The following is a 57671-nucleotide window of genomic DNA, read 5'->3' on the forward strand; positions in this document are numbered from 1 at the left end:
GCAAATCAGTTAACTGCGGTAGTTTTTGTTCAAATATTCGATGTATTACCTGCAAAACCTGATTAGATAAGGGCTGTACGGCAATACTATGCAGGGGAATCGGGCTATCATTGACCGTAACAAAAAACCGCGTGCCGCCCATTTCACGCAATTGCTGAATCACCAGTGGCCGATAATTAGGCGGTAAACTTTGAAAAAAATGCACCGCACTGACCGCGCCGCGGGCGATATGATCCGCCGCCGCACTCACCTCTTGCTCGGACTTATTTTGCAAATAATTGGCCCAAATCGCATTGCCAATTAATTGCGAAGCCAACACCCCCACTGCCATCACCCACAATAATCGCGGCAATAATCGCGATGGCAAAATATGCTCCAACCAACGCGGCATACTCATTAAGCGCGCACGCCGCGCCAATTCACGCAGCCATTGCCACTGCCCTTTAAACATGGCTAATAGTCACCTCCGCCGAGAGCACATAACCCGCGCCGCGCACGGTTTTAATCAGATTAGGATGCTTGCCATCGTCTTCTAAACGTTGCCGTAAGCGGCTCACTTGCACATCGAGCGAGCGATCCAGTGGCCCTGCATCACGGCCACGGGTTTCTTCGGCCAATTGACTGCGATCCAAAATTTGTCCGGGATGCTCTAAAAACATTTTCAATAACTGAAAATCCAAGCCCGTCAGTTTGACGACCTCGCCATCGGGCGACATTAAATTACGCTCCACCGTATCGAGCGTAAAACCGACAAAACGATAGTAGCGCCCAGTCCCTGAGCCGGTTTCAATGCCGGTACGGCGATGAATCGCTTTGATGCGCGCCAGTAATTCACGGGGGTTATACGGCTTGGCAATATAATCATCGGCCCCCAATTCAAGTCCCACAATCCGATCGGTTTCGTCCGAGCTGGCGGTCAGCATGATAATGGGCACATTGCTATTTTTTCGCACCGTTTGGCACAAAGCAAAGCCATCGGTGTCGGGCAACATCACGTCCAAAATCACCAAACTGAGCTCGTCTTTATAGCGATCAAATTCGTTCAAAAAGGTTTCGCCATCGGGCGCAAGCCGAACATCGTATTGATTGCGTTCCAAATACGCTTTAAGCAGCGTGCGGGTTTTTAAATCATCATCCACAATTAAAATATTACGGCTCATTCCCTGTCCTTTTCAATCGATCTATCCAATATGGCGCACGTCGCAAGCGCTGTTGGCGATCAAGTCCACATCGATTATTCTTCTTTGCGATTTAACGCTTTCACCATCGCAGCTAACCGTTGCTGCGTTTCAACGACTGAAATTTTATCGTCTAAATAAAAGGTTTGAATCTGCGCCACCACTACGTCTTTAAAGGTTTCATCGGCCGCCATCCGGTGCACCAAGCTCGGCGCTTGAAACGCGCTGCCGCGTGAAAAAGCCCGCCATGATGCCTTGCTACAGCTATCCAAACTGGCGATATCCATGTCTCGGCGCACTGGAATCGAGCCTTTAATCCGGTTGTAACCGAGCTGCACCGCTGGCGACACCATCAATTGTGCAAAGCGCTCTTGATTGACTTGCTTGGCATAATCACCGGCAAACATCACCAAAGTATCAATGCTGTATAAATGGCTATCTTCTGTTTTTGGCACCGTACTGCAGGCAAAATCGACATCCAATAGCAAACCTTGCGCGACTAATTCTCCCTTCATCCAATCGCCCATCACCAACATCGCCGCTTGCCCGCTGGCAAACTGTTTGGCCACCTCGGTCCACGACACATCACCGTTACCTTTATGCGTATAGGTTTTCCATTCGCGCAAACGATTTAAGGCGCGCGCAAAACGCGGATCTAGATACGCTTGTGGATTTTTTTTTACAAATAAATCTCGATAAAACGCTACATCGCCCTCGGCCAGCACCAGCGTTTCAAATAATGTCGCCACTTGCCAAGCTTCGTTACTTTGCGCCAAAGGCGTAATCCCAGCGGCCTGCAATATTAAAGCAATCCGGCGAAAATCGTTAAAATCTCGCGGCGGCTTTAATCCCAAACGATCAAATATTTTCTTGTTATACAGCAAGGTATTGATGCGATGTATCCCCAACGGCACCGCCACCGTATGTTGCCGATGCTCAACCAAATTCCACACCGTGGGAAACAACTGGCTTTGCCAACGTGCTGCAGCACTGTCTATTTCTAAAATCAAGCCCAGCTCAGCCCATTCTTGAATGGCCGGGCCGATCAATTGCGACACCGCCGGCGGCTTACCCGATAACACGCGGCTTTTGAGCACCTTCATCGCCCCGCCTCCAGCGCCCCCCGGAATCGCCGAGTCGCGCCATTCGATATTTTCTTCGGCCATTTTTTGCCGCAAAAAATCCGCCGCCCGCCGCTCATTGGGCGAAGTCCACCAATGCAAAACATCGAGCGGCTCTGCGGCATGTAGTGCGCTACTCAGTAGCAACAAAACCAGACTGATGGCAGGATATTTTATGATTTTCACTATTGATTCAAACACCTGTCGCAATTCTCCATGAATTAAGTCGACTATATCGTAAGCTTCCAAGGAAAAGCGTAATAAAACATTTCTTTTTATGCCGATATGCAATTCGGCCAAAGCAGAGGATTACATAGGATAAAGCTGCTTTTGTCAGCATTTTGTCGTTTTTTCACCTTTTCTCTGTGATTTTTTGTAACGCAAAAAAAGCAGGCCAATGTCATGTAGTCCAATAAATTCAACAACATCAGCATAATTTGAGCAGAAAATCCGCGTCGCTAGTGTCACAAATTACTCGATGCTAATTTAGCGCCACCGAGACAAATAGATCACGGCACACACACGAGGATTAAATCGCATGCGCACGCTCAGCACACGTCATCTTTTACTAGCGACCTTATTCGCGGCAGGAACAGCCCAAGCGGGAACGGTGAATATCGAATCTTGGCGGGTCGATGATAAAACCCTCTGGGAAGAAGTGTTAATTCCAGCATTTCAAAAAAAGAACCCTGGCATTCAAGTTAAATTTACGCCAACCGCCCCGACTGAATATGACTCAAGCTTAACGGCGCGCTTAACCGGTGGCACTGCTGGCGATTTAATCACTTGCCGTCCCTTTGATAAATCACTCGATTTATTTAAAAAAGGTCAGCTCGAAAAACTCGACGGCAAAGCCGGCATGGAAAACTTCCCTGCATCCGCCAAAGTGGCATGGCAAACCGATGATGGCAAAACAACCTACTGCATGCCCATGGCCTCGGTGATTCATGGCTATTTTTACAATAAAAAAATCTTTAAAGAACTGAACTTGCCAGTACCCAAAACGCAAGCAGAGTTCTTTGCCGCAATGGAAAAAATCAAAGCCTCCGGCAAAACGCCAATCGCTTTAGGTACCGCCGATCAGTGGGAATCAAACCAAACAGTTTTGACCAACGTCGGCGCCAATAGCTGGAAAGGCGAAGAAGGCCGCAAAGCCTTGATCGCCGGTAAAGCCAAATTTACCGACCCACAATTTGTTGCCGCTTGGGAACAACTGAGCAAAATGGGCCCGTTAATGGGTAAAGGTGCTTCAGCGCAAACGTATGCCGATAGCCAAAACTTATTCGCCATGGGCAAAGCCGGCGTCTACCCAGCCGGTAGCTGGGACATCGCTTACTTTAATAAAGAAGGCTTAGACTTTGGTGCCTTCCCACCGCCTGTCGCTAAAGCGGGCGACCAATGCTATATCTCGGATCACACCGACATTGGCATGGGCGTGAATCCCAAAGCCAAAAACAAAGCCGATGCGTATAAATTCTTGGCGTGGCTCGGTTCACAAGAATTTGCCGACCTTTACACCAATAAAGTCACCGGCTTTTTCTCCCTATCGAATCATTTGATTTCGGTGCAAGACCCTGTTGCCAAGCAAATGCTCGATTGGCGCAAAACCTGCAAATCCACCATTCGCCTGAACGCGCAAATCATGAACCGTGGCACGCCAGCGATGGAAAATGAACTGTGGAATGTCAGCTCGCAAGTGCTGAACGGCAAAATGGCCCCCAAAGAAGCCGCAGCGCAAATCCAAACTGGTTTTGCAAAATGGTACGCCCCGCAGCAAAAATAATCGATCAGCCCCTCACCCCGCGTGAGTTGAGCCGGCGGCGTGCCGCCGGTTTTTTTTATGCTTCGAATGTGGACTCGCACGCGTCGGCCCATTGGGTGGCTAACAAAGCGTAAGCGACAACCCACCATATACATCCACTGTGATTGACCCGTCTTTTTTGATTTTTTGGAGTTGTGATGCAACGCTGGCATATCGTTTTATTTCTTGCGCCTGCGGTACTGATTGATTCGGCTCGTAGGGTGGGTTACGGAGCGTAAGCGACAACCCACCACATACATCCACTGTGATTGACCCGTCTTTTTTGAATTTTTGGAGTTGTGATGCAACGCTGGCATATCGTCTTATTTCTTGCGCCTGCGGTACTGATTGATTCGGCTCGTAGGGTGGGTTACGGAGCGTAAGCGACAACCCACCATATACATCCACTGTGATTGACCCGTCTTTTTTGATTTTTTGGAGTTGTGATGAAACGCTGGCATATCGTTTTATTTCTTGCGCCTGCGGTACTGATTTATTCGGTCTTTAGCGCCTTACCTTTACTTGACACCTTGCGTCTTGGTTTTTACGCCACCAACGACGCCGGTGCCAGCCATTTTTCGGGATTGAGTAATTACCTGACCATTCTCACTGACCCCGCTTGGTCAAGTGCGTTTTGGAATGCGATGGGCAATAACTTTAAGTTTTTTTTGATTCATTTGCTGATTCAAAACCCCATTGGCTTGATCTTAGCGACATTTTTGTCACTCAAAGGGCTCAAGTTCGCGCGGCAATACCGCACTTTTATTTTTCTCCCCACGCTGCTGTCGGTGGTGATTATTGGTTTTATTTGGCAACTGATTTTGTCGCCACTGTGGGGCGTTTCGGAATCAATGATGAATGCGGTCGGACTAGGGGGGTATTTCCAGCCATGGCTGGGTGAAGAAGGCTCAGCGCTGATTACCCTGGCTTTAATTTCGGTTTGGCAATTTGTTGGTATTCCGATGATGTTGATTTACGCCGCGCTACTGGCCGTACCCGAAGACATCGTCGAAGCCGCCTACGTTGAAGGCGCGTCAAGCTGGCGTATTTTCTGGGACATCAAACTGCCACTGATTTTACCCACGCTAGGCTTGGTGACGATTCTGACTTATGTCGGCAACTTTAATGCCTTTGATTTGATTTACTCAGTCAAAGGCGCGATTGCGGGGCCGAACTACAGTACCGATATTTTGGGGACGCTGTTTTACCGCACCTTCTTTGGCTACCAAAGCCAAATCGGCAGCCCAACGATGGGCGCGGCAGTGGCAACGTTGATGTTTCTGGTCATCCTCTGTGGCGTCGGCGCTTACTTTTACTTCGTGCAGCGCAAGCTAACGCGTTATGAATTGTGATTGGCTAAAAAAACGGCCAACGCAGAGGCACAGAGGACGCAGAGAAAGGCAAAAAAACACATTTCATTCTATTAATTTGGTCGAAATTAAACATGACTTATTCGTTTTTCCTCTGCGCCTCTGCGTCGGGTTTTATCATTTCGAGGTTTCTATGAAAAAAAATATCTGTAAACCCCTCTCCGCCTTCGGCGTGCATTGCATGCTGGGTGCTTACACGCTGCTGGCTTTGTTTCCGATTGTTTTAATTTTAATCAATGCCTTTAAAACCAAAGCGGCGATTTTTGATAATCCGCTGGCTTTTCCCAGCGCCGAAACGTTTTTCATCGGCGGTTTTGAGCGCGTCATCGCCAAATCGCATTTCATGCTGTATTTCGGCAATAGCCTAACCGTCACGCTGGCCTCACTCGCGTTGATTTTGCTGTTTGGCGCAATGGCGGCTTGGGCACTGTCGGAATACAAATTCCGTGGCAACCGGATTTTGGCGATTTATATGATGATCGGGATTATGGTGCCGATTCGCTTGGGCACAGTGTCGATTTTGGAGCTCATCGTTCAGCTCAATCTGATCAACACCCTAACCGCCTTGGTGCTGGTGTATACCGCACAAGGTTTGCCGTTGGCGGTGATGATTTTGAGCGAATTTATCGCGCAAATTCCAAAGGAGCTCAAAGAAGCCGCGCGCTGTGATGGCGTTGGTGAATTCAAGATTTTCTTCCAAGTGATTCTGCCACTGATTCGTCCTGCCGTCGCCACGGTGGCGGTGTTTACGATGATTCCGGTGTGGAACGATTTGTGGTTTCCGCTGATTTTAGCGCCCAGCGAAGAAACCCAAACCGTCACCCTCGGCGTACAGCAATTTATCGGTCAATACGTCACCGACTGGAACTCCGTCTTGGCCGCACTCAGCCTGGCGGTGATTCCGGTGCTGATTTTATACAGCATCTTCTCACGCCAACTGATACGCGGCCTGACTTCGGGAGCGGTGAAATAAGTGGGGTAAAAAGCCCTCCTCCACAGAGGCACAGAGACACAAAGAAAAACGCATGGCGATTTTTGAAGTTCTTAACGCTGAGCGGTGAAATAGGTGAGTAAAAAACCCTTCACCACAGAGGCACGGAGACACAAAGAAAACCCCAATAACGCAGTGCATGGCACTGATTAGACACATCAGAACGCTGACGAGATTTAACTTCAAGAGAAAGAAGTAAAAAAGCTAAATATTAGACCGGCATAAAGACCAGCAGAGCGATCAAGCTGAACCTTCCTCTGTGTCTCTGTGCCTCTGTGGTGGATGTTTTTAACGCCATCACGCGACTTAAATTATTGTTTTCAAGAGGTGCCTTATGGCCAACGTAACACTGAATAATCTTTCTAAATCCTACGATGGCAAAGCCAAAGTATTGGATGGTATCAATCTAGATGTACAGCACGGCGAGTTCGTGGTGCTGGTTGGCCCGTCGGGCTGCGGAAAATCGACGCTGCTGCGGATGATTTGCGGCTTGGAATCCATTACTGGCGGTGAATTGTCGATTGGCGATACCGTAGTGAATGATCTAACACCGGCCGAACGCGGCATCGCGATGGTGTTCCAAAGCTACGCCTTATATCCGCATATGAGCGTGTACAAAAACATGGCGTTTGGCCTTAAAATCGCCGGAGAAAACAAAGCGCAAATCGACGTGCGGATTAAAAATGCCGCTAAGATTTTAAAAATTGATCATTTGCTTGAGCGCCTACCGCGCGAACTCTCCGGCGGCCAGCGCCAGCGTGTGGCGATTGGTCGGGCGATTGTGCGTGAGCCGAAATTATTTTTGTTTGACGAGCCACTATCGAACTTGGACGCGGCATTACGCGTACAAACGCGACTGGAAATCGCTAAATTGCACCGCGATTTAAACGCCACAATGATTTACGTGACGCACGATCAAATCGAAGCGATGACGCTCGGTGACAAAATTGTGGTGATGGAAGGCGGTCATATTCAGCAAGCAGGTACACCGCTTGAGCTCTACCAACAACCGGCCAATTTATTTGTTGCCGGCTTTATTGGTTCGCCAAAAATGAATTTACTTCAAGGCGTGGTGCAAGCCATTGTGCCCGAAGGGCTGTCGATTACTTTGGCGGGCGGCATCGTCATTACTGCATTCGTTGCCAATGACAGCGCGCAAGTGGGCGATGCAGTTACGGTAGGTATACGCGCAGAGCACTTAATTGAAGACGCTCACAGCGGTATACCCCTAGTTGGGGTCGTTAATTTGGTGGAACATTTAGGTGAAGCCAATTATCTGTATCTCACGCTGGCCAATGGCGTTGATATCGTGGTTCGCGGCGATGGCGAACGCGAAGTACAACTTGGCACGCCAATTAGCATTAGCGCGCCAAGTAATGCGTTTCATGTCTTTAATGCCGATGGTCAAGCCCTGCGCCGCCTAAAACCCGGCAATATGCAATCATCGCGCCAGCAGCAAAAAATAGCCGTCTAGGGTCTGTTAACGTTTGCTTGCAAAACCCCGCCCGCGACATGGATCTCATCGCGGGCGTTATCACCATCGAGCGCTAAAGCTTTCACCTTGCAGCGAATGCAACAACACGCAATTACAGCTGAGCAAATTCAATTTCACCCACGTCGTTAAATACATAATCGGGGCGATATGGGAATTCATTGAGCATGTCGAGCTTAGTAACGCCCGACAGCACCAGCGCGGTTTTCATACCGGCTTCAAGTCCACCAACAATATCGGTGTCCATCCGATCACCGACCATCAAGCATTCTTCGGGATGAAAGCCCAACTTACGACACGCGATCATCATCATTAAAGCATTCGGCTTGCCAACGATATACGGTTTTTTGCCGGTGGCCGCCGAAATCGCCGCCAAAATCGTGCCCGCTGCTGGCTCATAGCCGCCCTCAACTGGGTCAACCATATCGGGATTGGTACCGATAAATTTGGCGCCATGATCGATAAAGTGCACGGCTTTTTTCAGTTGCTCAAAATTAAACGTCGTCGATTTGGCGACGACCACATAATCAGGATTGGATTCCGACATCGAAAAACCGACGTTATACAACTCATTAATTAAGCCGCCACCGCCAATGACATACACTTTGGCACCTTCTTTTTGACTGCGTAAAAACATCGCAGTCGCCATCGAACTGGTAATGAAGTTGTCTTCAGTTAGACCATGAATGCCCAAGCTTTCCACTTTGAGTTTTAAATCAAGCGGCGTTTGTGACGCATTATTGGTCAAAAACAAAAACGGCACATTGGCTGACAGCAATTTTTGTACAAAGGTGTCAGCCCCCGGAATCATTTGCTTGCCACGGTAAATTACGCCATCCATATCAGAAATAATGCTTTTAATCACAGCGTAACCCCACACAATTAAAAAACAATAAGGCTACACCAAGGGACTGCGCGGTGCAGCACGATTAATACGTTTTTTGCGTTACCCCCCAATCAGCCCATTCAATATCCATGTCATTGGCGATGGATCCAACAAAAGGCCGCTTCGCTCAGGCGGCATGCGGGCAAGCCCACTTTTACTGATCGACTTATCCATCATGGCGCGTAAAATGCCGGCATGAGCACCACACTTGCCAATGCGGTTGACGCAGAAATCATCATTAAAAAAAGTCGTTTTATCGGTTATGTCATTCCGGTAAATAATCGCGCCCAAGCTTTAGGTTTGGTGGCCGAGTTTAAACAACAACACCCCGAAGCGCGCCATGTGTGTTGGGCCTTACTCGCTGGCGGCGAATCGGGCATGTCAGACGATGGCGAGCCGTCAGGCACCGCCGCGCGGCCGATGATGCAAGTGCTGCAACACAAGCATTTAGATGGCGTTTTGGCGGTGGTGATTCGTTACTTTGGCGGGATTAAACTCGGCGCTGGCGGATTAACTCGCGCCTACACCGATGCGATTGCGCGCCCGTTATTGGCCGCTGAATATATCGAGACCGTGCCGATGGATCAATTGCAAGTGGCGCTGCCGTTTGCCGAAGAAAATAAAGTTCGCCATTATTTGCAACAACACAGCATTGGTATTAACTGCAGCGATTTTACCAACACCGAAGTAATTCTAAGCTTAACGCTCCCTCGCCACTTGCGGGAAAGCACACTCAATCAGCTGCATCAACTTTGTCGCGGGCAAACACGCTTACTTGAAAGTGACAATTAAAAACTGAAGTCGCAAAAAAACTTGATTCCATACCGCACGATGCGTAAGCTCGAAGTCCGCATTGTGCAGGCGCAGCAAAATGGATCCATCAGAAAGCCCAGTTTTAGCGCTACTTGAGCGCAGCAAACAGCTCACCTACACCGATCCTAACGCCTCGTTAGCACTGGCCAAAGAGGCCGCTCAGCGCGCCCACTCGGGCTGCACGCCACGGCTACAGATTGCCGCTTTACACCAACAGATGAGTATGTTGTTTGCTTTTGGCCAAATCCATGAAGGCTGTCATGTCTTACTGCCCGCTTTAGTCATCGCCGAAGCCCATGATTTAGAGGCAGAACGCGGTGATCTATTGCATCATTTGGGCGTCGCACACTACACGCTGGGCGAATACAGCACGGCAATTGATTATTGGTCCGACTGCCTTGATTTAGGCAATGCCCAATTTGCCAGAGAAACCCGAATTAATGCCCACATTGGTCTCGGTCAGATTTATTTTGCCTGTAGCCGCTTTGCCGATGCACTGCGCCATCATCGCTTGGCTGAGCAGTGGCTTGATGGACATATTGACCATGAATTGCAAGCGCGGTTATGTATTAATCTTGTGGCCGATTTATACGCACTAGAGGATTTTGCTGCGGCGCAAGTGGCGCTCAATAAAGCCGAGGCCATTACACGGACTATTCAGCATCTGAAATACCTGGGTGAAGTATTCACCTACAAGTCACTTCTTGCCTTAGCCAGAGGGCAATACCTAGAGGCAAATGCGTTTATCCAAGAAGGGCGTCATATCGTGCATTTTTGGGCTTGGGGTGAGATTAGCTGGCACATCGTCAACGGCCGCGCTCAGCAAGCACAAGGGCAATTGTCGGCCGCCGTGGCCAGCTTTTTGAGCGCACTCGATATGTCAAAACGCATGGGTTGCGGGCATAAGATTTTTTTAATTCATCAATTTTTAGCCGGACTATTTCGTGAAATGGGCCAAGCCCCTGAGGCCGAATATCATCACCGGCTTTACCAAGAAAATTTCCACCGATTGCTCGACCCACAACTATTTGCACGGCTGGCGCAGCTGGAGCAACAATTACGCCAAAGCAACCCAACGACACCGACAATCTTTGTGCCAGCATAAACAAATCAAACACAGTAAGGCATTGCGCCACCACACCGCGATATACTCAGTCAATTGACTGACTTTTTGGTGGCGAACAATGCAAAACTTTAGCTTTCATAATCCCTGTCGTATCGAATTTGGTCACGGCAGTATCGCCAAAATCAGCACCTTAATTCCCCCGCAAGCGCGTGTTTTATTGCTCTACGGCGGCGGCAGCATTCATCGCAACGGCGTGTATGAACAAGTTTGCACTGCGCTTAAAGATCATCACTGGCAAGCTTTTTCTGGCATTGAAGCCAATCCTGAATACGAAACCTTAATGCAAGCCGTGCGTTTTGGCCGCGAGCATCAGCTCGACTATATCTTGGCTGTCGGCGGTGGCTCGGTCATCGATGGCGCTAAATTTATTGCCGCAGCCATCCCACATGCTGGCGATTGCTGGCTGATCGTTGGCAATCGCACGCCGCTGCTGAGCGCACTGCCCATCGGGGTGGTGCTAACTTTACCGGCCACCGGCTCGGAAAGTAATTTTGCTGCAGTGATTTCACGCCGCGAAACCAATGACAAACTGTCATTCAAAAACCCTTTGGTTTTCCCACAGTTTGCCATTCTTGACCCAAACTGCACCCTGTCATTACCGGCCCAGCAAATCGGCAATGGCATTGTCGATGCTTTTGTCCACACCACCGAGCAATACCTGACTTATCCTGGCGATGCGCGAGTCCAAGATCGTTTGGCCGAAGGCATTTTGCAAACGCTGATCGAAGTCGGCCCGATCACTTTGCATGATCCGGACAATTATGCCGCCCGCGCCAATATGATGTGGGCTGCCAACCAAGCCTTGTTTGGCTTAGTCGGACTGGGCCAAGCCCAAGATTGGGCCACCCATGCGATGGGTCATGAGCTGACGATGTTGTATGGCCTTGATCATGCGCGCACTTTGGCGATTATTTTGCCCGCCCTGTGGCGCTATCGTTTTGCTGCCAAGCAGGCCAAATTAACGCAAATGGGCCGCCGCGTATGGCAACTTACCGGTGACGATATCAGCGTTGCACAGCAAGCAATTGCCGCGACTGAGCAATTTTTTATTGCCATGGGTTTGCCGACTCGCCTCAGCGACTATCAAATCGACGCGACTGAGGCCGCCGATCGCGTGGCCGAACAACTCATTCGCCATAATCGCTTACTACTTGGCGAAAAAGCTGACTTAACACCCGAGGATTGCCGTGCCATTTTGCTGACAACAAACTGATAGGCGTGTAAATATTAAATATAACAATGGTATGCTGCTGATTCCGCCTAATGCGATATCAATGATGACCCTTGTTGAACTTGAGCGTAGCCTCAATCGTGCGCAAAAATTAGTCCACACCCAAAGCGCCGAGGCCTTGCAACTGGCCTTGAGCGCCAAAACCTTGGCCCAGCAACTCAAATTGCCACATCTTTGCGCTCAAGCACTCTTTTTATGCGCGCAAGCGCATTTTAATTTTGGCCGCTATCCCGAATCACTCCAGCAACTGATCGAACTGAACGCACTCGCCGACCAAGAAAATATCGCAAGGTATGAAGGTGCACGCCTTAATTTATATGCCCGTGTGCAATATACCCTAGGTGCTTATCACCTAGCCCGCGATAGCTGGAATCGCTGCCTCACCTTGCCCGACGAAGCGATTGCCCTTGAGTCACGCGTCCAAGCGCATATCGGTTTAGGGCAGCTGTATTATGCGCACGAACACTACCAAACCGCGCTAAGCCACCATCGCAAAGCACAAGAGCTCGCCAGCCATGAAGACCATCATTTACACGCCAGTATTTTGATCAATATTGCCGCCGATTTAATTGGCTGCGCGCAATTGGATGAAGCCTATCGCACCTTAAAAAGTGCCCTGCCCTTAGTGAAAGCCGATCAAAGCTATCGCAATGAAGGCGAAATTTATATGAATATTGGTCTGATTCAATTCTTACGTGGCGACCTTGATCGCGCGACGATGAGTTTGATGGTGGCACTCAAAATCAATCGCCTGCATCACCATCAATGGAGCGAAGCCAATACCATGTTGGTTTTGGGGCAATGCCAAACCGCCAAAGGTGAACTTGATTTAGCCATTGAAACGCTGCAATCGGCACTGTATACCGCCAGTCATTTAGGGATTCGTCATCAACAAGCCAGCATTCATGCCGCCCTAGCCCAAAGCTATACCGCCAAACTCGAACCTGAATTGGCACAACGCCATCAAATTGAACATCAGCACTTACGACTGCAATTACTCAATGAAATTCATCAAGCCGAGCTAGAGACGATGGAGCTGCCGTTTACCTAGGGTCTGTTGACGTTTGCTTGCCCGCCACGGCTTACGCGCTGTTCGCGGCAAATCAAGGCATAGTCAGCGCTGCAAAGATGCTTATGTCAGCTTGAGACCCGTCGCGGCAAAAATCGCACCTGCGCTGTAGGTCAAGCCAGCGACAACAGATCTAAGTGCTTCAGTAACGGCCTGAAATAGACCGCTAATACAAAAAAACAGCGTAAAAATCAACATAAAATCTAAGCAAAACCAGCTTAGTGTCAGTCAATTACGTTTTTTTACGATACCCACATTAAATTTGCGCCTTTCATCGTGCATTTTTCCGTTAAAATTCACCCTTTAGCCGTAATTGCCTGCCGGAGACGCCCTTCATGATGGATCCCACCGCCGTGAGCCACGTGACCTCGCCTGAACGTTTGCGCGAAATTCCCTACAACTACACCTCTTTTTCCGATCGTGAAATTGTCATTCGCCTGATGGGTGAAGATGCATGGCGGGTATTGGATGAATTACGGCAAGAGCGTAAAACCGGCCGATCGGCACGGATGCTGTTTGAAGTATTGGGTGATATTTGGGTCGTTAAACGCAATCCTTACGTCCAAGACGATTTACTAGAAAACAATAAACGCTTACAACTGTTGGTTGAAGCGATGCATCATCGTTTGCACGAGATTGAAAAGCGCCGCCAAAGTAATGAGCGCGTGAATATTTTACTCGCCCGCACACGGCAAGCGGTAGATGCCTTTGAGCGCGAATTTCGTGACGTTGCCATTTTGCGTAAAAAAACGCTCAAAAAAATGGCCGCCCACACCCGCCGCGACAATATCCAATTTGATGGTTTATCGCGCGTTAGCCATGTGACCGACGCCACCGATTGGCGCGTTGAATATCCGTTTGTGGTGCTGTGCCCGGATACCGAAGCCGAAATGGCGCCCTTGGTGGCCGCCTGTATCGAGCTGGGTTTAACCGTGATTCCACGTGGCGGCGGCACCGGTTATACCGGCGGCGCAGTGCCACTCACGCCGCTCTCGGCGGTGATTAACACAGAAAAACTCGATCGCCATCAAGGCGTCGAAACCATGCGTATTGCTGGTGTTGATCACGATGTGACCACCATTCATTGCGGTGCCGGCGTTGTCACCCGCCGCGTAATGGAAGCGGCAGAAGAGGCCGGTTTAGTATTTGCAGTCGATCCAACCTCGGCCGATGCGTCCTGTATTGGCGGCAATGTGGCGATGAATGCCGGCGGCAAAAAGGCCGTCCTTTGGGGTACTGCACTGGACAATCTGGTGAGCTGGAAAATGGTCGACCCCGATGGCAATTGGTTGTTCATCGAGCGGATGGATCACAATCTGGGCAAAATCCACGATGCGCCGCAAGCGACGTTTTGCATCAGTAAATTCAAACCCGATGGCAAAACCAAAATCGGCGAAGAAACCTTGGTGATTCCGGGGTCCAAATTTAGAAAAGAAGGTCTGGGTAAAGACGTCACCGATAAGTTTTTATCTGGTTTACCGGGGATTCAAAAAGAAGGCTGTGATGGCTTAATTACCAGTGCGCGCTTTGTGTTGCACCGCATGCCCAATCATGTTCGCACAGTGTGTTTGGAGTTTTTTGGTGAAGTCAGCCGCGCAGTACCATCGATTGTTGAGATTAAAAATTATCTGGATGCGCATCCAACAGTTCAGCTGGCCGGTTTAGAGCATTTGGATTGGCGCTATGTGCGCGCTGTGGGTTATGCCACCAAAGCCAAGAGTAAAGGTCGGCCAAAAATGGTGCTGATCGCCGATATTGTTTCGGACGATGAGCGCGCGCTAGGCGAAGCCACCAGCTATGTGGTGCAGCTGGCCAATGCCCGTGGCGGAGAAGGTTTTGTCGCCGTGCTGCCTGAGCAACGCAAAAAATTCTGGCTCGATCGCGCCCGAACTGCGGCGATTGCCAAGCACACCAACGCCTTTAAAATCAATGAAGACGTGGTGATTCCACTACCGCGTTTGGGCGATTATTCCGATGCGATTGAGCGCATTAATATTGAATTGTCGATTCACAATAAACTCGAGTTACTCGACAAACTAACGGCGTTTTTCCAGCAAGGACGCCTGCCGTTTGATACCAGTGATGCACCAGTGAGCCACGATGTGCTGATTGGTGATCGCCGTGAATCGGCGCTGGCCTTTATTGAACGCTCGCGCATTCACTGGCAATGGGTCGGTCGCAATTTGGACGATGCGTTTGAGCTGTATCAAACCGCGTTTCCAATGGTGCCACTGGAAAAAGAACTCGATCTGGATGAATTACCGCAAAGCGTATTTCATGCGCTACGCGACTCCGTGCTGCGAATTTCATACAAACGCGAATTGCTCACTGATTTAGAAACGCTGTTTGGCGGGCGAACCGATAAATTAATTTTGGATGCGATTCACGCCATTCAGCAAAAAGTACTGAAAAGCCGCACCTGGATTGCACTGCATATGCACGCCGGTGACGGCAATGTGCATACCAATATCCCAGTCAATTCTGACGATTACGACATGCTGCAACGCGCACATCATGCTGTTGCCCGCATTATGCGGGTGGCGCGTGAGCTCAACGGGGTGATTTCTGGCGAGCACGGCATCGGGATCACCAAGTATGAATTCTTAACGCGTGAAGAGCTCGCACCGTTTGAAGCCTACAAACAACGTATCGATCCAAACGGACACTTTAACAAAGGCAAGTTGATGCCCGGCGCGGATTTGCGCGACGCGTATACGCCCTCGTTTAGCCTGCTGGGTACTGAGTCGCTGATTTTAGAGCAATCCGATATCGGCAATATCAGCAATATGGTTAAAGACTGTTTACGCTGCGGTAAATGTAAACCAGTCTGCTCAACGCATGTACCGCGCGCCAACTTGCTCTATAGCCCACGCAATAAAATCTTAGCCACCGGTTTGCTCACCGAAGCCTTCTTATACGAAGAGCAAACGCGGCGCGGGATTTCGCTCAAGCATTTTGAAGAACTGGGCGACGTTGCCGACCATTGCACCGTTTGCCATCGCTGCGTGAATCCATGTCCAGTTAAAATCGACTTTGGTGACGTAACGATTGCGATGCGTAATTTCTTACGCAAAGAAGGCAAAAAGAAATTCAATCCCGGCTCTGCGCTGGGGATGGCGTTCTTGACGATGAAAGACCCAGCGACCATTAAACTGATGCGCACGGTGATGATCGACTGGGGCTATAAAGGCCAACGCTTGGCACACACGCTGGCTAAACGTTTTGGCTTAATTAAAAGCATCACCAAAGCACCGCCAGCAACGCTAGGCACGGCATCGCTCAAAGCGCAGGTGATTCACTTTGTGAATAAACCGATGCCCGGCGGCTTGCCGAAAAAAACCGCCCGCGCTTTGCTCGATGTTGAAGACAGCAATGTGGTGCCAGTGATCCGCGATCCAAAACGCCTGAATGAAGACACTGATGCGGTGTTTTACTTCCCCGGCTGCGGCTCAGAGCGCTTATTTAGCCAAGTGGGTTTAGCCACGCAAGCCATGCTGTGGCATGTGGGCGCGACCACGGTGTTGCCACCGGGCTATCTCTGCTGTGGCTACCCACAAACCTCAAGCGGCCAGCAAGACAAAGGTGACAAAATCACCATGGATAACCGCGTGTTATTTCATCGCCTGGCTACCACTTTGAATTATCTCGACATTAAAACCGTGGTGGTATCGTGTGGTACGTGTATGGATCAGCTGCAAAAATATCGTTTTGAAGATATTTTCCCCGGTTGCCGCCTGCTCGACATTCATGAGTATTTGCTTGAAAAGGGCATCAAGCTTGAGGGTGTGAGTGGTACCCAGTATATGTATCACGAACCATGCCATACACCGATGAAAACCTATAAAGGCATCGATGTTGCCAATGAATTGATGGGGCAGCGTGTTGATCTGAATGATCGTTGCTGTGGTGAATCGGGCACGTTTGCCGTCGCTCGCCCAGACATTTCGACGCAAGTGCGCTTTCGCAAACAAGAAGAGATGGAAAAAGGTGCGGCGAAACTGCGTAGCGATGCCCATGACAGCAAAGCCAAAGTGAAAATTCTGACTTCATGCCCTTCATGTCTGCAAGGTTTAAGCCGATATGATGATGATTCAGACACCACGGCCGATTACATTGTCATCGAAATTGCCAAAAATATCCTTGGCCCGAACTGGATGCCGGACTATGTCAAACAAGCCAGTCAAGGCGGCATTGAACGTGTGTTACTCTAAGTTCGTTCGCAAGAATGACCAGACACCCACGCCGTAAGTAAGCCAGACGGATGCGGTGCAATATAGGGCGCGATATTTTTTGCGCCCTATTTTTTAAGCAAAATGCTTTTGCGCAGTAATCATTAAATGAAAATGCATGAGGTTGTGAATGCAGGCTAACTGTCTACTGTGTACCACCGAGGGTGGTGAATTAATTTGGCAAAATGATTTCGCTCGAATTATTTTGGCCGATGAAGCCGGCTATCCAGGACTATGCCGGGTGATTTTAAACGCGCATCGGGTTGAAATGAGCGATTTAACTCCGTCTGAGCGAACTCAATTAATGAATATCGTTTGGGAAGTCGAGCACATCGTTCGGCAATGCTTAAATCCGCATAAAATTAATTTAGCCAGCTTAGGCAATATGGTGCCGCATGTGCATTGGCATATTATTCCGCGCTGGGAAAATGACCCGCACTTTCCGGCTCCCATCTGGGCCACCGCACAGCGCCAAGCCGAACCGATGGTCAGCACGGATCAATTGGCACAATTAAAACAACAACTCATGCACATCGTCGTATGAGTACGCCATCGCCGCTCACTGCCACGGATACGCCAAGCACACCGCCGCCATTTCAAGACGCGAGAAGCGCCAGAGATTGGCTGAAATTACTGCCTTTAATTAATGTGCCGGTGGCGCATGCCGAAATCCGCTCAGCCATCACCGCACTCAATCACAGCCAGATTGCGGCTTTAGATCGCTTAAAAATCATTGAGCAATTTCGCGAAACCATCCATGTCGTACAAGATGGGTTTTTAAATCGTTATACCCAAAAAGCACTGCCACTGACCGAGATCGAACATCAATCTTGGCAAGATGCACTCACGCTGTGGCAAGACTTAGAACAAAGCTACGCATCGATTTGGCAAGCAGCTATTGCCGGACAGGCCGATATCGCCGAATACATGACTTTACTGGCTGAACGAACGTTGTATTACAGCTTGCAAGTTAATATTGCTTATATTTTGGTGCACCGTGTGATTCCAGCCACGCAGTGGGCGCAGCAATTTAGTCATTACAACCAAGCACAGCGCTTGGGTGTGGCGCAGCAAAAAGCCAAAGACAGTTTAATGGCCATTGGCGGCGTCACCACGCCAGAACATATCTTTATCCATAGTTTATTGCTGTCGGCGGCCAACCCGTTTCAATATAATTTGCGCTACTTAAGCTGGATTTGTGCATGTTTAGAAGTACTTTCTAGTCGCTGCGCCTTAGAGCATATTGCCGAAACGCTACCGAACCGCCCAGCTTTTACCATTGATTTTGAATTTCCCGCTGCGCCAGAGCGTCGTGACCGGCCCAGCAAAGACAGCCAAATGGCCATCAGCACTTTGCAATTGGCCCAAGCACTGAGTAAACGCATTAAATTACTCCGCCGTGGCGAAATGCCGGAAAAAATCGGTTTAGGCACTGCATTAGGTGTGCCTGCGGCGGAGGCACTACTCACAGATTTATATCGCCAATGGTGCGAGCATCCAGTAGAGCGCTGTTTAGCACGTCGAGCCAGCCAAAAAACTACTCAAATCGGTTTTGGCCTCAGTAATTTACATGCATGGATGGCAAAAGACCGCTTTACACCACCACCGCAAGCCGAGGCGCAAATCAGCAGTGAAGAATTAATGCAAATTCGTTTATTTGGCCAAACCAGCACGCCTTCGCAACCCGCCCCGCTGATTCGTACCACGCCTTGGCAAGTACTGGATGAAACCGCCACCGGTTTACGCTTACAAGGGGCTGTTGGCGAGGAGAGAATGGCTTTACAGCAGCTGTTGATCATTCAAGACCAGCAGCAGTATTTGATGGGACAAATTCGTTGGCTGTCAGAGGAAAACCAGCAGCTGACAATCGGAGTGCAACTCTTACCCGGTGTGCCGCAAGCGGCCTCGATTCGCGCTCAAGACGCCGCGCGTTTTGGCCAAACCGACTATATCGACGTGTTATTGCTGCCGGCCATGGTCGCCTTAAAAGTCCCTAATTCCCTGCTATTGCCAACGGGCTGGTTTCGGCAAGGTCGTTTGCTTGAACTCTGGGATGGCTACCGCAAAATACGCATTCGCTTAGTGAGTATTTTAAGTCGCGGTGCTGATTTTGAACGCATTCATTTTGTGGGCTCAGGTGGATTAGACCATTAAAAGCAGATGGTTTCTCCTTGAATCAAGCGCCGCACCGCTGCTGCTGGCTGCAAGGCTAAAATCTCGGCCATTGTTTGCTGATCTTCGCTCGGTTTTAAATGCGTAATTAAAACCTCAACCCCCGCCGGCACGGACCTTAGCTCGGCCGCTAAAGTGCTCGGGCACAGATGTTTGGCCAATTGGGCGAGTTTGGCATTGGATTCGGCAAACGCCGTTTCAATAATCAATATCTTTAAATTTTCAATTTGATTCACCGCCCGCCAAAACGCAGCCCCGCCAATGGTGTCGCCACTAAACACCAGCGATGCCGTAAAATTACTCACTTGAAACGCCAATGCCGCAATGGTGTGCTCGGCAGGCAATGCCGTAATGGCCAAAGCATCAACGCAATGCGTTTGCCCCACTTCAATCGCAGCAAAGCGCAGCAAGGGCTGCTCAGCCGACGGAATCACACTAAAGTCGGGCCAAATGTGCCAATTAAAAATATGTGTTTTCAACATTTGAATCGTCGCTGCACAAGCATGCACGATCACTGGACGCTTTCGTGCCCCCAAAGTGGCATCGAGCAATAAAGGCAAATAAGCAATATGATCTAAATGTGCATGCGTTAGAAATACGTGTTCAATTTGCAATAATTCGCGACTACTTAAATCGGCCACGCCGGTGCCGGCATCCAGCAAAATGGTTTGATTCAATAAAAACGCCGTAGTGTGGTGTGCGCCACCAATACCACCACTACAACCGAGTACACGCAATGAAGTCATAATTTACCGAAAGAAAAACGCCATTCGAATATCTAAAATTTCAATTAAATCTGCTTCATTTAATTGCTGCTCTAATGCATTAAGCAGCAACCCATTCACCCGTGGGCGCTCTTTTCCTTGCACATGAGCCAGAAAAAAGCCCTCTTCACGGCGCAGAATTTTTGCCACTTGTACACCGGCTTTACTCAATGTGCAGCACTCTTTATCAATCAAAAATTCACGCCCAGCATGAAGGCCAGTTAATACTCGTATTAACGCATTGCGTGGCGCTTCATGCAGATTCATTGGCATGGTTGATTCAAATTCGTTCACACTTTGTGCGGCATGATCTTGAATAAATTGCAGGCGATATTTGGCAATTTTTATTTCATCCGCATTATTTAATCGACTACGTTTTATTTTTTTACCATTGAGCGCCGTGCCATTTTTACTGTGTTGATCTTCAATAAAATAATCTTCGCCAATGCATTCCAGTGCCGCATGTACCCCTGAAACGGCTAAATGATCCAGCTGAATTTGATTACTCGAACGGCGTCCAATTAAAGTACGCTGGGCGCTTAGATTGATTTCTTTGACGGGTTTGCCTTCAAAACTTAATATTAATTTAGCCATAACTCCAAACTTTCAACGCCCTAACTCCTACACCGTCTTGGTGCCTATTTTGTCGAACTAAGATCGGCCCCAAATGATACTTTCAAATTCGTCAATCCACGTGGCGCAACACGTTATATCTAACGACTAACTAAACCAATGACCTACTTTTTTTAATAAACCCGTCTGTACTGAAAAATCACGATTAATTTTTACCAAAATCACAGAGATATTATCTTTACCACCATGGGCATTGGCTAATTCAACTAAGGTACTCGCCATTAAATTTAAATTGCACTCGGGCGCGGCCATTTGCAAAGCAATCACTTCATCGGTCAACATATCGCTCAAACCATCGGAGCAAAATAAATACAAGTCATCGATTTCAACGGCAAATTCATGAATCTCAGGCTGCACCTCTGGCGCAACGCCAACCGCGCGCGTCACCAGATTTTTATATGGCGCATGCCGCGCATCAGCGGCACTGATTAAGCCCGCATCCACTTGCTCTTGCAAAAAAGAATGATCATGCGACAACTGCAGCAACTGCTGCTGCCGAAAGCGATAAGCCCGCGAATCCCCCACATGCGCAATCGCTACCCGATTGTCAAAAAATAAGGCGCTCACCAAGGTTGTGCCCATACCAGCGCATTGCGGATGTTTTTCACCGGTTTGAAAAATCATCGCGTTAGAACGATTAATCGCAATGGCGAGCATTTCATAAGCTAACGTCGAGAGATTTTGCGCGTTTTTGCTGTGCAGTGCCATCATGGCCAATTGCGCTTGCATCACTTCATGCATCACCTCAACGGCAATGCTGCTGGCCACTTCACCCGCGTTGTAGCCACCCATGCCATCGGCCAACACCAAAAAACCCAACTCCGTATCGATACGAATCGTATCTTCATTGTGTGACCGTAAACGGCCAACATCGGTCTGACCCAACATCTCCAGCGCCGTGGCTAAGCTGCGCATTGGCCGCTCCTTACTTCATTGCAACAACACAGGGCTAAGAGCAAACGACAAGGTGTGATGAAGATGCTATTGGCGGCACCAGCCCACCAAAGTGGTATCAGCATACCGAGCAAGCCAAGACCGTGCCACTTGAGCAGACCAAGATGCAACACAAGGATTGATGCCTGATTGACAGGATTTGCTTTCACTAAAATAGCACTCACCTCAGGGGTATATTCGCGCAAACTATTGAATTAATACTGTTCAAGCCAATACATTAAATAACAAGCATGATCGACCACCACACATCGTTCTGGCTGGCGATTGCGACATGCTAAGCACCAGCGCTGACCATCGGCCCTGCTAATTCACAACAAACTTGAAGATCCATTTTTTAAATCGTCAGCCCAGATTCAATACGGCACAGCAAACGAGCTGCCGCATCGCACGAACGACAGAACTACATATTGCATGCTTGGCCTGTGCTCTAGCAAACTTCGCATGTGCAATCGATACGCTCTGTGGCTCAAACGTGGCATTTATGGAATTTCGGCATACGGCATGCGCCGTTGAATAATCGCCGCTTTACGCAATAAACGCCGATCTTTACGGTTTTTGTCAAAATAGCGCGGATTGGTCACCATCGAGGCGAGTTTGGCCGATTGCGCGGCGGATAATTTTTTGGCATCAATTCGATAATAATGCTGCGCTGCCGCTTGCGCGCCAAAAACACCATTACCCCATTCAATCACATTCAAATAGATTTCAAAAATGCGCTGTTTATCCAGCAAAGCTTCAATCATGACCGTGAGCACCGCTTCTTCCACTTTACGCAGTGGATTGCGACTGCCGGATAAAAATAAATTTTTTGCCAGCTGCTGGGTAATGGTCGAACCACCGGCAACAATACGGCCTTTTTGGATGTTTTTTTCCCACGCCGTTTGCAAACCTTCCCAATCAAAACCTTCGTGATCCAAAAATTTAGCGTCTTCAGCCGCCACTAAGGCGCGTTTTAAATGCGGTGAAATTTGCGGGTAATCGACCCATTCAAACTCCAGCTGCGCCGCCGGATTTTCGAGCTGTAGTCGTTCCAGCTGCGTTTGCATAAATGCGCTATCGCTCGGATTAATCCAGCGCCACGCCAAAATATGCAAAAACATCCAGATATTCCACAATAAAACTAAAATTAATAGCGCCGCCAAACCACGGCCAATCCAGCCTAAAATCCCCGTCTTTGTCATTATCTACCTATAGGTATATAAGCGCAGGCTATATCAATCAAAGCCTACATTCATATACATCATTAAATTTGCTCGCGCATCCACTGCAATACCGGCGCCACATCCGGCCGTAAACCGGTCCACAATTCAAATGCCTCTGCCGCTTGCCCAACGAGCATCCCCAAGCCATCGACGCGCTGGTGCACGCCCGCTCTACGCGCTTGCGCCAAAAATGGCGTTTCATTTTTGCCATACATCATGTCGTAAGCCAGTGCATTGGGCGCAAATATCGCATCGCCAATCGGTAAACGCTCGCCACTTAAGCTCGCTGACGTGCCATTGATCACCACATCAAACTGCAGCCGCTCAGCGATGACCACCTCATCGAGTAAATCATCAAAGCCCAGCGACAGCATCGGCAGCGATACATCCTGAGCATGCAGCCAAGGCGCAGCCACTTCATCCAATAACAGCTGCGCCTTGCTTTGCGTTCGATTAGCAACCGATAACGATTTGGGCTGTTGCTGTAAGAGCGGCAACAATGCGCCGCGTGCCGCGCCCCCCGCGCCGAGCAATAAAATCCGTTGATCCCGCAAATCAATATGGCGCAATAAATCGGCGACTAAACCAGCGCCATCGGTATTGTCGCCTTGCCAAGTACCGTTGGCTTGTCGCACCAAGGTATTGACCGCACCGGCAGCGGCGGCGCGCTCAGTCAGTTGCTCGCCGACCCAACGAAAAGCTCCTTCTTTAAACGGTACTGTCACATTCGCCCCACGGCCACCCGCATCAGCAAAGGCATTCACCGTCGCCGAAAAACCATCTAAGGGCGCGAGTAATTGCTGATAGTCAAAACTGCTTACGGCGGGATGATCTGCAAACTGTGCGGCAAATGCAGCATGAATCTGCGGTGATTTAGAATGCGCAATCGGATTACCAATCACAACATACGTCGGTTGAGTCATAGTGCGGCGCCCATTAAAAAGTGAGGTGTAAGTATTAAGCAGCCGTCTCTTGCATCGTTGCCTTGCCTTGTCATGCTCGAGGTCGATCGATGTACTGGCTGTGGTCTCGACGCCTTGCCATGCAACTGTTGTGCGAGGACTGAAGTGGAAGCACAGTCGTTAGCTTACAAATTCAGACACAGCTCAAACGACAACATCAACCTTGTGTCCAAGGTAATCCGGCCGCTTGCCAGCCATTTTTACTGCCGCGATGACTCTGCGCGTCTTTATCGCCTTCAAAGCCCTCTAAAATATTCATCGCCGCAGTGTAGCCGTGCTCAGCCGCCAAAATAGCGGCATCGTGTGATCGCACCCCCGTTCGACACAAAAACATGACGACGGCCTCAGGATCAACAGCCGCTTTTAACTGCACCAAAAAGTGCGGATTATTGGCCATGGTCGGATAGGTTTTCCATTCAATCATCTCCGCGCCGGGCACCACGCCAACAAACTGCCATTCAGCATGCGTGCGAACATCCACCAACTGCACATTGGGCAGGCTTTGCAATAAAGTCCACGCCTCGCTCGGAGTGACAACGCCCGCGTAAGGTAATCCCTGGCCTAAGGCGCGAGAACGCGCATTTTGCAAAATTTCATTATTTTGGCTCATCTCAAATTTCCTTGTTTGCGCTCTCCATGGAGCGATCTATTTTAGCGGCATGTCTTACGTTGCAGCTACTTTTATTGACGCACCAAAGCAGTGCGACGAATCAATGTATGCACTAAAAAAATACTCAAAAGTAAGTCCTCGACAGCAAAAAGATGTGGCACAATAGATTGCATGTAAGATTTTGATTGGCACACTTTGTGCTTGTAATCACTGCAACAGCATTTATTGCCGTTTTATTCCACTTTTTGTTCATACTCGTCCTACAGGAGCGACAACATGGCGGTAGCCGACGTTCTCAAGCTTATTAAAGAAAACGACATTCGTTTCGTTGACTTGCGCTTCACCGACACCATCGGTAAAGAGCACCACGTAACCGTTCCTTCTCACGTCGTTGATGAAGAATGGTTCGAAGCGGGTCACGCCTTCGATGGTTCATCGATCGCCGGCTGGAAAGGCATTCAAGCTTCCGACATGCTGTTGTTGCCAGACTCTGCAACAGCCAACATCGATCCATTTTTTGATGAGCCAACGCTGATCATGACTTGCGATGTGATCGAGCCAGCAACCGGTAAAGGTTATGATCGTGATCCACGCTCATTGGCCCGCCGCGCTGAAGCGTATCTGAAAACCACCGGCATCGGCGACACCGCTTACTTTGGTCCAGAGCCAGAATTCTTTATTTTTGACAGCATCCGTTGGAACACGGATATGTCAGGCTCGTTCGTAAAAATCGGTTCAGACGAAGGCGCTTGGGCGACTGCTGACGAAGTACAAGGCGGCAACTTAGGTCACCGTCCACGCGTTAAAGGCGGCTACTTCCCAGTACCTCCGGTTGACAGCCATCAAGACATCCGCGCCTCTATGGTGTTGATCTTGGAAGAAATGGGCGTGCCCGTTGAAGTGTTCCACCACGAAGTTTCAAACGCAGGTCAAAACGAGATCGGTACTAAATTCTCAACTTTGACCCAGCGCGCTGACTGGACTCAAATCCTGAAATACGTGGTGCACAACGTTGCCAACCAATACGGCAAAACAGCCACGTTTATGCCAAAACCAATCGTTGGCGACAACGGCTCGGGCATGCACGTTCACCAGTCAATCTGGAAAGATGGCAAAAACTTGTTTGCGGGTAATGAATACGCTGGTTTGTCTGAAACTGCCCTGTTCTACATCGGCGGTATCATCAAGCACGCTAAAGCATTGAACGCGATCACCAACCCAGGTACGAACTCGTACAAGCGTTTGGTACCGCATTACGAAGCACCGGTTAAATTGGCTTACTCAGCTAAAAACCGCTCTGCATCAATCCGTATTCCGCACGTTGCGTCTGAAAAAGGCCGTCGTATCGAAGCGCGCTTCCCAGATCCATTGGCAAATCCATACTTGTGCTTCGCGGCATTGATGATGGCGGGCTTGGATGGTATCCAAAACAAGACTCACCCAGGCGATCCAGCGGACAAAAACTTGTACGATTTGCCACCAGAAGAAGACAAATTGATCCCTACAGTTTGCTCATCTTTGGATCAAGCTTTGGAAGCACTCGATGCAGACCGTGAATTCTTGACTCGTGGCGGCGTATTCACTAACGAGTGGATTGATTCATACATCGAACTCAAAATGAACGATGTAAATCGTTCACGCATGAACGTGCATCCAGTTGAATTTGATATGTATTACTCTTTGTAATACCTGAGATCGTCCCGACCCGTTCGGGACAGCCCAGCAAACCCGCATACAGCCTAGCTTGTGCGGGTTTTTTCATGATCTACTCACAAAAAATACTCATCTTGAAATTCGCAATCGATTTTACTTTCAAACGACGCCAATCGGCAACCCAACACATCAATTGGCACTCAGCGCACAGCAGCACTTTAATGCACGCTGACATGAAGTTGTTACTATACTGATCAAAAGTATACAACAACCCAAAAATGATCTCACACACAAAAATCATGCCTGCCACTGCTTTTTTAGTCAGTTATCTCTGTGCGGGCATGCTGTCAATTCAACTTGGAACAATTAATCCCGGCAATATGGGTTTAATTTGGCTAGCGGCTGGTATTGGTTTATTTACTGTTTTGCAACTGGGTAAAACAGGGCTGATCGTCGTTTATCTAGGCAGTTTTGCGATCAATACGCCTTATTTATTTCAAGGCAATTGGCAACCTCAGATTGCCAGCATTTTAATCAGTGGCTTCACTTTTGCTGCCATTGATACCCTGCAATCATATTTAGCGGCTCGCGCCTATCAAATACTCTCAATTCATTATGGCGAGAATATGTGGCGGCAGCCGGAGGTATTGCCTAAAATTTGGTTTCGGGTTTGTTTTATTCCTGTGATGACCACAATGCCGCTATTTATAGCATTGCAAATTACTTCTGGAGCAATCCCCGTCCACTTAGATTCTATATTAATCCGCGGCATGATTTTAATGCTGGCAGATTCGTCAGGACTTATTTTATTTACTCCACTGTACCCCTACCTGAAGTCAAGAACATTAACTAAAGAATTTTTAAAACCTATTTATTTTTTGATCATGATTCCGATTCCAATTATTATTAATTATTTTATTTTAGATCGAACCTTGATTTTATTACTGCCTTTGATGCTGTACATTGCTGTCCGATTTAAAATTGCAGCGACCAATTTTTCACTCTTACTCATTACACTCATGTGTATTGGCTTAACAGCCAAAGGCTATGGTTTTGTGAACCCACAAAACATGATTATTTCATTATTACAAATCCAAATTTTTGTTTTTTCTATTACATTGGCTTTGCAATATTTAGCACAAACACAAACACAAATCATGCACAATCAAGCTTATCTGGAGCAAGAAGTCAAATCACGAACCGACACACTGGCAAAACTCAATCTCGAACTCAGTATTTTAGCCACCACCGATGAGCTGACCCAGCTGAATAATCGTCGTGAATGGCAATCAAAAGCCCAAGCAATTTTTTTAAATGCTTTGCGCTATCAAAAAAATATGAGTCTGATGATGATTGATGTCGATCACTTTAAAATGATTAACGATCAATACGGGCATTTATTTGGCGATCAGATTTTAAAAAAAATAGCCCACCTGTGCTTAATTAATATACGAGAAACCGATTTAGTCGCCCGCTGGGGCGGAGAAGAGTTTGTGGTTTTACTGCCTGAAACAACACTAGAACAGGCTCAAATTGTTGCCGATAAAATCAGACGCGCGATTGCCGATAACTCATTTTTAGCCCCTAAAAACCAGCTCATGAACACAACGGTGAGCCTCGGCATCACCAGTTTGCTCAAACAAGATCAAACTTTGGATGACTTATTGTCCCGCGCCGATAATGCCATGTATTTAGCCAAAGCCAATGGCCGCAATTGTATACAAACGGATACCCCAGAGTCCGCCTACCTAAAAATACATTAAATCGATTGTCTTTAGCCCACAATGCTAGGCAAAATAGCGCCTTGACTTTAATTTTGATCATCATGAACTCAAGCAAAAAACCACGCATCGTGATCCATTACTGCACTCAGTGCAGCTGGCTCTTGCGCAGCGCATGGCTGGCCCAAGAATTACTCTCTACTTTTGCTTTTGAATTAGGCGAAATAGCATTGCAACCGGGTACGGGTGGCGTCTTTTTAATCCATTGTGATGATGTATTAGTCTGAGATAGAAAAATTGAAAATGGTTTTCCTGAGGCCAAAGTTTTAAAACAAAGAATTCGCGACCTGATTGCGCCCGACAAAACTTTAGGACATTCGGATAAAAATACCGATTAAATACACTTGAAATACAATTCATACGCTGCTGATTAGGCACAAAGCGCAGGCTGTGATACCTTTCTGTTATGCACTCAAAACGACTAATTGCCCTTCTATTTCTCTGCAATATGGCGCATGCCGATATTTACAAATATGTAGATAGTAATGGCAATGTGACATTTACTAATTCACCCATTAAAGGTGCCGTGCGCATCATGAGTGAATCACAACCTGCAGCCAACCCAGTTCGCCGCAATAACGAGAGTGTTAAATCTCCTCGGGTTGCTGCCCCTTCGCCAATCAATTTCCCCAAAGTCGATGCAGCAACGCAAAAAAATCGAGACAGCAATCGTAAATTAATTTTAGAAGAAGAGCTCAGCAGTGAACGCGAGCTATTAAACAAAGCCCAAAAGAACCTACAAGACGCTGATGCCAATCGCTCCGCTGCCGAGCAAGCCAATCCTAAGCTCTATCTTGATCGTATTGGTCGCTTGCGCGAAGCCATTGTGATGCATGAAAAAAACGTCACCGCACTGCAAGCGGAGCTAACGCGAGTGCGTTAAAGCGGCTGATCGAGCGCTGCAGCACCAATATTGTGCAAGGTTGAGAACGATTGGCGCAGTGTGGCCATCAAAAGCTGGCCTAAATTTTGCTTTAAGGAATTGATCCTTCAGCGCGACAATATGTCTTTTTCAAATGAGTTTGTATCCGATGGAGCCGCATTATGAGCCATCCTATTTTTTCTGGCCTCGATTATCTCGATGCTGCTGTCTTAGCAGTCAATCAAGATGGCTATATTAGTTATGCTAATCCAGCGGCAAATAGTTTATTTAATATTAAACAAAATGAGAAACAATCTTTAGTGCAATGCTTTGGCGAAAATTCGCCTTTAGTTTTTGCGGCACAAACTGCATTAGAAAAACGGATCTCAATCACTGAGCACGAACTGATTGTTTTTGGCATTGAGGGTGAAATGTATGTCACGCTGGATGTCACGCCCATTGAATCAGTAGCGGCAACGGTGCTACTCGAAATACGTCGTATCGATCAACAGCGCCGAATTATTAATGAAGAGCGCTTGCAAGCGCAGCAACAAGCCAATCGTGAGTTAATTCGTAATTTAGCGCATGAGATTAAAAATCCCCTCGGCGGCATTCGCGGCGCAGCCCAATTATTGGCGCATGAATTACCAGATCCACAACTCAAAGAATATACCGACGTTATTATTGACGAAGTATCTCGCCTGCAAAGCTTGCTCGATCGCCTACTCACGCCACATCGTTTACCACAACTGAAAGAACTCAATATTCATGAAGTCTTAGAGCGTGTTCGCAGCCTTGTTTTGGCCGAAACGCCTAATGGCTTAGCGGTAAAAAGAGATTACGACACCAGTATTCCGACGTTAATTGCCGATAAAGAGCAATTAATTCAATCGGTGCTCAATATTGTGCGCAATGCCATTCAAGCCATGTCCAATATTGGCGAGGTGATTTTACGCACGCGAATTGCCCGTCAAGTCACGCTCAACCGTCATCGCTACCCATTGGCATTACGCATCGATATTAGTGATAACGGCCCTGGCATCCCTGAGCATTTAAAAGAAACCTTATTTTATCCATTGGTGTCAGGACGTCCAGGCGGGACTGGCATCGGCTTACATTTAGCACACACGTATATTGCCCAACACCACGGCGTGATTGAATTTGACAGCCGAGCGGGTCACACCACATTTAGTCTTTTTTTGCCCCTTAATGCATGGCAAGACACAGGAAGCGCATCATGAAACCAGTTTGGGTTATTGACGATGATAAATCGATTCGCTGGGTGTTTGAAAAAGCACTCAGTCGCGAACACATTACCCATACCGCCTTTGCATCGGCCACCGAAGCGCTGCTTCAATTACAAACCGAGCGCCCACAAGCGGTGGTGTGTGATATCCGCATGCCCGGCGAATCTGGCTTAAATTTTTTAGAGATCGTCAAGCGCGACTGGCCTGAAATCCCCGTGATTATCATGACCGCGCATTCTGATTTAGACAGCGCCGTTTCGGCGTTTCAAGGCGGCGCATTTGAATACCTTGCCAAACCATTTGACGTCGACCAAGCGATTGCACTGATTCGCCGCGCCATGCAAGAAAGCGAAGTGCGCAGCCCTAATCATGAAGCCGATTCAGCCGTAGCTGAAATGCTCGGCCAAGCCCCCGCGATGCAGGATGTATTTCGCGCGATTGGCCGCCTATCTCATTCGGCGGCAACCGTCATGATTACCGGTGAATCCGGTAGCGGCAAAGAGCTGGTTGCCCGTGCGCTGCACCGGCATAGCCCACGCGCGAATAAAACTTTTGTTGCCATTAATAGCGCAGCGATTCCCAAGGACTTACTCGAGTCTGAATTATTTGGCCATGAACGTGGCGCTTTTACCGGGGCAGACGCCAAACGGATTGGCCGCTTTGAACAAGCCGAAGGGGGCACGCTCTTTCTGGATGAAATTGGTGACATGCCATTTGATCTGCAAACACGTTTATTGCGTGTGCTGTCAGATGGTTTTTTCTATCGCGTTGGCGGTCACCAGCCTATTAAAGCCAATGTACGAGTCATCGCCGCCACGCATCAAGATCTTGAAGACCGAGTCAAAGAAAAACTATTTCGTGAAGACTTATATCATCGCCTCAATGTCATCCGTTTGCGCCTACCGGCATTGCGCGAACGTAAGCAAGACATTCCGCTGCTGACCAAGCATTTTCTGGCGCAGTCGGCTAAAAACCTCGACGTTGAAATCAAACGCCTCAGTGACGCGGCAATGCAACAGCTGACTCAATATCATTTTCCGGGCAATGTTCGCCAGCTCGAAAACATTTGCCATTGGATCAGCGTCATGGCGCCCGGACAATGCGTTGAAAGCAACGATTTACCTCCCGAGTTACAAACCCCAACCATCAGTAATCAACTGGTTGGTGACTGGCAATCATCACTAGCGGCTGAAGTTAAGCACCGCCTACAACGCGGCGACAGCCGGATTTTAGACAGTATGATGCTCGATTTTGAGCGCACCGTTATCGAGCAAGCCTTGGCGCAAACTGGGGGTAAACGAATAGAAGCCTCGGAACTACTAGGCTGGGGACGCAATACCCTAACTAGAAAAATTCAAGAACTCGGAATCGACGAGCATAGCGCCTAATTACAAATTTAGCGCAGCCTAAAGTCCACAACCGCCAATACAGTGCATTTTGCAAAATGACGAACCATAAAAAAGCCCTAGGATTTCTCCTCGGGCTTTTTTGCAGGCTGACGATATTGAATGGCTTAACGAATTTCGAAAATTTTGCCAAAGTTGGCAATATCAAGCACCGATTTCACCGTGCCTTTACAATTGACCAGCGTAATTTTTTTACCGCCAGCGCGCTCATTGAGTAGCAATAGCATCCCTAAAGCGGCCGAATCCATATAATCTACTGCCGAAAAATCAATTTCGATATCCGAGAGGCCAGGATGCTGTAAAGCCGAGGTCGTTGCGTGCTTAAACTCTCGATGAAATTCAAAGGTAAAGTTGCCATTCAAAGCTAAGATGGCGCGGTTATTATCAAAGCGTACATTCACTTGCATAGACCTACTCCAAAAACGTTGATGACTGTATGTACAATATAGTCTAGCCACAGAGAAGACTTATGCAAAGCTTGCAATTAAAAAAAGCTCGCCAATCTACAGATTATTTTTCAACGAAAGCACGCTCAATCACATAATCGCCCGGTTCGCCAATTCGTTTGGACACTTTAAAGCCCAATGAGTCCAGTAGATTACACGTGTCTTCTAGCATCGCTGGGCTACCGCACAGCATGGCGCGATCGGTTTCTGGATTCAGTGGTGGCAAACCGATATCTTCAAATAATTTACCCGAAGTAATTAAATCAGTCAGACGACCTTGATTACGGAATGGCTCACGCGTCACCGTTGGGTAATAAATTAATTTATTACGCACTTCTTCGCCAAAAAACTCATTATTTGGCAATTCATGCTCAATATAATCCGCATACGCTAATTCACTCACCGTGCGCACACCATGAATCAAAATGATTTTATCGAATTTTTCATACGCTTCAGGATCTTTAATCAAGCTCATGAAAGGTGCTAAACCAGTACCAGTACTCAGGTAATACAAATGTTTACCCGGTTTTAAATCAGACAATACCAAAGTGCCGGTGGGTTTACGGCTCACTAATAATTTATCGCCTTCTTTTAAATGCTGCAGGCGCGAAGTCAGTGGGCCGTTTTGCACTTTAATACTAAAAAATTCGAGCTCTTCTTCGTAATTGGCACTGGCAATTGAATAGGCGCGCATTAATGGCTTACCATCCACTTCCAAACCAATCATCACAAACTGGCCATTTTCAAAACGCAGCGACTCATCACGCGTGGTGGTAAAGCTAAATAAAGAATCATTCCAGTGACGAACACTCAGTACGGTTTCATGAGCAAACTTAGACATTTAACTTCCTTCAAAAACAATCACCGCAGAAGCACCAAGACACAGAGAAAAGTATTTAGGCCCTAAACAATGGGCGCACTTTCAGTTCTGTTTGATCTTTGCGCCTCGGCGTCTTTATGGTTCAAATTATTCAGCTTTTAACGCCGCTTGTAATTCAGGAATCACGGTAAATAGATCAGCAACTAAACCATAATCGGCCACTTGGAAAATCGGCGCATCCGCGTCGATATTCACCGCCACAATGACCTTACTGTCTTTAATCCCGCCCACGTGCTGCGCTGCGCCAGAAACGCCAAACGCCATATACAGCTCAGGCGCGACCACGGTACCGGTTTGGCCAACTTGGCTATCATTGGGTGCCATGCCAGCATCCACCGCCGCGCGTGTCGCACCAATCGCTGCGCCGAGTACATCAGCCAATGGCGTGAGCGTTGCTTTAAAGCCTTCGGCACTACCGAGTGAACGACCACCGCTAATCACCACCCGCGCTGTTGCCAGCTCTGGGCGATCGAGCTCAACCAAATCACGGCTCACCCATGTGGTTTGTCCGGTATCGGCAGTTGCTGTCAACGTTTCCAGCGTTGCAGCACCCCCGGTTGCGGCAACAGCTTCAAACACCGTTGGACGAATCGTCAAAATCCGTAAACCGGCTGGTGCAACAACGGTGGCATTGATATTGCCAGCGTACATCGGCCGCACAAAGGTCGTCGCGTTGATAATCTGAATCACTTCAGACACCATCGCCACATCAAGTAATGCTGCAGCGCGTGGCAATACATTTTTGCCAAAGCTGGTCGCCGCTGCGACCAATGCGGAGTAATTGGCGGCGAGTTGCACCAATAAAGGCGCGAGGTTTTCGGCTAAGCCATGCGCATACGCCTGCCCATCTGCATGGAGTACCTTGCTCAAGCCCTCAATCTTCATGGCCTGGGCAGCAATACCTGCCACATCATTGCCCGTCACTAATAAATGAACTTCCTCACCCAATTGGCTCGCAGCGCGAATCGCCGAGCGCGTAGCGGCTTTAATGCCGTGGCTGTCTAATTCAGCAATCACTAAAACGCTCATGGCAACACCTTCTCAGCTCGCAATGCAGCGACCAACTCGGCTACATTATTTAAAATTTTCCCCGGCTTACGTGCCGCAGGTTCAGCAATCTGCAATACCGTTAACACCGGTGCGCTGACGGTAAAATCAGCCGCAGGCAAAGTCTCAATCGGTTTTTTCTTGGCCATCATCAACGCTGGCAATTTAATAAAACGTGGCTCATTCAAGCGTAAGTCCACAGAAATCACCGCCGGCAATTGCAACGACAAGGTTTCCTGACCACCATCGATCTCACGCACCACGGTGGCGAGGCCATCCGCGAGTTGAATGCTGGAGGCAAATGTAGCTTGCGGCCAATTTAATAAACCCGCCAGCATTTGCGCGGTTTCAGCCGCATCATCATCAATCGCTTGCTTACCCGTCAGCACCAAATCCGGCGCTTCACGCTGAACGATAGCTTGCAGATATTTCGCTGCCGTTAATGGCTGCACCACAGCGGGCGTCTCGATCAAAATCGCCCGATCTGCGCCCATTGCCAAAGCATGACGTAACACATCTTGATTAGCCGCAGAGCCAACCGCCACCACCACCACCACTTCGCTGGCCACACCAGCTTCTTTCAAGCGTACTGCGCCTTCGACGGCATTTTCGTCAAAAGGATTGATGCTCATTTTGACATTGGTCAATTCAACGTCCAAGCCATCTTGAGCTGGCCGTGGACGGATTTGATAATCAACAACCCGTTTAATGCTGACTAGAATTTTCATGCTGCTTCCTTACATAGCGACCTTTGATGGTCATCAACGCGCGCGATTATAGAACAAATGTCATTTTGCACAAGATTGTATTCGGCGGTAAACTATATGTAAAACACATTGTTATTATAAACATATTCGATTTTACAGATATAGAAGCGAGATTGAGATGCAAGAACGCGATGTCATGGAATACGATGTGCTGATTATTGGTGCTGGCCCTGCTGGCCTGAGTTCAGCCATTGCTTTAAAGCAGCTCAACCCCGAAATTTCAGTCTGTATTTTGGAAAAAGGCGCGCAAGTAGGCGCGCATATTTTGTCTGGCGCGGTGATTGATCCGATTGCGCTCAATCAACTGATTCCCGATTGGCAACAGCGCGCGCCGCAATTGGCCACCGCGGTCAGCCAAGACGAGTTCTTTTTACTCGACGAAGACACCGGCATTAAGATTCCACAAATCTTACTGCCGCCACAATTACACAACGATGGCTGTTTTATCGTTAAGTTGGGCGAAGTCTGTGCTTGGCTTGCCAGCGAAGCTGAAAACCTGGGCGTTGAAATTTATCCCGGCTTTGCTGCAGCCGAAGTATTGTACGACGATGCAGGCGCCGTCATGGGCGTGGCCGTTGGCGATATGGGCATCAATAAATTAGGCCAACATAAAGCCGATTACGCGCTGGGCATGGCGATTCTCGCCAAATACACGTTGTTTTGCGAAGGCGCGCGCGGCTCACTCGCTGGCGATTTAGAAAATAAATATGCTTTACGTCAAGACGCCGATCCGCAGCATTTTGGCCTTGGCGTCAAAGAAGTTTGGCAAGTTAAACCCGAACACCACCACCTTGGTTTAGTGCAGCACGCCCAAGGTTGGCCGCTCGACAACAGCACCAGCGGTGGCGCGTTTATTTATCATTTGCCCGACCATCAAGTGGCCATTGGTTATGTGGTGCATTTGAATTACCAAAACCCCACCTTATCGCCATTCGAAGAATTACAACGCTTTAAAACCCACCCCAAAATTCGTGGCACTTTTGCTGGTGCCAAACGCATTGCTTACGGCGCGCGCGCGATCGCCGAAGGTGGCCTGCAATCCTTACCCAAAATGACCTTCCCTGGCGGGATTTTGCTTGGCTGCTCAGCGGGATTACTCAATTTCCCACGCATTAAAGGCACGCATAATGCGATGCTGTCAGGCATGTTAGCCGCCCCAGCCATAGTCGACGCCATTGCCAACGATCGGCAGCGCGATGAACTGATTGCTTTCAATACCGCCTTTGCACAATCAAGTATTTGGCAAGAACTACAACAAGTGCGCAATATCAAGCCAGCGATTTCTAAACTCGGCACTTTCGCAGGTACGATGTATGCAGGTGCAGAGCTTTGGTTATCTAAGTTAGGGATCAATACCCCTTGGACATTACGCCACAGCACGCCCGATAATGCCACGCTAAAACCACTCAACAGCGTCACAGCGATTCATTACCCCAAACCCGATGGCGTACTGACGTTCAATAAGCTTGATTCTTTAATGCTGGCCAATGTCTCGCACGATCACGATCAACCCAGCCATTTGCAATTACGCGATACCTTAATTCCGATTACCGTCAATCTGGCCCAGTATGGCTCACCAGAAAGCCATTACTGCCCTGCTGGCGTGTATGAAATCATTCAACACCACGACGCACCCGCCTTACAAATCAACGCGCAAAATTGCTTGCATTGCAAAACCTGCGACATCAAAGATCCGCAGCAAAACATCCATTGGGTACCGCCTGAAGGCGGCGGTGGGCCGCTCTATACAGGTATGTAGTATTTTAATGTGGCTCATATTGAATATGGGCCACATCAATATACCCATCATTCAGACTTTTTATTACGGCGTAAATCAAAATAAATCTTCATCACCAACACCGCACCCGCTAGCGCCAAAGTCACTGTATTGGCCAAAATCAACGGCCAGTCACCGAGCATAAAGCCATACACCAGCCATAAACCCACCCCAGTAACAAAAATCAAATACATGCCTAAGGAAATATCTTTCGCCGAACGACTACGCCAAACCTGCCACACTTGCGGCACAAAGGCGACAGTGGTGCATAGCGCGGCGGACATGCCAATTAAACTCAATACATTCATCGCTCAATACTCATTCAATGGGGCGGTAAAGTCAGCAGCAAGTCGTCATCACAGTACGCCTCGCCACTGCACATCAACAAACTTGTACAGTCGGCCGACAGCCCATAAAAAACGGCGCTCTGCGCGCCGTTATCTTAAAAAAACCAAACCTTATTTCGCCAACAAAATCCGTAACATACGGCGAAGTGGCTCAGCAGCGCCCCAGAGCAATTGGTCGCCAATCACAAACGCGCTGATGTATTCTGGGCCCATATTCAATTTACGCACGCGGCCTACACCGATATCGAGCTTGCCAGTGATTTGCGCAGGAATCAGCTCTTTCACGGTGATTTCGCGATCGTTCGGCACCCATTTCACCCAATCGTTACCCGATTTGATGATGGCTTCAATTTCAGCCAGTGGCAGATCTTTTTTCAGTTTGATGGTCAATGCCAAGCTATGGCAACGCATCGCACCAATCCGCACACACAAACCATCGACTGGAATCGTGGCGTCAGAACCGAGGATTTTGTTCACTTCGGCTTGGCCTTTCCATTCTTCTTTGGTTTGGCCGTTATCAAGTTGCTTGTCAATCCACGGGATCAAACCGCCAGCGAGTGGCGCACCGAAAAATTCAGTAGGTACATCGTTTGAAATGGTATGCGCGACTTTTTTGTCGATTTCTAAAATCGCTGAAGCTGGCGTTGCCAACTCATCGGCCACGGCGTTGTACACCACGCCCATGCCTTTGAGGAGTTCACGCATGTGGTTAGCACCACCGCCGGAAGCCGCTTGATACGTCATTGACGAAACCCAATCAACCAACCCAGCTTTAAACAAACCGCCCATACCCATCAACATGATCGAGTTGGTACAGTTGCCGCCGATGTAGTTTTTTACACCACGGGCCAAAGCGCCTTGGATCACGTCGTCATTGACTGGATCGAGCACGATGACGGCATTGTCTTCCATACGCAAGGTAGAAGCGGCGTCAATCCAGTAGCCTTCCCAACCGCTAGCGCGCAGTTTTGGGAAAACTTCGGTGGTGTAGTCGCCGCCTTGGCAAGAAATAATCACGTCCATTGCGGCCAATTGGGCAATATCGTTGGCGTCTTGCAAGGTGCCAGCGTCTTTACCAAAATTAGGTGCAGCTTGGCCTGCTTGCGACGTTGTGAAGAAAACCGGATCGATCACATCGAAATCTTTTTCTTCTTGCATGCGTTGCATCAGAACCGAACCCACCATACCGCGCCAACCGACTAGACCCACCCGTTTCATGATTACATCCTTTAGCGACAACAATTAATTAATTCGAGTCTTAGATATTAGTGAAATTCCGTATGCCTGACTAGACAGCAAAGCCAATTAAGCGCGCTTTTACCCAATTTAAATGTTTCCAAACGTACCTTCACGGTGCAGCATGCCCCGCCAATCGGCGTTAAAATTAGGCTTTTTGCGACCCAAGAGGACTCCAGTGCGCGTTTTAATTCAAAGAGTCAAACAAGCTCAAGTCGATGTTGGCCACGAAACCGTCGGAAAAATCAATGCCGGTTTATTGCTGTTGGTTGGCGTTGGTCATGAAGATGCGGCGACTGATATCCAATGGCTGGTGAATAAAATCGCCAATTTACGGCTATTTAATGATGAAAACGAAGTGATGAATTTATCCATCCTCGATGTGGGCGCAGACGTTTTGGCGGTCAGTCAATTTACGCTGTTTGGTAATGTCAAAAAAGGCAATCGACCCAGTTGGGGCGAGGCGGCGCCGGGGCCAATCAGCCAGCCAATATTTGATGAATTCGTTCGCCAGCTCAGCCTCAAACTGGCCAAGCCGGTGGCGACGGGACGATTTGGTGCGGATATGCAGGTGGCTTTAATCAATGATGGCCCGATTACTTTATGGATTGATAGCAAAGCGCCTTGATTCGCCAATAAAATCGCGCCAACGCGGCGCAAAACCCAACGTCAACCGCCGGCAAATAAGGCTTTACCCGTACTTGACCGAAACAACATGCCAAGTGCAGAATGCCCTTAGCGCCGATTTGAAACCCAGCTTGCGGGCGCTTTATAAATACTCGCTAAAGCGTGCAAAACCCACTGCACGTGGGTTTTTTGTTTTTTGCGCCAATTAATCGACAAATTGCGGGGCGCGTTCGAAATGCCGCTAAAGCGTCGGTGATTCAATCCAATACCACAGAATCACCGGCGAGTTTCTTAGGAGCTTGCCCATGTATGATTGTTTAGAAGCAACGATAAGCCGCCCTGCAACAACGGGTTTACGCAAAAACCGCCGGCTTAATTTTGATCGGTATCGCGAGCACCACTGCTTACAGCTTCGTGCTGCGCCCTATACCGGCCCGCATTCATTAATTCGGGCGTTTGCCGCAGCCCAAAGCTTACACCTGCCAACGCACAATTTACCCGATGGTAGTTTATTGATTTTGGATTTGCTTTGTACTGAAGCCTTATTGTTTCAACGCCGCTTTCCTGATTTATTGGCTATTTATGAGCCAGCACGCCCCATTCCCAAAGGATAGCAATGCCCCGTTTGCAAGACGTTAAAGCCACCTGGATTCTCGCTTGGCCAATTATGATCGGCCAACTCGCTCAAACTGGCACCGGCTTTGTCGATGCGGTCATGGCCGGTCATTTATCGGCCGGTGATTTGGCCGCAGTTTCAGTCGGCACGTCGATTTGGAGCGTGATGATTGTCACCATGTTTGGCTTATTGATTGCCATTAGCCCGATGGCGTCGCAAAAAGTCGGCGCCAAGGCTTGGCATGAAATCCCATCGTTAACGCAACAAGCTTTATACCAAGGCTTATTTATCGCCCTGATCATGATGTTGATCGCGCATAGTTTGCTGCCGATTTTTTCACATATTGGTTTAGCGCCCGATGTGGCCGAAAAAGGCAGCCGCTTTTTAGCGGTGATCTCATGGGGTTTTCCGGCGGTGGCGATTGCGCGGGTTTTGTATGGCTATAGCTCGTGCTTAAATCAAACCAAGCCGATGATGGTGATTTCGATTCTTGCGCTGCTGCTCAATATCCCCGCCAACTACGTGTTAATTTATGGCGAATGGGGGTTTCCGGAGTTGGGCGCAGTCGGTTGTGCTTGGGCCACGGCGATGTGCATGTGGTTTAGCGCCATCATGTGGATTATTTGGATTCGTATTTCACCGATTTATCGAGATACGCACCCGTTTCGTCATATCGAAGGTCTACGTTTACAAACGCAAAAGCAATTGGCCAAGTTGGCCATTCCAATCGGGATTATGTTTTTTGTTGAATCGAGTGCGTTTAGTTTGATTGCCCTGATGCTGGCCAAATTGGGTACCACCACCGTGGCATCGCATCAAATTGCACTGAATTTTTCTTCGCTGACTTTTATGATTCCATTGGCCATTAGCACCGCGCTCACCGTTCGCGTGGGGCAAGCCGTTGGCGCTGGCGATTTTAAGCTGGCGCGCTTTATTGGTGAAACAGGGATTTACCTGGGTTTTGTCTTGGCGATTATTTCTGGCTGCATGATTATTGCATTTCGCAGCACGATTGCGGCTTGGTATACCAGCGACCCTGCGGTGATTTTACTCGCGGCTAAATTGCTGTTGTTATCCGGATTTTTCCAGTTTTCAGACGCCACCCAGATTGTGGTTGCGGGTGTATTGCGCGGTTATAAATCAACGCGTATGCCACTGGTAATCCACTTAACGGCATTTTGGGTGATCGGTATTCCGCTCGGTTATGCGCTGACGTTTGGGGTCGGTCCATTTAGCCCACAAGGTCCGGCCGGCTATTGGTTGGCGCTGGTGATTGCACTGACGTTTGCGGCGATTGCGCTGTATGTGTTTTTTAGACGAATCAGCATACGGGCACTTCAAACAGGTATAGCAAGCTAAGACTTTATAATCGAAGGCTAGAGAGCAATACCTAGCCTCGTTGCAGCATGCGGATTGAATGCGGTGTGATCACTGCATTCAACTCAGGACTCGCCCCAGCGCTGCATAAGTTGATGCGGTACCGCCAACTGATCTAAAATCCGCGCCACGACAAAATCAACTAAATCTTCGATGGTTTGTGGGTGATGATAAAAACCGGGATTGGGCGGCAAAATCACCACGCCAAGGCGTGATAATTTCAGCATATGCTCAAGATGTATCGCTGAAAATGGCGTTTCGCGCGGCACAATAATCAGCGTTTTACGCTCTTTAATCATCACATCGGCCGCACGCTCTAATAGATTATCTGACGCGCCATTGGCAATCGCCGACAAGGCCCCCATGGTACACGGCACCACCACCATACCGTCGCCAGGGTTACTACCCGAAGCCATCGGTGCAAACCATTCTTGCTGACCATAAACCTGTAACTGCTGTGCAGTCACGCCATACTGCGCGCGCAGTAACTCAGCCAAGTCCGCTGCACGGCTAGGCCAAGTTAAATTCAGTTCTTGCTTGGCGACAATTTGCGCCACTTGGGTATACACCAAACGCACGTTACAACCGGCTAACAGCAAGCATTCTAGCGTGCGTAATCCATAGGGCAAACCGGATGCGCCAGTAAAAGCCAGCGTAATTGTCTTCATTGTGTCGTATCCACAGCAGGGTAAGTTCGCAATAAATGAGTGGCAATTAAGCCATTCACCACGCCAAAAATAATGGCCATTGCCAACAGTAAAGGAATTAAAACCAAAATGCCGTTATGGGGAATTAACCATAAACGCGCAATCAGCAGCTGGCCGACTAAATGCGCCAAAGCCGAGCACAGCGACCAAGTCACCAAGCCAAAATAACGTTGCGGTAAATATTGCACCAGCGCCAAAGCCAATACACTGGCTACGCCGCCTGCCAAGCTTAAAGCAAAACCAGGGGAAAACACCCCGCCCAACACCAAGCTCGAACCTAAAATCCGTAACATCGACACCCACGCGGCGGCCGACCAGCCCAAACGCTGTAAAGCAATTAAGGTGACGATATTGGCCAGCCCCGGTTTAAAGCCCGGAATCGGTGATGGAATACCCGATTCAATCACCGCCAACACAATCGCGCACGCGGCAAAGCGGGCAATTTGCTCATCGGCGGTGCTGACATTTAACGTGATTTTAGTAACTGAGGCTGTCATAACGGGCAGGACGTTGACCAACGAGTTCAATACTGGTGCGATTGGGCAAGCAAATCGCACTTTGCCCCACTTGAGTGAGCCAGCCAGCACGCACACAATACTGCCGCGGGCTTGGGTCGCTGGCAATCCGCGCACGGCCAGCGGCCACCTCGATGACAGTTTTGCCAAGCGGGCCATCAATCGCCAAGATGCGCGCTGCGGCTAAATCTAATTCGGCGTACAGTTGGCCATCTTGAAAAATCTTAACGCGAGTCGCCCCAGCATGTGACCAACAGAAGGCGGTAATCACGCCCCACAGCAATACAAACACCCCCATCACCACATAATCACCTGAGCGCAATAAGCTCAGCCAATCTCGCCATGATTTAGCTGCGCTGATGTTGTTCACGATGCCGAACCAAGACCTGACGATTGCGTGAAAAATGTCGGCGTAGCTCTTCGGCCAAATACACCGAACGATGCTGACCGCCGGTGCAGCCAATGGCCACGGTGACATAACTGCGCTGATCACGTTCAAACTCCGGCAACCAGCGCTCTAAAAAGCCCAAAATATGCGTCAAATAATTGCCGACGCTGGCTTGTCGCATTAAGAAATCGGCCACCGGCTGATCCATGCCCGTTAAAGAGCGTAGCGCCGGGTCATAAAATGGATTGGGCAAACAACGGGCGTCAAACACAAAATCTGCATCCAGCGGCAAACCGTGCTTAAAGCCAAACGACTCAAAAATCAGCATTAATTTGGCACGATCAGTCGCGATAAACTCACGCACCCAAGTGCGTAATTGCGCCGCCGATAGACCCGAGGTATCGATGACATGCGACATCTCACGGATGCTTTCTAGCATTTCACGCTCAACCGCCACCGATTCGGTCACCGTTAATTCCCCCAGCGACAGCGGATGACTGCGGCGACTTTCTGAATAGCGTTTCACCAAAACTTCGTTATTGGCCTCCAAAAACAACATCCGCACATCCAGCCCTAAATCCATCAAAGCGGCTAAATGATCGGGAAAAGTGGCCAAATTATGCGCGCTACGGGCGTCAATCCCGATGGCAATTTTAGGGTAGCCATCCAAGTCGAGCATCGACACCGCTTGCGGCAATAATGGTGCAGGTAAATTATCCAAACAATAAAAGCCCAAATCTTCCAATGCTTTTAAAGCCACGCTTTTACCCGCGCCCGACAAACCCGATAGCAAGACCAATTGTTGATGTTGGCTGTGTGACATTATTCCCCCATCTCCATAAATTTCTGGTGGCGCTCGATAAATTCACGCGTTGAATCAATCCCGCGCAATTGCAAAATATAATTTCGCACTGCCGACTCAACCAACACCGCCAAATTGCGACCGGCTGCGACTGGAATGACTAATTTTCTCACCGGCACATCCAAAATCGCCTGGGTTGCCGCTTGCATTTGTAAGCGATCAACTGGCGCGACATTCTCGCCGCCAGCTTTGGCCAAATGCACAATCAATTTCAGTGTTTTTTTCGGCCTGACTGCTGTTTCACCAAAGATGGTTCTAATATTGAGCACCCCAATCCCGCGCACCTCTAAAAAGTCGCGCAACATCGGTGGGCAACGCCCTTCTAAGGTTTCCGGATTAGTGCGATACACCTCAACCACATCATCAGCCACCAAGCCGTGACCACGAGAAATCAGCTCCAGCGCCAACTCAGATTTACCCATCGACGACTCACCGGTCAGCAAAACCCCAACCTCCAACACATCCAAAAATACTCCATGTAGGTGTGTTGATACAGCCAATGCTTTACTTAGATAGTAGCGCAATACCTCCATTAAATACGGAGATTGCTCCGGACTAGTGAGTAAGGGAACATGATGACGCTCAGCCGCTTCCCGCAAAGAATCGGGCACCGCTTGCCCATTGGCGACAATCATCGCCGACATATCATTGGCAAACAGCTGATTCAAGCTAGAGTGCTGCACCTCGCTCGACAAACCATTGAGATAAGCGACTTCCGCAATCCCCAGTACTTGAATGCGATTGGGATGGACAAAGTTCAAATGCCCAACCAAAGATAGCGATGGCTTTTGCTCTGAGGCATCATTGGACAATAAATTATTTGCCCCCGACTGCCCAGCAACCCAAGTCAGACGCAGTTTTTCGGCGTTATCAATAAATAATTGTCGAGCAGTAATCTGGGGCATGCGGCCTCGCGTAGAACAAAAAAAGCGCTGATTTTATGCCATTGTGGATCAAAAACGAAATGGGCAGCGAACAAATGATAAGCCCCCAGATCAAGGCTGAGGGCTCTAGTCGATCAGGAAAAATCGGGCGCGTAGGGTTCCCACGTTGAAATCCGCTGCCACACCGCCTCGGGGTCAGGCAAAGTCATTAATTCTTCGCGTAATTGCTTATCAGAAAACAGCTGTGCTAATTCTGACAAAATCTGCAAATGCAGATCAGTGGCATTGGCGGGCACTAAGAGCACAAAAATCAATGACACGGGCTTGCTATCTGGCGCATCAAATTGAATCGGCGCGCTCAAGCGCACAAACGCCCCTACCGCCTCTTTTAAACCTTTAATCCGGCCATGCGGAATGGCGACGCCTTGACCCAAACCCGTTGAACCGAGTTTTTCCCGGGCAAACAGGCTATCAAAAATTACGCTACGCGCAATACCATGGCTGTTTTCGAACAAGATACCGACATGTTCAAAAACGCGTTTTTTGCTACCCACATCCAAATCTAAAAAAACATTGGCGACTGGGAGTATTTTGCTAATCAGGCTCATGTTCAAACTTATGTCCTTAAAGGAGCTGCTATTGTAACTCGCACTCCGATAAACAAAAACGGGAACGACTCGCGGCGTTCCCGTTGTGTTGCTTGTGCAACGGATTATTCTTCGATTACCACTTGATGCTTCAGGGCATCATTACGATGGCCAGATAATTTTTCTTTGTATTTAATAATCTGGCGATCCAGTTTATCGACCATGCTATCGATGGCGGCGTACATATCGCTATCGATAGACTCAACATGCAGATCTTTACCAACGACATTGATTGTCGCCTCGGCCTTATGTTCCAGCTTATCCACCGATAAAATGACTAAAACATCAATCACATTATCAAAATGACGGGTCGTGCGCTCAATTTTACCTGAAACGTATTCACGAATCGCTGGTGTAACTTCCAGATGATGACCACTAATGTTGAGGTTCATATACTACTCCTTCGGTTCTTCATGCTTTTATAAGGCAGTGCTTTTATAGGCACTTGCGCAGATTAACGGGAGGAATCATTAATGCCTCCCTATACTTAGCAACGGTGCGCCGCGCAACTGCCACACCTTGCCGTGCGAGTTCTTCAGTTATAGCACTATCGGATAATGGCTTGTGCTGATTTTCTTGCTGTACCAGTTGTTTGATCAAAGCCTTAATCGATGTCGCAGAGTTTTCACCCCCGCTTTCGCTTTCAACATGACTGCCAAAAAAATATTTGTACTCAAAAACGCCGCGTGGCGTCAGCATGTATTTTTGCGTAGTCACCCGAGATATCGTCGACTCATGCAATTCAAGTTCATCGGCAATATCGCGCAGCACCAAAGGCCGCATTGCCACTTCACCGTATTCAAAAAAAGCTTTTTGTCGTATTACGATGGCTTCGGCCACCCGTAATATGGTACTGCCGCGTTGCTCAACACTTTTAATCAACCAACGTGCTTCTTGTAGCTTACCACTGAGTGCCGCTGCTGAATCGCCCTGCAGTAATTTAGCGTACAACTCATTGACTCTTAACTTCGGTTGCGCCGCACTATTTAAACGCACCTGCCATTGCCCACGCACCTTGGTCACAATCACATCCGGTAATACATAACGCGTTGTTTCTGCTGACCAGTTTGCGCCCGGCCTTGGCGTTAAACCGCGAATCAGTGTTTGAGCTTGTTTAAGAACCACCTCATCACACTGTAGTTGGCGTTTAAGTCTAGTGTAATCCCGTTGCGCCAATAAATCGAGACCTTCGTTCACCAAACGAATGGCAATATTTCGAGCTGAACTTACTGGCAAGACCCGCAATTGCAAGGTCAATGACTCCGGCAAATCCCGCGCACCAACACCAAGTGGCTCTAGTTGCTGTAAATGTTGCAATGCAATTTGTAATTCTTCTGGTTCTAACTCAAGCTCTAATACCAAGCTTTCTGGTAGTTGGGCGTAAATTTCATCCAAGCTTTGGCTCAGCATTCCATCATCATCTAAAGCATCAATTAGCAATGAAATCAATGCGCTATCACGCAGCGATAAGGGCAAGCAGCCCATTTGTTCTAACAAATAATCGCGCAGTGAATACAGCTTGGCCACCCGAAGTGCGGGGTCATTTTCATCGCCTTCATCAAACGAAGTATTCGCGCGCACGTCTTCCCAGCGTAAGCTGTCGCCGTCTTCAACAACCTCACTGACCTCTAATTTTTCGGCCTCTTCACCTGCATCTTGCACGCCATCTTCGCGTTCAAGCATTGGATTTTCGGCTAAAAATTGCTCTATTTCTTGTTGAAAATCAAGCGTGGACAACTGCAAAAGCTTAATCGATTGCTGAAGCTGCGGTGTTAAATTGAGCTGTTGCGACATCCGCAACTGCAAAGTTTGCTTCATGAAGGGAATAACCTAATTGGCAAAAACACTACATTTTAAAATGCTCGCCCAGATAAACTTGGCGAACATCTTCATTATTAACAATTTCATCGGGCTTACCTGCAGCCATCACAGCACCTTCAGAAATAATATAGGCACGATCGCAAATCCCTAAGGTTTCGCGAACATTATGATCCGTAATCAAAACGCCAATCCCACGCCCTTTTAAAAAACCAATAATGCGCTGAATATCAATCACCGCAATCGGATCGACCCCCGCAAATGGCTCGTCGAGCAAAACAAATTGTGGATTTGAAGCGAGTGCGCGGGCGATTTCAACGCGGCGGCGCTCCCCGCCCGAAAGACTCATTGCGCCACTTTCACGCAAATGCGCGATATGTAAATCATGCAGCAGCTCGTCTAGACGCGACTCAATTTCTTCTTTACGACTGTAATGCAGCTCAAGCACCGCTTTAATATTTTCAGCGACGGTCATTTTGCGAAAAATTGACGCTTCTTGCGGTAGATAACCTAAACCGAGCCGAGCGCGTTTATGAATGGGCTGCTGACTGACGTCCACACCATCGAGCTCAATGCATCCAGCGTCCATTTTAACCAAGCCAACAATCATATAAAAACTGGTGGTTTTACCGGCGCCATTGGGCCCCAATAGGCCGACCACTTCACCGCTGGCGACTTCTAAAGAAACGTCACGCACTACGGTGCGTTTCTTATAGGATTTTTGTAAATGCTGCGCTTTCAACACACTCATTTGGTGGCGTCTTTCTTTTTCGGGTTGATGGTAATGTTCACTCGATTACCCGGCTTACTTTGTGCCTGGTAAAACTCAGTATTGAGATTGTAGTTAATCGTGTCACCCATCACGATATCTTGGCCTTTTTTAACCCAAGCTTTATCGATTAATATCATTTCGCCTTTCGCACCGTCGTAATCAAAGCGCAGAGACTCGGCGTCGAGCATTTCTCCGCTATCGAGTTTTTGCTTAAAGCGCACCGGACGACCTTCGCCTTTGGCGTATTGCTTGCCAAAGGCATCTTCGCTCATGGTCACTTTGTCGGCACGCATATTCATCGTGCCTTGCGTCGCAATCACATTGCCAGTACAGACTGTTTGCGAATTTTTTTGATCCGCAACGCAATTATCCGCGGTGATATTCATTGGCTTTTCACGATCGGCCGTTTCGGCATAAGACCATGAGTTAATGAGCAGGGCGAACAGCGGTAGGACGAGGAGTCGGGACATAGGTCATCTTTACTTGTGATTTAAGTTCTAAGGTTTGCAATTTATTATTGGCGATAAAACCTACGCCTTCGGCATGATTTTTACCCATATCGGCGGTGACAAACTGATCTGATTTGGCGAGTTCAGCTTGACCATCAATCCAAATATCACGGCCATTGATTATCAATTCGGGGTTGCCTTCGAAAGGCGCTCGACGCAATTGAGTGGCATCATAAAACCAAGTTTCTGAGCCCTTATGAATCGATTTTGCCCGAGTGCCAATCACCACAATCGTCGGCTTACTGGCCTCCGTTTGAGTTAACACCGGTTTTTCATACAGCATGGTATCTTGCAGCGGCACATGCGTGACTCGACTAGCGAGCAATTGTGAACGCTTCATACCGGTTTCGTCATATCGACGTAATACGCCTTCATCGGCAATTAAATCGGGAGCGTTTAAATCCAAGCGCTGCGGGGCAGTTAAATTAGTGGCTACACGGCTTAAAGCCCAGATTAAACTACCGACCAAAAGCAATAAAAGCAAGGGTAAAACCCAAGTGGTTAAACTACGCAAACCAATCCCCTAGCGCAAATATGGCGCCATCGCAGCATCATAGGTGTTTTGCGATTGCATAATTAAATCGCACACTTCACGTACCGCGCCCAAACCACCTTGGCTACCTGTAATGTAATGTGCGTGCTGGCGAACAATCGTCGGTGAATTCGGTACGGCAACTGCAAATGGCACGCGGCGCATAATCGGCAAATCAATGACATCGTCGCCCATATAGCCGCATTCCTCAGCCGTAACGCCGGTATCTAACAGCAGTTGCGCAAACGTGGCCAACTTATCGTGTGCACCTTGATAAACCAGGTCGATACCCAAGTTCTGGGTTCGATGCGTGAGTAAGCTTGAAGTGCGGCCAGTGATAATGGCCAGTCGAACGCCACTTTGCTGCAACATTTTTAAACCATGCCCATCCAATGAATGAAACGCTTTTAACTCTTCGCCAGCATCGGTGTAATACAAACGCCCATCCGTCATGACGCCATCAACGTCAAAAATCATCACACGAACTTTTTTTGCTTGCTCAAGCATTCAGCTTCCTTTGTATAAATTTTTAAACACAACATAGGTATTTAATGGCAGGGCATGTATTTCATTGCGTTCGGTGCAATACCCTATCAAACAACGCGGGCACGTAACAAGTCATGCATATTTAATGCCCCGACTAATCGGCCTTGATCTTGCACCAATAAACCATTAATTCGTCGTGATTCCATCAACTGAACCGCCTCAGCAGCCAGACGCGAAGCCTCAATAGTAGCAGGATTTGCCGTCATTACGGCACTGACCGGAGTGGTACGAATATCCACATCCAAATCTAAGGTGCGCCGCAAATCACCATCGGTATACACACCAACCAATAATCCTGCCGCATCAACCACCGCCGTCATTCCCAAACCCTTACGGCTAATCTCAAGTAAAGCATCGCGCAATGGTAAGTCTTGTCGCACCACCGGTAGACGCTCGCCCTGATGCATTAAATCACGCACATGCACCAATAAGCGCCGCCCTAAAGTGCCGCCAGGATGCGACAAAGCAAAATCTTCAGCTTGAAAGCCACGCGCCTCAAGCAAAGCCACAGCCAGCGCATCACCCAGCGCCAAAGCCACCGTGGTGCTGGCCGTTGGTGCTAAATTCAACGGGCAAGCCTCTTCGCTCACCGCGACATCCAAATGCACGGTGGATTCTTGACTTAGCGTCGAATTCACATTGCCGGTCATCGCAATAATCGGAATCGCCAAGCGCTTCAAACTGGGAAGCAATGCGACCAATTCATCACTCTCGCCAGAATTGGACAAGGCCAACACCACATCCGCAGAAGTAATCATGCCTAAATCACCGTGCGCGGCTTCACCGGGGTGGACAAAAAAAGCGGGGCTACCGGTGCTGGCCATGGTCGCGGCAATCTTTCGCGCCACATGCCCCGATTTTCCCATCCCCATCACCACAATTCGCCCACGACAACTCAGGGCGAGCTGACACGCTTGATCAAATTGGACATCCAAACGCGTCGACACGGCCAAAATAGCGGCGGCTTCAATTTGCAGCACTCGCTGCGCGACATCACAGGCCGACCATGCAACTTTTGATTCTATGGCATTCATCACAGAGCAACACACCTAGCGCATAAACAATGCCGCAGTATAAAAGACCTCATCATTAGATAACAGTAGGCTGTGAATAATCAGTACGTCAGCAACAGGGCCGGCTCAGTTATAATGAAATTGCATTCCACTCTAATGAAACCCATGCCGATTAATTTACAGTCCTTTCTTGTACTGCTTGCTGCGGCAGTGATCACCGTCGTGCTCTGCCGCAAACTCAAATTGCCGGCCATGCTCGGCTATTTACTAGTCGGGATGCTGATTGGCCCGTATGCCTTGGGATTGATTCAATCGAGCGATGAAGCCAGTCATTTGGCTGAATACGGCATTGTTTTTCTGATGTTTACGCTTGGGCTTGAATTTAACCTCGCCAAACTCAATGCCATGCGCCGAATTGTGTTTGGTTTGGGCGCAGCACAAGTGGCTGCGGTATTAATTTGCGTCGCAGCCGCGGTCTTATTTGCCGGTTTAGATTGGAAGGCGGGCTTAATTCTTGGCGGCGCAGCAGCGATGTCTTCCACCGCGATGGTGTCAAAATTACTCAGTGACCGCAGCGAGCTCAATGCGCCCCACGGACAAAATGCGATTGGTATTTTGTTGTTTCAAGATTTAGCCGTCGTTCCTTTCCTCATTATTATCCCCGCCCTAAGCTTGCCCGATGGCAGCATCACCATTCCATGGCTCAACATCCAAGTTGACCAACTGCTGTTTTCGCTATTTTTAGCCGCGATTAAAATCGTCTTTGTCTTGGCGGTACTGCTCTCGCTAGGGCAAAAAATCATGCGGCCTTGGTTTAATCTGGTCGCCAAACAACATGCCAGCGAGTTATTTATGATCAATATTTTATTGGTCACGCTCGGCACGGCATGGCTGACTGAGCAAGCGGGGTTGTCGCTGGCTTTAGGGGCATTTTTAGCCGGCATGCTGATTGCAGAAACCGAGTATCGCTATCAAGTGGAGGACGACATTCGCCCTTTTCGCGATTTATTACTCGGCTTGTTTTTCGTCACCGTTGGGATGAATTTAAACTTCAGCATCTTAATTTCAGAATGGGGAATCGTGCTGGCCAGCTTATTGCTGCTAGGCCCAATCAAAGTCGCCCTTATTGCCGGCTTAGCTCGGCTTTTTGGCAATACCGCAGGCACCTCATTACGCACGGGATTTGCACTCGGTCAGGGCGGCGAATTTGCTTTTGTTTTGCTGGCACTCACCGCACAAGGCGGCTTAGTGCCAAGCAATGTACTGCAAGCGGTCACTGCTGGAGTGATTCTGTCGATGCTCATTACCCCATTTTTAATCCAGCATTCTGACAAGCTGGTACTTCGCCTAGCCAGTTCTGAATGGATGAATCTCGCCGCCAATCTGCACAATATTGCCGTGCGCAGTATGGCTGCCAATGGCCACGTGATTTTGTGTGGGTTTGGCCGTAGCGGCCAATCTTTAGCGCGTATTTTGACGCAAGAAGACATACACTTTTTTGCCCTTGATTTAGACCCAGAAAAAGTGCGTGAAGCCACTGCGGCGGGTGAATCGGTGGTATTTGGGGATGCCGCTAAACGCGAAGTGTTACTCGCCGCCGGCTTGATGCGCGCGCGCGCCATCATTGTGACTTATGCCGACACGCATTCAGCGATGAAAATCCTTGAGTTAGCCCATCAAATTCGCCCTGAAATCCCCGTCATTGTGCGCACGCAAGACGATAGCGATATTGATTTACTTAAAAACGCTGGCGCAGCCGAAGTCGTTGCCGAAATCATGGAAGGTAGTTTGATGCTGGCTTCTCACACCATGATGCTGTTGGGGGTGCCGCTCAACAAAGTGATTCGCCGAATTCGTGAAGTTCGCGAAGCCCGCTACCAATTGATTCGCGGCTTTTATCGCGGACTGAATGAAGAGGCTGATGAAGGCGACCGTAGCTATCCACGTCTGCACACCTTGCAACTCACCCAAAATGCGCACGCCATTGGTTACACCATTGCCGAGCTCAAACTAGAACAATTCCAAGTCGAAATTCGCAGCATTCGCCGCCGCAATATGCCCCCTATCCAGCCCGATGCGGGCTTCCAGCTCAATAGCGGCGATGTGTTAGTCCTTCTTGGAGAGCAAGACAATTTAGCAGCCGCCGAGATGCTGCTGCTGCAAGGATAAGGCACAACACACCGGCCAAGCCGTCCAATGCGATCAATTGGCCAGCAAGGGGCTCATTTCATCACCGATGTGACATAAAAAAAGCACCGCAGACTTCAGCGGTGCTTTTCATTGTGTCAATCCATCAGCGGCGACTAAATTTAGGCCGCATGCCAATTTTGGCATTTAAAGTGATGGGTTCGCCTTGGCGAATGACGGTAATCGGCGTTGATTGCTCTGGCGGTAATGCCGCGATTGAATTCAACATTTGTGCTGAATTACTCACTTCTTTACCATCAATATGAAGCAAAACATCCCCCGGACGAATCCCTGCCACCGCAGCGGGGCCATTGCGAACCACCCCCGCAATCAAAGCGCCTTTGCTAGACTCAAGCTTGAGCGAAGCGGCTAAATCTGGCGTCACATCTTGCACCTCAATCCCCAGCCAACCACGAGTGACACTACCGTCTTTAATAATGGCATCCATCACTTGCTTGACAATATTGGCAGGGATTGCAAAGCCAATACCGAGTGAACCGCCCGTTTTAGAGAAAATAGCGGTGTTAATCCCCAATAAATTGCCATGTACATCCACCAAAGCACCTCCCGAATTACCCGGATTAATAGCGGCATCGGTTTGAATAAAATTTTCAAAGGTGTTAATTCCTAATTCACTGCGGCCTAAAGCAGAAATAATGCCCATCGTCACCGTTTGACCAACGCCAAATGGATTACCGATGGCCAGTACCACATCGCCAATCTCGGCCTGATCGACATTGGCAAAATCAATAGCGGATAACTGATCCAGATCAATTTTAATCACCGCCAAATCGGTTTCGGGGTCGCTGCCAATTAATTTAGCTGTCGCAGTACGGCCATCAGCCAGCGCCACTTCAATCTCTGCGGCCGACTCCACCACGTGATTATTGGTCACGATATAGCCTTGTGGCGACACTAAAACGCCAGAACCCAAGCTCGATGCTTTATTGCCATCTTCGCCATCTCGCTCACCAAAAAAGCGTTTTAACACCGGATCATTAAATAAGGCTCGACGTCCCGACTTCACCTCTTTAGAGGTGTAAATATTAACCACCGCCGCTTTTGCCCGCTTGGCCGCGCCACGATAAGAAAGCTCGCTCGAAACCGGCGCCGAAGCAATCACCTCTTTCACCGTAACCACCGCAGGTGGCGTTGGTGCTGGACTTAATACCGAAAACAAAAACCAGATGGCTAAACCGATCGTGGTCGTTTGTGCGAAAATCAACCAAAGTTTTTTCATATCTCGTAGATCTTTTATGCCTATACAACGTCAAGAATTAGAAGCTTACCTTGCCCAACTATTATCAGTTGCGCAATTTAAGGACTATGCACCCAATGGATTGCAAGTTGAGGGCCGCAATCGAATACAACATATCGTCACAGGCGTGACCGCTTCGCAAGCGCTCATTGATGCCGCTATTGCGCTCAATGCCGATGCGCTGCTCGTGCATCATGGATTTTTTTGGAAAAACGAAGCATTGCCCATTGTACGCACTAAAAAACAACGCATTGCAGCCTTACTGGCCGCCGATTTAAACTTATTTGGCTATCATTTACCGCTCGACGCTCATCCCGAACTCGGAAATAACGCTCAATTAGCCAAACAGCTGGGCCTGATACCAACAGGACGCTGCGGTGAACAAAATTTAGTTTGGCTCGGCGAATTACCCGTACCGATGTCTTTTGATACTTTTACGCGACACATTGCCGTCGCCCTAAATCGCCAACCACTGGGCATTGGGCCTGCCGATCAAATCGTACGTCATGTTGCTTGGTGCACCGGTGGTGCGCAAGGTTATTTCCACGAGGTCGCCAATTTAGCGGTGGATTGCTTCATCACTGGAGAAGCCTCCGAATTTGTCACCCACCTTGCCAAAGAGAGCGGCGTTAGTTTTATTGCGGCAGGCCATCACGCGACCGAACGTTACGGCATCGCCGCACTAGGACAACATCTCGCGCAGCAGTTTGGCCTCCAGCATACCCATCTTGATTTGGATAACCCTGTATGAAAATCGCTTACAATTTGCAAATTTTGCGCTCAGTTCACACGCTAAGTATCATACTGATTGCGAGCATTATCAGTGCTTGCACTACAATTTCGCCCTCTGAGCAATCAAACTCAAACTCCAACAACACCTCATCTGTAAGTAAAAACCAGCTCAGTCCCAGTATCATTATTCCAGCTCGCAGCAACAAAGCCATCCTCGAAGATATCATCAAATATCGCACCGATAAGGGCATGAAAATTCGCAGCCGAAGCAAGCAAAGAGTGGAATTGATGATGCCAATGAGCAATACCAGCATCCCAACCGAAGCTCGCATGCAGTATATTTTGACCCAAGCCGAGCAAGGCTGGCGAGTCAATGTGCGGGTTTTTCAAATCAGTAACCCTGGTAGTCCACAAGAAAGCGTTCAAGAAATCACCCATGCTTTAGCCGACAAACTGGCGGAAGAATTGGCGCTCTATGCCAAAATCGCTACAAAACGCTGACTTTTTGTAAAAATGCAGCATCAGACGAGTAAAGCTGCTTTAAGTTCCAAGCTTCTTTCAGGTAGAATTTGCTACTTTAAAAGATATTGCGTTCAGTCAATCAGGGATTGGGTTATGAGTGACCAACAAGTAGATAATAGTAAAAGACGATTTTTGCTGATCGCGACCAGTGCCGCTGGTGGTGCAGCGGCAGCAGGAATCGCAGTACCGTTTATTGCCAGCTTTTTCCCATCAGAACGGGCTAAAGCGGCAGGTGCATCGGTCGAAGTCGATATTAGCAAACTAGAACCGGGACAAAAGATCACCATTGAATGGCGCGGCAAACCAGTTTGGGTCGTCAAACGCACCCCAGAAATGCTGGCTCTCTTACCCAAAAATGATCCTAAGCTGGCTGATCCGAGCTCTATTGTCGATCACCAACCGCTGTATTGTCATAATGCAACACGTTCGATTAAGCCTGAAATCTGGGTCGCTGTCGGCGTCTGTACGCATTTGGGCTGTTCACCCACTTTCCGTCCAGATTTAGCGCCTGCTGATTTGGGTCCAGAGTGGCTTGGTGGATTTTATTGCCCTTGTCATGGTTCCAAATTTGATTTGGCTGGCCGCGTATTCTTAGGTGTCCCTGCGCCAACCAACTTAATTATCCCAGAACACAAATATCTAACCGACACTCGACTGTTGGTTGGTGAAGCTTAATAAAGGGAGAAGACATGAGCAAACTAGATCAAGTGCCCGAAAAAGTACTCGGCTGGGTGGATGAGCGTTTTCCGCTGACATCGACTTGGAAAGCACATATTTCCGAATATTACGCACCAAAAAACTTTAATTTTTGGTACTTCTTTGGCTCGCTCGCCATGATGGTCTTGGTCATTCAAATTGTGACCGGTATTTTCTTGACCATGAACTACAAACCGGATGGCAATTTGATTCCGGGCACCAATATTTCGGTCGCTTTTGCCTCAGTTGAATACATCATGCGCGATGTGGCTGGCGGCTGGGTGATTCGCTATATGCACTCAACGGGCGCTTCGATGTTTTTTGTCGTGGTCTACCTGCATATGTTCCGTGGCCTGATTTATGGCTCATACCAAAAACCCCGTGAATTGATCTGGATTTTTGGCATGATGATTTTCTTGTGCCTGATGGCTGAAGCATTCCTAGGCTATCTATTGCCTTGGGGCCAAATGTCATTTTGGGGCGCACAAGTCATTGTGAACTTGTTTGCTTCAATCCCTGTCATTGGTCCAGATTTATCTGAGCTGATTCGGGGTGACTTTGTCGTTTCTGATGCAACATTGAATCGCTTTTTTGCCTTACACGTGATCGCCGTACCGCTAGTGTTACTGGCCTTGGTGGTCGCACATTTGGTGGCTTTGCACGAAGTTGGCTCAAACAATCCTGACGGTGTCGAGATCAAAAAGAATAAAGATCCAAAAACTGGCATTCCACTCGATGGGATTCCGTTTCACCCGTATTACACGGTGAAAGACATTTTTGGTGTTTCGGTATTCTTGGTTGTCTTTACTGCCATCTTGTTCTTTGCACCAGAGATGGGCGGTTATTTCTTAGAAGCGCCAAACTTTGACCCAGCGGACGCCTTAAAAACACCCGCGCATATTGCACCCGTTTGGTATTTCACCCCGTTCTACGCGATTTTGCGTGCGGTACCCTCGTTCTTTGGTTCGCAAGTCTGGGGCGTATTGGCCATGGGCGCAGCAACCATGATTATTGCGGCCTTGCCTTGGCTTGATCGTTCACCGGTAAAATCAATTCGCTATCGCGGACCGATTTATAAATTTGCACTGACCCTGTTTGTCATTTCCTTCTTAGGTTTGGGCTACTTAGGGACACAAGCACCAACGACAATTGGCACGATTTTGTCGCAAGTGTTATCAGTCATTTATTTCTTATTCTTTATCGCAATGCCTTGGTATACCAAGATCGATAAAACGAAACCGGTTCCTGACCGCGTAACAACGAGATAAGGCGGGGAGCATGAAAAAAATTATTAATCACTTACTATTTGCCTTGCTTGCTGCAGTGTCAATCAACAGTCAAGCCTCTGGTGGTGGTGTGGCACTGGACAAAGCGCCGATTGATTTGCGTAATGCCGAAAGCTTGCAACGGGGTGCACAAACTTTTGTGAACTACTGTCTTAGCTGTCATGGCGCGGTAGCGATGCGCTATAACCGCCTCGAAGGCATTGGCTTAACTAAAGAGCAGATCGAAAAAAATCTGATGTTCACCACCGACAAAATTGGCAATCCAATGAAAGTCGCGATGGATGCCAAAGAAGGCAAAGCTTGGTTCGGTGCAACACCGCCTGATCTGTCTTTAATTGCACGCTCACGTGGCTCTGATTGGCTGTATACCTACTTACGCGGCTTTTACCGTGATGACACCCGCCCTACTGGCTGGAACAACACAGTATTTGATAAAGTCGGCATGCCAAACGTACTTTGGCAACTGCAAGGTCAGCAAATTCTAGAAGTCAAAAAAGAAGGCGAGCACGAAGTGCATAGCCTTAAGCTGGCGCAACCGGGCCTCTTAACCCGAGGCACTGAAAGCGGCGGCTATGACAACAAAGAATTTGATCAGCGTGTTGGTGACTTGGTCAATTTCATGACGTATATGTCAGAACCTGCTCAAGTTAAACGTGAACAAATCGGCTACGCCGTCGTACTGTTCTTATTGTTTATCTTGGTGCCTCTGACTTACTTATTGAAAAAAGAATACTGGAAAGACATTCACTAAAGTGTGAAATCGATTTAAAGGGCGGATTAACCGCCCTTTTTTATTGCCAACAACCTAGCAATTACTTATTTAATAACAAGTACTTATGGCACAACAGCTAGATATTGCGCTGCAAAAATAGTAAAATCCCATTCATTCTTAAAAGTTGATAGGCATCCTCATGATGAAATTATATTCTGGCACCTCATGCCCATTTAGTCACCGCTGCCGCATTGTACTATTTGAAAAAGGAATGGATTTCGAGATTCTCGATGTCGATATCCATAGCAAGCCCGAAGATTTAGCCATCATGAACCCCTACAATGAAGTTCCGGTCTTAGTTGAGCGTGAATTACAATTGTACGAATCCAACATTATCAATGAATATATTGAT

57 protein-coding genes and 1 pseudogene (2 of these 58 only partly in view) are annotated in these 57671 nt (G+C 48.5%); 28 read left to right on the plus strand and 30 right to left on the minus strand.

The annotated features are described in order from the left end of the window. The 3 genes from LG219_RS07065 to LG219_RS07075 all read right to left on the minus strand — a co-directional run. Nucleotides 1–451, minus strand: the beginning of a protein-coding gene (locus tag LG219_RS07065; protein WP_226763817.1) for an ATP-binding protein. The gene continues 1055 nt to the left of window position 1, outside the view; only the first 451 of its 1506 coding nucleotides appear in the window; it begins with the start codon at nt 449–451; the stop codon falls past the left edge of the window. Next, the gene (locus LG219_RS07070; protein WP_226763818.1) at nt 444–1160 is read right to left on the minus strand and encodes a response regulator; all 717 of its coding nucleotides are present in this window, start codon (nt 1158–1160) and stop codon (nt 444–446) included. The genes LG219_RS07065 and LG219_RS07070 overlap by 8 nt, the downstream gene beginning before the upstream one ends. Nucleotides 1161–1234: 74 nt before the next feature. Then, nucleotides 1235–2485, minus strand: a complete 1251-nt coding sequence (locus LG219_RS07075) for an ABC transporter substrate-binding protein (protein WP_226763819.1) — start codon at nt 2483–2485, stop codon at nt 1235–1237. A gap of 352 nt (nt 2486–2837) precedes the next feature. On the opposite strand from LG219_RS07075, the gene LG219_RS07080 reads away from it, so the two are divergent. From LG219_RS07080 to LG219_RS07095, 4 genes are all read left to right on the plus strand, one after another. After that, a complete protein-coding gene (locus LG219_RS07080) occupies nt 2838–4082 on the plus strand; it encodes an ABC transporter substrate-binding protein (RefSeq protein ID WP_226763820.1) in 1245 nt (414 codons plus the stop codon). A gap of 464 nt (nt 4083–4546) precedes the next feature. Then, entirely contained in the window at nt 4547–5452 is a 906-nt protein-coding gene (locus LG219_RS07085; protein ID WP_226763821.1) for a carbohydrate ABC transporter permease, read from the plus strand. A 151-nt stretch (nt 5453–5603) separates the two neighbouring features. Then, nucleotides 5604–6443, plus strand: coding sequence for a carbohydrate ABC transporter permease (locus tag LG219_RS07090; RefSeq protein ID WP_226763822.1), 840 nt, complete (start codon nt 5604–5606; stop codon nt 6441–6443). 352 nt (nt 6444–6795) lie between these two features. Beyond that, nucleotides 6796–7935 carry an ABC transporter ATP-binding protein gene (locus LG219_RS07095; RefSeq protein ID WP_226763823.1) on the plus strand — a complete coding sequence of 380 codons (1140 nt, stop codon included), beginning with the start codon at nt 6796–6798 and terminating at the stop codon, nt 7933–7935. Between the two features lie 112 nt (nt 7936–8047). On the opposite strand, the gene LG219_RS07100 is transcribed toward LG219_RS07095, so the two are convergent. Then, complete coding sequence (locus LG219_RS07100) at nt 8048–8818, minus strand: HAD-IIA family hydrolase (protein ID WP_226763824.1); 771 nt, start codon at nt 8816–8818, stop codon at nt 8048–8050. A 216-nt stretch (nt 8819–9034) separates the two neighbouring features. Between LG219_RS07100 and LG219_RS07105 the strand changes: the two genes are divergently transcribed. From LG219_RS07105 to LG219_RS07135, 7 genes are all read left to right on the plus strand, one after another. Then, entirely contained in the window at nt 9035–9631 is a 597-nt protein-coding gene (locus LG219_RS07105; protein WP_226763825.1) for an IMPACT family protein, read from the plus strand. A gap of 79 nt (nt 9632–9710) precedes the next feature. Further along, entirely contained in the window at nt 9711–10757 is a 1047-nt protein-coding gene (locus LG219_RS07110) for a tetratricopeptide repeat protein (RefSeq protein ID WP_226763826.1), read from the plus strand. 79 nt (nt 10758–10836) lie between these two features. After that, a complete protein-coding gene (locus tag LG219_RS07115) occupies nt 10837–11991 on the plus strand; it encodes an iron-containing alcohol dehydrogenase (RefSeq protein ID WP_226763827.1) in 1155 nt (384 codons plus the stop codon). A gap of 61 nt (nt 11992–12052) precedes the next feature. Then, nucleotides 12053–13060: a tetratricopeptide repeat protein gene (locus tag LG219_RS07120; RefSeq protein ID WP_226763828.1), complete on the plus strand. Its 1008-nt coding sequence runs from the start codon at nt 12053–12055 to the stop codon at nt 13058–13060. A 353-nt stretch (nt 13061–13413) separates the two neighbouring features. Further along, complete coding sequence (locus LG219_RS07125) at nt 13414–17289, plus strand: DUF3683 domain-containing protein (RefSeq protein WP_226763829.1); 3876 nt, start codon at nt 13414–13416, stop codon at nt 17287–17289. A 148-nt stretch (nt 17290–17437) separates the two neighbouring features. Continuing rightward, nucleotides 17438–17851, plus strand: a complete 414-nt coding sequence (locus LG219_RS07130; protein WP_226763830.1) for an HIT family protein — start codon at nt 17438–17440, stop codon at nt 17849–17851. Next, nucleotides 17848–19461 (plus strand): cyclic-di-GMP receptor FimW-related protein, encoded by a 1614-nt coding sequence (locus LG219_RS07135; RefSeq protein WP_226763831.1) that lies wholly within the window; start codon nt 17848–17850, stop codon nt 19459–19461. The genes LG219_RS07130 and LG219_RS07135 overlap by 4 nt, the downstream gene beginning before the upstream one ends. Here LG219_RS07135 and LG219_RS07140 read toward each other — a convergent pair. From LG219_RS07140 to LG219_RS07165, 6 genes are all read right to left on the minus strand, one after another. Then, complete coding sequence (locus LG219_RS07140) at nt 19458–20225, minus strand: MBL fold metallo-hydrolase (protein ID WP_226763832.1); 768 nt, start codon at nt 20223–20225, stop codon at nt 19458–19460. The two genes, LG219_RS07135 and LG219_RS07140, sit on opposite strands and share 4 nt — an antisense overlap. A 3-nt stretch (nt 20226–20228) precedes the next feature. After that, nucleotides 20229–20837 carry an FHA domain-containing protein gene (locus LG219_RS07145; RefSeq protein WP_226763833.1) on the minus strand — a complete coding sequence of 203 codons (609 nt, stop codon included), beginning with the start codon at nt 20835–20837 and terminating at the stop codon, nt 20229–20231. 126 nt (nt 20838–20963) lie between these two features. Next, nucleotides 20964–21791, minus strand: a complete 828-nt coding sequence (locus tag LG219_RS07150; RefSeq protein ID WP_226763834.1) for a Stp1/IreP family PP2C-type Ser/Thr phosphatase — start codon at nt 21789–21791, stop codon at nt 20964–20966. A 518-nt stretch (nt 21792–22309) separates the two neighbouring features. Beyond that, nucleotides 22310–23011, minus strand: coding sequence for a monofunctional biosynthetic peptidoglycan transglycosylase (gene mtgA, locus LG219_RS07155; RefSeq protein ID WP_226763835.1), 702 nt, complete (start codon nt 23009–23011; stop codon nt 22310–22312). A gap of 62 nt (nt 23012–23073) precedes the next feature. Further along, complete coding sequence (gene aroE, locus LG219_RS07160) at nt 23074–23955, minus strand: shikimate dehydrogenase (protein WP_226763836.1); 882 nt, start codon at nt 23953–23955, stop codon at nt 23074–23076. Between the two features lie 196 nt (nt 23956–24151). Beyond that, the gene (locus tag LG219_RS07165) at nt 24152–24604 is read right to left on the minus strand and encodes a rhodanese-like domain-containing protein (protein ID WP_226763837.1); all 453 of its coding nucleotides are present in this window, start codon (nt 24602–24604) and stop codon (nt 24152–24154) included. Between the two features lie 276 nt (nt 24605–24880). Between LG219_RS07165 and glnA the strand changes: the two genes are divergently transcribed. The 6 genes from glnA (at nt 24881) to ntrC (ending at nt 31535) form a co-directional block, all read left to right on the plus strand. Further along, nucleotides 24881–26290 (plus strand): type I glutamate--ammonia ligase, encoded by a 1410-nt coding sequence (gene glnA / locus LG219_RS07170; RefSeq protein WP_226763838.1) that lies wholly within the window; start codon nt 24881–24883, stop codon nt 26288–26290. A 266-nt stretch (nt 26291–26556) separates the two neighbouring features. Next, entirely contained in the window at nt 26557–28020 is a 1464-nt protein-coding gene (locus tag LG219_RS07175) for a sensor domain-containing diguanylate cyclase (protein ID WP_226763839.1), read from the plus strand. Nucleotides 28021–28082: 62 nt separating this feature from the next. Further along, nucleotides 28083–28265, plus strand: a complete 183-nt coding sequence (locus LG219_RS07180) for an Rdx family protein (protein WP_226763840.1) — start codon at nt 28083–28085, stop codon at nt 28263–28265. A 179-nt stretch (nt 28266–28444) separates the two neighbouring features. Beyond that, nucleotides 28445–28921, plus strand: coding sequence for a DUF4124 domain-containing protein (locus LG219_RS07185; RefSeq protein WP_226763841.1), 477 nt, complete (start codon nt 28445–28447; stop codon nt 28919–28921). Between the two features lie 161 nt (nt 28922–29082). Continuing rightward, the gene (gene glnL, locus LG219_RS07190; protein ID WP_226763842.1) at nt 29083–30141 is read left to right on the plus strand and encodes a nitrogen regulation protein NR(II); all 1059 of its coding nucleotides are present in this window, start codon (nt 29083–29085) and stop codon (nt 30139–30141) included. Then, complete coding sequence (gene ntrC / locus LG219_RS07195; protein ID WP_226763843.1) at nt 30138–31535, plus strand: nitrogen regulation protein NR(I); 1398 nt, start codon at nt 30138–30140, stop codon at nt 31533–31535. The genes glnL and ntrC overlap by 4 nt, the downstream gene beginning before the upstream one ends. Nucleotides 31536–31660: 125 nt before the next feature. Here ntrC and LG219_RS07200 read toward each other — a convergent pair whose 3' ends face one another. The 4 genes from LG219_RS07200 to LG219_RS07215 all read right to left on the minus strand — a co-directional run bounded on the left by LG219_RS07200 (nt 31661) and on the right by LG219_RS07215 (nt 34654). Beyond that, nucleotides 31661–31960 carry an STAS domain-containing protein gene (locus LG219_RS07200; RefSeq protein ID WP_226763844.1) on the minus strand — a complete coding sequence of 100 codons (300 nt, stop codon included), beginning with the start codon at nt 31958–31960 and terminating at the stop codon, nt 31661–31663. A 103-nt stretch (nt 31961–32063) separates the two neighbouring features. Then, nucleotides 32064–32840, minus strand: coding sequence for a ferredoxin--NADP reductase (locus tag LG219_RS07205; protein ID WP_226763845.1), 777 nt, complete (start codon nt 32838–32840; stop codon nt 32064–32066). Between the two features lie 126 nt (nt 32841–32966). Beyond that, a complete protein-coding gene (locus LG219_RS07210; protein ID WP_226763846.1) occupies nt 32967–33908 on the minus strand; it encodes an FAD-binding protein in 942 nt (313 codons plus the stop codon). Continuing rightward, nucleotides 33905–34654 (minus strand): electron transfer flavoprotein subunit beta/FixA family protein, encoded by a 750-nt coding sequence (locus LG219_RS07215; protein WP_226763847.1) that lies wholly within the window; start codon nt 34652–34654, stop codon nt 33905–33907. The genes LG219_RS07210 and LG219_RS07215 overlap by 4 nt, the downstream gene beginning before the upstream one ends. A gap of 157 nt (nt 34655–34811) precedes the next feature. On the opposite strand from LG219_RS07215, the gene LG219_RS07220 reads away from it, so the two are divergent. After that, the gene (locus LG219_RS07220; protein ID WP_226763848.1) at nt 34812–36452 is read left to right on the plus strand and encodes an electron transfer flavoprotein-ubiquinone oxidoreductase; all 1641 of its coding nucleotides are present in this window, start codon (nt 34812–34814) and stop codon (nt 36450–36452) included. Between the two features lie 47 nt (nt 36453–36499). On the opposite strand, the gene LG219_RS07225 is transcribed toward LG219_RS07220, so the two are convergent. Further along, on the minus strand, nt 36500–36778 hold the full coding sequence (locus LG219_RS07225) for a SemiSWEET transporter (protein WP_226763849.1): 279 nt from the start codon (nt 36776–36778) through the stop codon (nt 36500–36502). Between the two features lie 150 nt (nt 36779–36928). Continuing rightward, nucleotides 36929–38035, minus strand: a complete 1107-nt coding sequence (gene asd, locus LG219_RS07230; protein WP_226763850.1) for an aspartate-semialdehyde dehydrogenase — start codon at nt 38033–38035, stop codon at nt 36929–36931. A gap of 196 nt (nt 38036–38231) precedes the next feature. Between asd and dtd the strand changes: the two genes are divergently transcribed. The 3 genes from dtd to LG219_RS07245 all read left to right on the plus strand — a co-directional run bounded on the left by dtd (nt 38232) and on the right by LG219_RS07245 (nt 40655). Beyond that, entirely contained in the window at nt 38232–38681 is a 450-nt protein-coding gene (dtd, locus tag LG219_RS07235) for a D-aminoacyl-tRNA deacylase (RefSeq protein ID WP_226763851.1), read from the plus strand. 304 nt (nt 38682–38985) lie between these two features. Further along, nucleotides 38986–39294 carry a hypothetical protein gene (locus LG219_RS07240; protein ID WP_226763852.1) on the plus strand — a complete coding sequence of 103 codons (309 nt, stop codon included), beginning with the start codon at nt 38986–38988 and terminating at the stop codon, nt 39292–39294. A gap of 2 nt (nt 39295–39296) precedes the next feature. After that, a complete protein-coding gene (locus tag LG219_RS07245; protein WP_226763853.1) occupies nt 39297–40655 on the plus strand; it encodes an MATE family efflux transporter in 1359 nt (452 codons plus the stop codon). 83 nt (nt 40656–40738) lie between these two features. Here LG219_RS07245 and LG219_RS07250 read toward each other — a convergent pair whose 3' ends face one another. The 13 genes from LG219_RS07250 to LG219_RS07310 form a co-directional block, all read right to left on the minus strand. Further along, complete coding sequence (locus LG219_RS07250; RefSeq protein ID WP_226763854.1) at nt 40739–41341, minus strand: flavin prenyltransferase UbiX; 603 nt, start codon at nt 41339–41341, stop codon at nt 40739–40741. After that, nucleotides 41338–41877, minus strand: coding sequence for a Gx transporter family protein (locus LG219_RS07255; RefSeq protein WP_226763855.1), 540 nt, complete (start codon nt 41875–41877; stop codon nt 41338–41340). Before LG219_RS07255 ends, LG219_RS07250 begins: the two co-directional genes overlap by 4 nt. Beyond that, complete coding sequence (locus LG219_RS07260; protein WP_226763856.1) at nt 41858–42265, minus strand: NusG domain II-containing protein; 408 nt, start codon at nt 42263–42265, stop codon at nt 41858–41860. The genes LG219_RS07255 and LG219_RS07260 overlap by 20 nt, the downstream gene beginning before the upstream one ends. Further along, nucleotides 42243–43106 (minus strand): RNase adapter RapZ, encoded by an 864-nt coding sequence (gene rapZ / locus LG219_RS07265; protein ID WP_226763857.1) that lies wholly within the window; start codon nt 43104–43106, stop codon nt 42243–42245. The genes LG219_RS07260 and rapZ overlap by 23 nt, the downstream gene beginning before the upstream one ends. Then, nucleotides 43106–44050 (minus strand): HPr(Ser) kinase/phosphatase, encoded by a 945-nt coding sequence (gene hprK, locus LG219_RS07270; RefSeq protein WP_226763858.1) that lies wholly within the window; start codon nt 44048–44050, stop codon nt 43106–43108. Before hprK ends, rapZ begins: the two co-directional genes overlap by 1 nt. 113 nt (nt 44051–44163) lie before the next feature. After that, nucleotides 44164–44637: a PTS IIA-like nitrogen regulatory protein PtsN gene (gene ptsN / locus LG219_RS07275; RefSeq protein ID WP_173534556.1), complete on the minus strand. Its 474-nt coding sequence runs from the start codon at nt 44635–44637 to the stop codon at nt 44164–44166. Nucleotides 44638–44741: 104 nt separating this feature from the next. Continuing rightward, the gene (gene hpf, locus LG219_RS07280) at nt 44742–45068 is read right to left on the minus strand and encodes a ribosome hibernation-promoting factor, HPF/YfiA family (protein WP_173532048.1); all 327 of its coding nucleotides are present in this window, start codon (nt 45066–45068) and stop codon (nt 44742–44744) included. 43 nt (nt 45069–45111) lie between these two features. After that, a complete protein-coding gene (locus tag LG219_RS07285; protein ID WP_226763859.1) occupies nt 45112–46494 on the minus strand; it encodes an RNA polymerase factor sigma-54 in 1383 nt (460 codons plus the stop codon). Between the two features lie 28 nt (nt 46495–46522). Further along, on the minus strand, nt 46523–47245 hold the full coding sequence (gene lptB, locus LG219_RS07290) for an LPS export ABC transporter ATP-binding protein (RefSeq protein WP_226763860.1): 723 nt from the start codon (nt 47243–47245) through the stop codon (nt 46523–46525). Then, nucleotides 47242–47736 (minus strand): lipopolysaccharide transport periplasmic protein LptA, encoded by a 495-nt coding sequence (gene lptA, locus LG219_RS07295; RefSeq protein ID WP_226763861.1) that lies wholly within the window; start codon nt 47734–47736, stop codon nt 47242–47244. Before lptA ends, lptB begins: the two co-directional genes overlap by 4 nt. After that, complete coding sequence (gene lptC / locus LG219_RS07300) at nt 47693–48289, minus strand: LPS export ABC transporter periplasmic protein LptC (protein WP_226763862.1); 597 nt, start codon at nt 48287–48289, stop codon at nt 47693–47695. The genes lptA and lptC overlap by 44 nt, the downstream gene beginning before the upstream one ends. Before the next feature lie 9 nt (nt 48290–48298). Continuing rightward, the gene (locus LG219_RS07305; RefSeq protein WP_226763863.1) at nt 48299–48814 is read right to left on the minus strand and encodes a KdsC family phosphatase; all 516 of its coding nucleotides are present in this window, start codon (nt 48812–48814) and stop codon (nt 48299–48301) included. Between the two features lie 86 nt (nt 48815–48900). Further along, on the minus strand, nt 48901–49887 hold the full coding sequence (locus LG219_RS07310; protein WP_226763997.1) for a KpsF/GutQ family sugar-phosphate isomerase: 987 nt from the start codon (nt 49885–49887) through the stop codon (nt 48901–48903). 144 nt (nt 49888–50031) lie between these two features. On the opposite strand from LG219_RS07310, the gene LG219_RS07315 reads away from it, so the two are divergent. Beyond that, nucleotides 50032–52035, plus strand: a complete 2004-nt coding sequence (locus tag LG219_RS07315) for a monovalent cation:proton antiporter family protein (protein WP_226763864.1) — start codon at nt 50032–50034, stop codon at nt 52033–52035. A 124-nt stretch (nt 52036–52159) separates the two neighbouring features. Here LG219_RS07315 and LG219_RS07320 read toward each other — a convergent pair whose 3' ends face one another. Next, nucleotides 52160–53293: a Do family serine endopeptidase gene (locus tag LG219_RS07320; RefSeq protein ID WP_226763865.1), complete on the minus strand. Its 1134-nt coding sequence runs from the start codon at nt 53291–53293 to the stop codon at nt 52160–52162. 16 nt (nt 53294–53309) lie between these two features. On the opposite strand from LG219_RS07320, the gene LG219_RS07325 reads away from it, so the two are divergent. The 6 genes and pseudogenes from LG219_RS07325 to LG219_RS07350 form a co-directional block, all read left to right on the plus strand. Next, on the plus strand, nt 53310–54062 hold the full coding sequence (locus LG219_RS07325) for a Nif3-like dinuclear metal center hexameric protein (protein WP_250647233.1): 753 nt from the start codon (nt 53310–53312) through the stop codon (nt 54060–54062). A 230-nt stretch (nt 54063–54292) separates the two neighbouring features. Then, nucleotides 54293–54544, plus strand: a complete 252-nt coding sequence (locus LG219_RS07330; RefSeq protein ID WP_226763866.1) for a hypothetical protein — start codon at nt 54293–54295, stop codon at nt 54542–54544. Between the two features lie 114 nt (nt 54545–54658). Further along, nucleotides 54659–55240 carry a ubiquinol-cytochrome c reductase iron-sulfur subunit gene (petA, locus tag LG219_RS07335; RefSeq protein ID WP_226763867.1) on the plus strand — a complete coding sequence of 194 codons (582 nt, stop codon included), beginning with the start codon at nt 54659–54661 and terminating at the stop codon, nt 55238–55240. A gap of 14 nt (nt 55241–55254) precedes the next feature. Next, nucleotides 55255–56520: pseudogene (locus LG219_RS07340) on the plus strand (cytochrome b); the annotation flags it as partial. A 19-nt stretch (nt 56521–56539) separates the two neighbouring features. Next, the gene (locus LG219_RS07345; RefSeq protein WP_226763868.1) at nt 56540–57298 is read left to right on the plus strand and encodes a cytochrome c1; all 759 of its coding nucleotides are present in this window, start codon (nt 56540–56542) and stop codon (nt 57296–57298) included. Nucleotides 57299–57458: 160 nt separating this feature from the next. Further along, on the plus strand, nt 57459–57671 hold the 5' end (the start) of the coding sequence (locus tag LG219_RS07350; RefSeq protein WP_226763869.1) for a glutathione S-transferase N-terminal domain-containing protein. The gene runs 393 nt beyond the window's last position; 213 of the gene's 606 nt are visible here — the first part of the coding sequence; its start codon is at nt 57459–57461; its stop codon lies off the right edge, out of view.

This window comes from Deefgea salmonis (assembly GCF_020531905.1).
In the GTDB taxonomy this organism is placed as follows: domain Bacteria; phylum Pseudomonadota; class Gammaproteobacteria; order Burkholderiales; family Chitinibacteraceae; genus Deefgea; species Deefgea salmonis.

Bases quoted from the DNA above. Each gene is read 5' to 3' on its own strand.
- LG219_RS07070 (WP_226763818.1), bottom strand. From the start codon at position 1,160: ATGAGCCGTAATATTTTAATTGTGGATGATGATTTAAAAACCCGCACG.
- LG219_RS07080 (WP_226763820.1), top strand. From the start codon at position 2,838: ATGCGCACGCTCAGCACACGTCATCTTTTACTAGCGACCTTATTCGCG.
- LG219_RS07085 (WP_226763821.1), top strand. From the start codon at position 4,547: ATGAAACGCTGGCATATCGTTTTATTTCTTGCGCCTGCGGTACTGATT.
- LG219_RS07090 (WP_226763822.1), top strand. From the start codon at position 5,604: ATGAAAAAAAATATCTGTAAACCCCTCTCCGCCTTCGGCGTGCATTGC.
- LG219_RS07095 (WP_226763823.1), top strand. From the start codon at position 6,796: ATGGCCAACGTAACACTGAATAATCTTTCTAAATCCTACGATGGCAAA.
- LG219_RS07105 (WP_226763825.1), top strand. From the start codon at position 9,035: ATGAGCACCACACTTGCCAATGCGGTTGACGCAGAAATCATCATTAAA.
- LG219_RS07110 (WP_226763826.1), top strand. From the start codon at position 9,711: ATGGATCCATCAGAAAGCCCAGTTTTAGCGCTACTTGAGCGCAGCAAA.
- LG219_RS07115 (WP_226763827.1), top strand. From the start codon at position 10,837: ATGCAAAACTTTAGCTTTCATAATCCCTGTCGTATCGAATTTGGTCAC.
- LG219_RS07120 (WP_226763828.1), top strand. From the start codon at position 12,053: ATGATGACCCTTGTTGAACTTGAGCGTAGCCTCAATCGTGCGCAAAAA.
- LG219_RS07125 (WP_226763829.1), top strand. From the start codon at position 13,414: ATGATGGATCCCACCGCCGTGAGCCACGTGACCTCGCCTGAACGTTTG.
- LG219_RS07130 (WP_226763830.1), top strand. From the start codon at position 17,438: ATGCAGGCTAACTGTCTACTGTGTACCACCGAGGGTGGTGAATTAATT.
- LG219_RS07135 (WP_226763831.1), top strand. From the start codon at position 17,848: ATGAGTACGCCATCGCCGCTCACTGCCACGGATACGCCAAGCACACCG.
- LG219_RS07140 (WP_226763832.1), bottom strand. From the start codon at position 20,225: ATGACTTCATTGCGTGTACTCGGTTGTAGTGGTGGTATTGGTGGCGCA.
- LG219_RS07145 (WP_226763833.1), bottom strand. From the start codon at position 20,837: ATGGCTAAATTAATATTAAGTTTTGAAGGCAAACCCGTCAAAGAAATC.
- LG219_RS07150 (WP_226763834.1), bottom strand. From the start codon at position 21,791: ATGCGCAGCTTAGCCACGGCGCTGGAGATGTTGGGTCAGACCGATGTT.
- mtgA (WP_226763835.1), bottom strand. From the start codon at position 23,011: ATGACAAAGACGGGGATTTTAGGCTGGATTGGCCGTGGTTTGGCGGCG.
- aroE (WP_226763836.1), bottom strand. From the start codon at position 23,955: ATGACTCAACCGACGTATGTTGTGATTGGTAATCCGATTGCGCATTCT.
- LG219_RS07165 (WP_226763837.1), bottom strand. From the start codon at position 24,604: ATGAGCCAAAATAATGAAATTTTGCAAAATGCGCGTTCTCGCGCCTTA.
- glnA (WP_226763838.1), top strand. From the start codon at position 24,881: ATGGCGGTAGCCGACGTTCTCAAGCTTATTAAAGAAAACGACATTCGT.
- LG219_RS07175 (WP_226763839.1), top strand. From the start codon at position 26,557: ATGCCTGCCACTGCTTTTTTAGTCAGTTATCTCTGTGCGGGCATGCTG.
- LG219_RS07180 (WP_226763840.1), top strand. From the start codon at position 28,083: ATGAACTCAAGCAAAAAACCACGCATCGTGATCCATTACTGCACTCAG.
- LG219_RS07185 (WP_226763841.1), top strand. From the start codon at position 28,445: ATGCACTCAAAACGACTAATTGCCCTTCTATTTCTCTGCAATATGGCG.
- glnL (WP_226763842.1), top strand. From the start codon at position 29,083: ATGAGCCATCCTATTTTTTCTGGCCTCGATTATCTCGATGCTGCTGTC.
- ntrC (WP_226763843.1), top strand. From the start codon at position 30,138: ATGAAACCAGTTTGGGTTATTGACGATGATAAATCGATTCGCTGGGTG.
- LG219_RS07200 (WP_226763844.1), bottom strand. From the start codon at position 31,960: ATGCAAGTGAATGTACGCTTTGATAATAACCGCGCCATCTTAGCTTTG.
- LG219_RS07205 (WP_226763845.1), bottom strand. From the start codon at position 32,840: ATGTCTAAGTTTGCTCATGAAACCGTACTGAGTGTTCGTCACTGGAAT.
- LG219_RS07210 (WP_226763846.1), bottom strand. From the start codon at position 33,908: ATGAGCGTTTTAGTGATTGCTGAATTAGACAGCCACGGCATTAAAGCC.
- LG219_RS07215 (WP_226763847.1), bottom strand. From the start codon at position 34,654: ATGAAAATTCTAGTCAGCATTAAACGGGTTGTTGATTATCAAATCCGT.
- LG219_RS07220 (WP_226763848.1), top strand. From the start codon at position 34,812: ATGCAAGAACGCGATGTCATGGAATACGATGTGCTGATTATTGGTGCT.
- LG219_RS07225 (WP_226763849.1), bottom strand. From the start codon at position 36,778: ATGAATGTATTGAGTTTAATTGGCATGTCCGCCGCGCTATGCACCACT.
- asd (WP_226763850.1), bottom strand. From the start codon at position 38,035: ATGAAACGGGTGGGTCTAGTCGGTTGGCGCGGTATGGTGGGTTCGGTT.
- LG219_RS07240 (WP_226763852.1), top strand. From the start codon at position 38,986: ATGTATGATTGTTTAGAAGCAACGATAAGCCGCCCTGCAACAACGGGT.
- LG219_RS07245 (WP_226763853.1), top strand. From the start codon at position 39,297: ATGCCCCGTTTGCAAGACGTTAAAGCCACCTGGATTCTCGCTTGGCCA.
- LG219_RS07250 (WP_226763854.1), bottom strand. From the start codon at position 41,341: ATGAAGACAATTACGCTGGCTTTTACTGGCGCATCCGGTTTGCCCTAT.
- LG219_RS07255 (WP_226763855.1), bottom strand. From the start codon at position 41,877: ATGACAGCCTCAGTTACTAAAATCACGTTAAATGTCAGCACCGCCGAT.
- rapZ (WP_226763857.1), bottom strand. From the start codon at position 43,106: ATGTCACACAGCCAACATCAACAATTGGTCTTGCTATCGGGTTTGTCG.
- hprK (WP_226763858.1), bottom strand. From the start codon at position 44,050: ATGCCCCAGATTACTGCTCGACAATTATTTATTGATAACGCCGAAAAA.
- ptsN (WP_173534556.1), bottom strand. From the start codon at position 44,637: ATGAGCCTGATTAGCAAAATACTCCCAGTCGCCAATGTTTTTTTAGAT.
- hpf (WP_173532048.1), bottom strand. From the start codon at position 45,068: ATGAACCTCAACATTAGTGGTCATCATCTGGAAGTTACACCAGCGATT.
- LG219_RS07285 (WP_226763859.1), bottom strand. From the start codon at position 46,494: ATGAAGCAAACTTTGCAGTTGCGGATGTCGCAACAGCTCAATTTAACA.
- lptB (WP_226763860.1), bottom strand. From the start codon at position 47,245: ATGAGTGTGTTGAAAGCGCAGCATTTACAAAAATCCTATAAGAAACGC.
- lptA (WP_226763861.1), bottom strand. From the start codon at position 47,736: ATGTCCCGACTCCTCGTCCTACCGCTGTTCGCCCTGCTCATTAACTCA.
- LG219_RS07305 (WP_226763863.1), bottom strand. From the start codon at position 48,814: ATGCTTGAGCAAGCAAAAAAAGTTCGTGTGATGATTTTTGACGTTGAT.
- LG219_RS07310 (WP_226763997.1), bottom strand. From the start codon at position 49,887: ATGAATGCCATAGAATCAAAAGTTGCATGGTCGGCCTGTGATGTCGCG.
- LG219_RS07315 (WP_226763864.1), top strand. From the start codon at position 50,032: ATGCCGATTAATTTACAGTCCTTTCTTGTACTGCTTGCTGCGGCAGTG.
- LG219_RS07320 (WP_226763865.1), bottom strand. From the start codon at position 53,293: ATGAAAAAACTTTGGTTGATTTTCGCACAAACGACCACGATCGGTTTA.
- LG219_RS07325 (WP_250647233.1), top strand. From the start codon at position 53,310: ATGCCTATACAACGTCAAGAATTAGAAGCTTACCTTGCCCAACTATTA.
- LG219_RS07330 (WP_226763866.1), top strand. From the start codon at position 54,293: ATGAAAATTCGCAGCCGAAGCAAGCAAAGAGTGGAATTGATGATGCCA.
- petA (WP_226763867.1), top strand. From the start codon at position 54,659: ATGAGTGACCAACAAGTAGATAATAGTAAAAGACGATTTTTGCTGATC.
- LG219_RS07345 (WP_226763868.1), top strand. From the start codon at position 56,540: ATGAAAAAAATTATTAATCACTTACTATTTGCCTTGCTTGCTGCAGTG.